This window comes from Gordonibacter pamelaeae, assembly GCF_003340385.1.
In the GTDB taxonomy this organism is placed as follows: domain Bacteria; phylum Actinomycetota; class Coriobacteriia; order Coriobacteriales; family Eggerthellaceae; genus Gordonibacter; species Gordonibacter pamelaeae.
The window spans coordinates 112,467-170,137 of the sequence record NZ_PPTS01000005.1; the positions used below are offsets into that span (position 1 = coordinate 112,467).

The window sequence follows — 57,671 nt, forward strand, 5'->3', positions numbered from 1 at the left end:
CCGCGCCTGGACACGGACGCCATCGACCTGAGCATGGAGTAAGCCGCCGCGACGGGGCATCGCCGGAGAGGGGCGCGGGTGCTGGGCACACGGAAGAGGGGTCGGCCTGACGAGGACTTCGACCTGTTTCGCCGCGCCTTCGATGAGGCGGGGAGGTCGGTGCACCTGCTGGTCAGGGCGGGCGACCTGCGCCCCGTGCACGTGAGCGCCAACTTCGAGCGCGTGTTCCGCCTGCCGCCCGAGCGCATGGACGACGACATAGAGGCCCTCTACCGCCTGATCGAGCCCGAGACCCGGCGCTCGATCAGGCACCGCGTGGACGCATGGGACGGGGTGGGCCGCCTCTGGTTCGACTTCCCGTTCACCGCCGACGGGGATGACGAACCGTGTTTCTTCCGCTGCACGGTCGAGCGCGTGCTGGACGGCTTCGGCTACCTCGTGTCGTTCGACGATGCCCAGATCGAGCGCGAGCGCATGGACGAGCTGCGCGGCCAGCTGCGCGACCTGTCCACCGACGCGCAGGTCAAGACCGACTTCCTCAACAAGATGAGCCACGAGATACGCACACCGCTCAACGGCATCGTGGGCCTGCTGGAGCTGGCGCGCACGCACGGCGGCCAGCCCGACGAGCTGGCGCGCGACCTGGACGAGGCGGCCGGCCTCGGGCAGTTCCTCATGTCGCTGGTCAACGACATCCTGGACATGAGCAGGCTGGAGGCGGGTAAGGTGGAGCTGGAGCGGCGGCCCTTCGACCTGGCGTCGCTCGCCGAGGACGTGAGGTCGATCTTCGGGCATTCCGCTGCGGAGCGCGACGTGGCCTTCGCCGTAGAGTTGAAGGAGTGCGAGGACCGCTTCGTCGTGGGCGACCGGCTGCGGCTGGGCCAGGTCATCGTGAACCTCGTGTCGAACGCGCTCAAGTTCACCCCGGCCGGCGGGTCGGTGACGGTGACGTTCCAGGAGATGCGCCGCCGCGACGGGCGGGCGCATTACCTCGTGCGCGTGCGCGATACGGGCAAGGGCATCGACCCGCAGTTCCTCGGGCGCATCTTCCGCCCGTTCGAGCAGGAAGACGGCTCCATCGCGCCGACGTTCGGGGGCAGCGGGCTGGGCATGGCCATCGCGGACAGCCTAGTCAGGCTCATGGGCGGCGAGATCGTCATCGATAGCGAGGTGGGGCGCGGCAGCGACATGTCCGTCTACCTGGCCCTCGACCTGTCCGACGAGGCGACGGTGGCCGCCTCGGCCGCAACTGCCGAGGCGTCGCGCTGGACCGGCGAGCTTCTGCACGCCGCCGAGCGCGCCGGGGGAGCCGAGAGCGTCGCGCTCCTGCCGCATCCCGCCGCTCCCGCCGAGCCCGCTGCCCCTGCCGATCCGGCCCCAGCCCCCGTCCCCGCGGCCGACTCGCCCCTCGCCGGCCTGCGCATGCTGCTGGCCGAGGACAACGACGTGAACGCCCGCATCACCACGTCGCTGCTCAAGCTGCGCGGCATCGACGTGGTGCGCGCCCGCATCGGCGAGGAGGCGCTCGAGCTGTACGAGGACAGCGAGCCCGGCGGCTTCGACGCGGTGCTCATGGACATCAAGATGCCCGGCATGGACGGCTGGGAGGCCGCGCGCCGCATACGGGCCTCCGCGCGGCCCGACGCGCAGAGAATCGCGCTCGTGGCGCTGAGCGCGAACGCCTTCGCCGAGGACGCGCGCCGCTCGCGCGCCGTGGGCATGGACGGGCATATCGGCAAGCCCGTGGACTTCGACGAGTTGGAGGCGCTGTTCGGCCGCATCCGCTCGGGCAGATGCAAGGGGAAGGACAACGCATGATCATCGAGCAATCGCGCAGCATCGTCAAAGAGGTGGGCAAGGCGCTCGTGGGCAAGCAGGAGGTGATCGAGAAGGCGCTCATGGCCGTCTACGCCGGCGGGCACGTGCTGCTGGAAGACTATCCCGGCGTGGGCAAGACCACGCTCGCGCTGGCCCTGTCGAAGGCGCTCGACCTGGACTTCAAGCGCATCCAGTTCACACCCGACACCATGCCCTCCGACATCATGGGCTTCTCGCTCTATGACAAGGATGCCGGGTCGTTCCGCTTCACCATGGGCGCGGTGAACTGCAACCTGCTTCTGGGCGACGAGATCAACCGCACCTCGGCCAAGACGCAGTCGGCGCTGCTCGAGGTCATGGAGGAGATGGCCGTCACCGTGGACGGCGTCACGCACCCGGTGCCCCGGCCCTTCGTATGCATAGCCACGCAGAACCCGGTGGGGTCGGTGGGCACGCAGCCCCTGCCCGACTCGCAGCTCGACCGCTTCATGGTGCGCCTGAGCATCGGCTACCCCAGCACGGCCGACCAGGTGGACATCATCAAATCGCGCCGCCACGCCAACCCCCTGGAAGACGTGCGGCCCATGGTGAGCCGTGACGATTTGCTGGCCGTGCAGAACTACCTCGATTCCATCGCCGTCTCCGACGAGGTGCTGCTCTACATCACGCGCCTGTGCGAGGCCACCCGCGCCATCGACCTGGTTGAGCTGGGCGTCAGCCCGCGCGGCATCATCGCGCTCAGCCGGATGGCGCGCGCCTGCGCGCTCATGCGCGATCGCGACTACGTCACGCCGGAGGACGTGCGCGAGGTGTTCGTGGACGTGTGCGCGCACCGCCTGGTGCTGCGCCCCCAGGCGCGCATCGAGTCCGTCTCGGCCGCCGACATCCTCCGATCCGTCATGGAGTCCGTCGCCCCGCCCTCCCTGGGCTCGCCCGCGCACGTTCGCCGCTAGGCGCGAGGTCGGCCCGTGCTGCGCCCCCGCATCGTCTACCTGGCTGCGCTCGCCGTCGCCGCTATCGTGTTCGTGGGAACGAACGAGCCGCCGGCGCTGGCGTTCCTCGCACTCCTGGCCTTGCTGCCTGCGGCGTGCAAGTTGGCGGGCGTCGCCGCGGCGCGGGGCATGACGGTGGAGCTGGGCCTGCCCACATCGTGCCGGGTGGGGCAGCCGCTCTTCCTGGCCGTCGGCGTGGGGCGGCGCGGCCCTTCGGCACCCCAGCGCATCGAGCTTGAGGTGACGTTCCGCAACGTCATGCTGGGCGAGGAGGAGCGCGTGCGCGTCGTGTTGGAGGGCGCGTCGCGCGGCGGGCGCTTCGAGCTCCCGCTCGACACCGCGGCCTGCGGGCGCGTGGAGGTGTCTGCGGCCGAGGTCCTCTCGTTCGACCCCCTGGGCCTCTGGCGCGAGCGCATGGCCTGCCCGTTCTCAGGCTCGTACACGGTCTACCCGGCGCTGGTCGACCTCAGCGTCCCCTTCGAGCGTGCTCCCCAGGCGCGCTTCGCCGGGTCGTCGTACGACCGCCATCGCAAGGGGCAGGACATGAGCGAGACGTTCGACATCCGCGAGTACCGGCCCTCCGACCCCTTGGCAGCCATCCACTGGAAGCTGTCATCGAAGATGGACAAGCTGATGGTGCGCGAGGCCAGCCACCCTTCGAACTACGACGTGCTCGTCCTCGTGGATCTGGGGCGGAGGCTGCCGAACGGCGAGCGCCCGCCTGCAGACGTGCTGGCGGCGGCGCTCGGCTTGGCCGCGTCGGTGAGCTACGACCTCTGCCGGCAGAGCCTGGGCCACAACGTGGCCGTCGCGTCGGAGGGGGAGCTCGTGGACGCCATGGTCGACTCGCCCGCGTCGTTCGATTCGGCGCTCGACCTGCTGGTGTCCGTGCCCCTGCCGCTCTCGTTCGGCCAGGCCGCGCAGCTGTTCGACGCCTACCGGCGCGAGTGCAGCTTCACGAAGACCGTCCTGGTCACGACGATGGTCGACCACGTCGCGCTCGGCGTCATGGGGCGTTTGACCGACTTGAGCGTGCTTCTGGTGGAGGCCGGCGGAGCCGAGTCGGTGGAGGACGCCGAAGCCTTCCGCATCACGCGCATTCCCGTCGACGCGCTGGAGGAACGGGTGAGGAGCGTGTCCATCTGACATGGGAGCTCGCGAGAACATCCTCGTTTCGGCGCTGCAGCGTTTCCGGCCGGCGCCCGCCGACGGCCCGGCGGGCAGGACGGTCGTGCTGCGCGCCCGGTCGGACGGCCGCCGGCGGCTGGGGCCCGCCGCGGGCGACGCGCTGGCGAACCTGCTGGCGTCGGCGCTTCTGCTGGCAGGGCTCGCCTGCGCGTTCAGCGCTTGCTGCGAGCCGGGCGGTGCGGCGGCGTTCCTGGTCGCCGCGCTGGCGACGGCGACGGTGCTGCAGCTTGCCTCCGCGTTCGGGCGGGGGCGGCTGCTCGCCGCGGCCGCGGCCGCGATGGCCGTATTCGCGACCATCGCCCTCCCGACGGTGCGGGCCGGCCTGTTCGCGTTCGCGAACCAGCTGATCGCGCGGTTCGACGAGACGTTCGACGCCTACGCCGCCCTGCTTCCCGTGGCGGAGGGGGCGGCGGGCCCGGTGTTCTACCTGGCTGCCGGCGCGGTGGCCGCGGCGCTCGCGTGGCTGTTGCTGGAGCGGCGCTCGCTCGTCGGCCTCGCGCTGGCCGTGCTCGGCTGCGGGGCGGTTTGCCTCTGGCTGCGCGCGGGCGCGGCCGTGCCGGTCCTCGTGCTGGGCGGTGGCGGATGGCTGGCGGCATGGCATCTGGCCGTGGGCGGACGGCTCGCCTCCCCAGGGGCCGCGGCGGCGTCGTGCCTGGCAGGCGTCGCGCTCATGGCCGCCTGCATGGGCGCGGTGGGGGCGTACGAGCCCGCGCCGGCGGTCGACGCTCTGCGCGGGGCGGTGGCGGCCGGGGTGGACGAGGCGCGCTTCGGAGACGACGCGCTCCCCGAGGGCGACCTGGCCGAGGTTCCCGGCATGGGCGGCGACGAGGAGCGGCTCGCCGTGACCTTCGAGGGCGTTCCGCAAGACCAGGTGGGCCTGCGCGGGTTCGTGGGCGCGACCTTCGCCGACGGCGCATGGGAGCCGCTCGACCACGCCGCCTACGAGGGTACGTGGACGGGCATGTTCGCCTGGCTCTCCGAACAGGGGTTCCAGCCCGCGAAGCAGCGCGCCTCCTTGGATGACGCGTCGGTCGCCAACGGCGGCCAGCCGACGGGAACCTGCACGATCTCCCTCGAGGCGGTGGGTGCCGACCGCGCCTACGTGTACGCGCCGTATTCGTTGAGGTCCGCCGAGGGCGCGTCCATCGTGGGCGGACGCGACGGCGGCACGCTCGCTGAGGGCCTGCTGGGGGAGCGGTCGTACCGCATCGTGCTGGACGACGTGGCGGACGCCGAGTACCAGGACGCGCCCGCATGGCTGCTGGAGGGCGGCTCCTCGCAGCAGGAGGGCTACGCCGCCGCCGAGTCGGTGTACCGGGCGTTCGTCCACGAGCACTACCTCGACGTGAGCGAGGCCGACCGCGAGCTGGTCATGCGCCTGCTCTTCGACGAGGAGACATGGGATGCCGAAGCCGCCGACTTCCACTCCACGGTGTCGCGCGTGCGCGCGATGCTGGCCACGCTGGCGTCCTACGCCGACGAGGTGGAGGCCCCTCCCGCCGGGGAGGGCTTCCTCGCCTGGTTCTTGGAGGACGCGCGCGAGGGCAACTCGGCGTACTTCAGCACGGCCGCGGTGGCGGCCTTGCGTGCGCAGGGTATTCCGGCCCGCTACGTTGAGGGGTACCGTATCGGCGAGGACGAGCTTGCGCGCCTGGCGGCGTCGGGCGAGAACCGCCTCGTGCTCACCGACGCCGACGCCCATGCCTGGGCCGAGGCGTACCGCGACGGCATCGGGTGGGTGCCCGTGGACGCGTCGCCGGGCTTCTACGAGCAGCCTTACGCCGCCGACGAGGTGGTGGAGGTGAACCAGGGCATGGCCGGGGGCGATGTCGCCGACGCCGACCCTGCCGGGTCCGTGGGCGGCGAGCGGGGCGCCGAGGACGAGGGCGCGGCCGAAAACGCCGACCCCGCCCGGGTGGCCGCCGTCGCGGGAGCCTTGCTCGCGCTCGCCGCGCTGCTCGGGGTCGCGGTCGTCGTCTTGGAGGCCGTGCGCGCCCGCCGGCGCCGCCTCAGGGCCGCGCGCTTGGCCTCGCCCGACCAGGATGTGGCGGTGGGCGCCCTCTTCGACCAGATGGCGCTTGTCCTGCGCGCGGCGGGGACCCCCTTCTCGGCCGGGTTCCCCCTGGAATGCGCCGCGCAGCTGCCCGAGACCTACCCCGATATCGTCACGGCCGAGTACGAGCGCGTCGTCGACCTGATGCAGCGCTCGCGCTTCGGCGGGAAGCTCCTGCGAGAGCACGAGATGCGCACCGTGCGCCGGTTCGTGGGGCGGTTGACGTCCGGGATGCCCGCGGCGCGCGGCGTGCGGGAGCGCCTCCGGCGGCGCTACCGGGACGCGCTGTGATAGGATGACCGTATGAACTCGCTGCGAGCCTATATTGGGGGAAGGCTGGGGCCTGTGATTGTCGCCGGGCTCGCGGCGGCCCTGTGCGTGGGCGCGGTGGTGGCCATCGGCGCGGGCCTGGGCAGCGGCGCGTTCGATCCCAGCGGCTTCCTCGGTGCGGGGATGGGCGCGCAGCCCGACCCCGACCTCTCGACGGCCTACGACGTGGAGCAGTCGGAGACGGGCGGCGAGGCCAACATGGACGTGGAGGAGGACCGCGCCGACGAAGGCCCGGCCGACTTCGGGCAGCTCAACGACATCGCCTACACCGAAGGCTCCGACGGCCTGTCGGCGTTCTCGGTGGTGGACGGCCCCGCCGACGCGACGCTAAGCGGCGGGTCCGGCGCCGGCGAGGACGATTCCCGCGGCGAGGGTAACTCGGTGGTCGGCCCCGTTGTGGACGGCAGCGGGCCGGGTGGTGCAGATGGGGACGAGCCCGGCGGCGAGGGCGGCGGCGAGCCGGGCGGGGAAGGCGACGGCCCCGACGGCCCCGGCCCCGATATCCCGGCGGTCGACCCCGATCCCGGCCCGAGCAAGCTGCCGGAAGGCCTGGTGGAAGGCGTGACAGGCGATCAGTTGCCGGCGTTCCCCGAGGAGGGCGTTCCTGCGCCGAGCCCTGGGCAGGAGGCTCCCGCCCCCGTGTTCGAGGTGATTGCCGGCATGGATATCACCGACGCGTACGGCGTCGAGCGCCTGTACAGCGGCGAGCTGCTCACCGATTGGAAGCTGCTCTGCTCCACCTGCTGCTACCTGACGGTGGACGGCGTGCAGTACCGCCTGACCGAGTTCGGCGAGAACTTCCAGGTGGGCTCCTATCCCCGCGTGCTCGGCGAGGAGGAGACGCTCGAAGTGGAGTTCCGGGTGCGGTTGAACGCCGAGAGTCCTTGGATCGTGCAGACGGTCGAGTTCACGGTGTACCCCTACAAGCTCTACGTGCAGGGGTGGGAGGCAGGATCGTACCTGGCCACGTACTACCCGGAGGAAGACGAGGCGGTCGACCTGAACGGCCATCGCGACGCCCTGTTCCCCGAGGAGGTGATTCTCGGCTCGCTGTTCGACGCCGTCCCGCTCGAGGAGTACTTCGAAGGGTGGGCCGACGCGGCGGACGGCTCGCCGGTGATCAGCCAATACGAGCCCGCCGCCAAGGGCCTCTCCATCGTGCGGCCCCTGCCGTTCAGGCCGGTGCCGGCAGGCTACGAGGTGCAGTACTCCTGGGGGTCGCAGGATCTTGTGGGCGCGCCCGAGGACGCGACGGTGCTCGACATCCCCCAAGGTATCGACGCGGTGTCGATCTACAACTTCGACGAACCCCTCGAGTTCGACGAGGTGATCGTACCCGAATCGGTACAGAAGCTCGACCTCTACAGCAGCTACGGCACGTCCGTGCGCACCGCCTACCGCGTGGACGAGCGCAACCGGGCCTACTTCTCGCGCGACGGCATGCTGTTCGATGCCTGGGAAGGGGCGCTCATCGGCATCCCCACGGAGAAGGCGGTGGTGGACGTGCCGGCGGGGACGCCGTCCGTCGCGCTTCCCCAGCAGAACAACATCGCCGAGCTGCGCCTGAACTCCGAGCAACCGCCCGAGCTCGACCTGGGCGCGCTCGACGGCGCCGTCATCGTCGTGCCCGACGAGCACTACGTGAACTACCTCAAGGCCTGGGGGTCGGACTTCCAGGGCAACTCGCTCATCACGGCCTCGGGCGATGCGCCCGACGTCTACGTGCGCGACGGCGCGCTCCTACGCGAGGGCGAGGACGGCTCGGTGGTGCTCGAGCAGGTGCTCGAGGAGGCGGCGGGAACCTTCGTGGTGCCCGCGGGCGTGAACGTGGTCGAATCCGGCGCGGTGAGCGACTGCCCCCACTTGGAAGCGCTCGTCATGCCCTCGACCGTGCGCGTGCTCGAGGCGGGAAGCCTCGCGGGCGCCCCGGCGCTCGAGCGCGTGCTGTTCCAGGGCGCGAAGCCCCCGGCCGCGGCGGCCGGCGCCTTCGACGCGGAAGGCGTGACGGCGTGCGTCGTCCCGACCGCTTTCGAGGCGTATGCTGATGCATGGGCCGCCTCCCTCGGCGGCGACGTGGCGAGCGCCCTGCTAGAGGAGCTCGATTTCGAGCTGCGCGACGTCGACGGGTTCGCAGTGCTTGCCGAGCCGTCATCGAACCTGCTGGTGAAAGCGCCGGCGGCCGTCGAGCGCTTCACAGGCGACGAGCCCGCCGCCGAGGGGCTCACCGCCGTCAACGCGCGGGCCTTCGCGGACTGCGCGCGGCTCCAGGTAGTCGTCCTGCCCGAGACGGTTGCGTCCATCGGGCGCGAGGCCTTCGCGGGCTGCGCCGCCCTCGAGGCGTTTTACCAGCGTGGAGCCGGTCAGGTGGCCGTGGGCGCCTCGGCGTTCGACGGCTGCGAGGCGCTGCGGTTCGCCGCGTTCGAGGCCGCGAGCGCGTCCTTCGACGAGCCGGACTCGCTTCCCCTGGTGTTCCCCGGCTTCGCGCGCCAGGGCGCGCAAGGCTACCCCGAGTTCGAGTTCGACTTGGACAGCCTGTCGTTCGACTTGGCGGAGCAGGGCCGGGGCATGGTGCTGTACGCCGAGCGCGCGCCCGGCGCCGCCGTGGAGGGTTGGAGCCTGGTCAAGGCCACCAGCACGGCCTCGGGCATCGTGACGCTTCGGGAGGGCACCGCGTCGATCGGCACGGGCGCGTTCTCCGGGTGCGCGGGCGTGACCTCAGCCGACTTCGAGGCCGCCCGCGACCTCCGCTCTATCGGCGATGCGGCGTTCTTCGGCGCGGGTCTCGCGGGCGCCGTGATCGTTCCCGGCAGCGTGGACTACCTGGGCTACGGCGCGTTCACAGCCTGCACCGCGCTTAAGAGCGTGCATATCGAGGGGTCGCAGCTCGTCGATCTGGGAGCTTCGGCCTTCTCCGACTGCACCGCGCTCGAGAGCGTCATCTTCGGGCCGGCATGCGCTCTGGAAACCATCGGCGGCGAGGCGTTCTCGGGAACCGCCGTCGAGCGCATCGAGCTGCCCGACAGCGTGATCGTTCTCGACTTCTCAGCGTTCTCCGGCTGCTCGCGGCTCGCCGTGCTCGAGCTGCCCGCCGGCATCGAGGAGATCCGCTCCGACGCCTTCAACGGCTGCGCGAGCCTGGAAGCGGTCACGTTCTCGGGCGAGGAGCCTCCCCAGCTCGTCATGTACTCGTGGAACACGCCGTTCACGTTCGGCAGCGGCCTTCCCGACGGCTTCCGCATCGTGCTCGAGGGGGAGGCACAGCAGGACGATTATATCGAGGTATGGAAGTATCCCCTGGTGGGACGCGATCCGGGGAGTGATGTGCTGGAGCCTGAGGAGGACCTCGCCGGAACGAACGCTGTCCGCGCCCTGCTGGGACTGCCCCCGCTCGCCGCGCCGCCCGAACCTTCGTAGCCTTCGAGCGCGCGGGGCTTGGCGAAAAAGCGCGGCGTTTGCCCGTTTCGGGCGCGTATGGCTATAATGGATGGGTGAAAAACCGCGCACGACGTCGCGAATCCGCCCGTTGCATCCGGTTTGCCGAGCTCTCGAGAAAGTGGCCGCCCGTGGACGCTCCACGCACCATGCTCATAGTGGACGACTCCAAAGTCGATCGCACGCTGCTCGCGAACCTGTTCGCGGGGTCGTACAAGGTGCTCCAGGCCAGCGGCGGGCGCGAGTCGCTCGACGTGCTGGCTCGCGGCAAGGTGGACATCGTCGTGCTGGACATCGGCATGGAGGGCATGGACGGGTTCGCCGTGCTCGAGGCCATGAAGGCCGACCCCGACCTCGCCGACATCCCGGTCATCGTCGAAACCTGCGAGACGGCCCACGAGGAGACGGCGCTCACCTGCGGCGCGGATGACTTCATCGCGAAGCCCTTCAATCCCGTGGTCGCGCGCAAGCGCGTGGACAACATCGTGGTGAAGCACGTGCTGGAGCGCGAGCGCCTCCAGGCGGCTCTGCGCGAGACCGAGCTTCTGGCTGCCCACCGCGCCCAGGAGCTCCTGCACGTGGCCGAGCACGACCGGCTCACGGGGCTGTACAACCGCACGGCCTTCTGCCGCAAGACCGCCGAGCTCCTGGCGGCGCATCCGGACGAGGAGTTCGCCGTCATCCAGTTCGACATCGAGCGCTTCAAGATCATCAACGAGCTGTACGGCAGCGCCAAGGGCGACGAGGTGCTGCTGGCTATAGCCCGCACGCTCGGCGAATGGCTGCACGTGGCGGGCGTGTACGGCCGCATGGAGGGCGACCGGTTCGCCCTGTGCCTGCCGCACGACGTGGCGCTGGAGGGCGATTACGTCCGGGCGCTCGAGGAGGCCGTCGCGGCGACGGAAGTCGACCGTCAGGTGGTGCTGTACTTCGGCGTGTACGAGATAGAGGATCGCACCATGCCGGTCGACATCATGTGCGACCGCGCGAACCTGGCGCTGCACTCCGTCAAGGGCGACTACAACACGCACTTCGCCCTGTACGACAGCGACATGCACCAAACGTTCCTCGCCAATCACGAGCTGGTGGGCGAAGGCGAGCGCGCGCTGCGCGAGGGGCGCTTCGAGCCGTTCGTGCAGCCGGTGTTCGACCTGGCCACGGGTGCGCTGGTGAGCGGCGAGGCGCTCGTGCGCTGGCGCGACCCGCAGAAGGGGCTCGTTCCGCCTGGGCAGTTCCTTCCCTTCTTCGAGAACAGCGGCTTCATCATCCGCCTGGACGGCCATATCCGCGAGGCGGTGTGCCAGCTGCTCGTGCAGATGTCCGAGCAGCGCTCCTCGTGCCCGCCGGTATCGGTGAACGTGTCGAGGCTAGAGTTCTACGACCCGCGGTTCTGCCAGAACCTCATCGACCTGGTGAGCCGCTACAACGTGCCCCCATCGCTTCTGCGCCTGGAGATCACCGAGAGCGCTTACGCCGACAACCTGCCCCAGCTTTTGGAGGCCGTGGCGCAGCTGCAGAGCCACGGCTTCACGGTGCTCATGGACGATTTCGGCGCCGGGTACTCGTCGCTTAGCATGCTGCGCGACGTGCCGGTGGACATGATCAAGCTGGACATGCGCTTCCTCGGAGACGGCGGCGCGGGCGCGCAGGAGCGCGAGAAGGGCATCTTGAAGGCCATCGTTCCCATGGCGAAGTCGCTGGGGCTGCCCATCATCGCCGAGGGTGTGGAGACGGCCGACCAGGCGGCGTTTTTGAAGAGCATAGGATGCGACTACGTGCAGGGCTTCCTGTACGCACGCCCCATGCCGCGCGACGAGTACGTGGCGCTGGTGGCCGCAGCCGCGGCCGCGACGCCTGGCGAGAGGGGCTGAGGGCATGGACGAGGCGCGCGGGAAGCTGGCGGCGCTCGGCATAGAGATGGATGCCACGATGAAGCGCTTCTGCGGCGACACGGACCTGCTGGTGGAGATGCTGCGCGAGTTCGCCGCGGAAGACTTGCTGGAGCGGCTTCCCGCGGCCATCGCCGAGTCCGACGGCGCCGCCATCGAGCGCGCGGCCCACGCCGTGAAGGGCACGTCGGCGAACCTTGGGCTTCACGGAGCTGAGTGCGCGCTGCGACAAGGTGGTCCAGGCGGCGCGTGCGGGCGAGCTCGACGGCATCGAGGGGTTGGGCGCGGAGGCGCTGGCGTGCTACCGGGACGTTCGCGCGGGCATCGCCGCTCTCTGATATGATGGAGTCTTCCGTTCGGCTGTTCGATAGAGGGTAGGTTTCTCCATGTCCGAATCTGCAGAGCCCGTGTTCTTCGATACGCTGTTCCACCGCAAGCGCAAGCACGGCAAGTGGGACACCGTCGACGCGCCCCAGCTGGAGGGGCTGGTGGCCGACACGCACGCCCACCTGCAGCTGCTTAACGACCCGGCGCTCGCCCTGGCGCGCTGCGCCGCGCACGGCGTGGGATTCCTCTGCACCATAACCGACGTGTACGAGGACGGCCCCGTCACCTACGACCGGCTCGATGCCTGGAGGCACGAGGCGGCGGTGGACGTTGCCCGGCTCGTCCACCGCTGTTGAGGCGACCCCTGCCCGCGCGTGCCGCGGGTGCGCATCGCAACCGGCTGCCATCCCCACAACGCGAAGCACTACGACGACGCGCTGGAGGCCGCGCTGCGCGAGCGGCTGGCCGATCCGCGCACGTCGGCCGTGGGGGAGATCGGCCTGGACTTCCACTACGACTTCTCGCCCCGCGACGACCAGCGCTCGGCGTTCCGGCGCCAGCTGCGCGTGGCGAGGGAGTGCGGCCTGCCGGTGATCCTGCACGTGCGCGAGGCGCACGACGAGGCGCTGGCCATCATGCGCGACGAGGGCTTCCCTGAGGCGGGAACGCTGCTGCACTGCTTCAACCTGGATTGGAACGTGCTGGAACCGTGGGTGGAGGCCGGCTGCTACGTGGCGTTCGGCGGGCCGCTCACGTTCAAGAAGAGCGACGACGTCCGCGAGGCCGCGGCCCGCGTGCCGGCGGATCGCCTGCTCACCGAGACGGATGCGCCTTACATGACGCCCGAGCCCCTGCGCGGCACCGCCTGCGGGCCCGAGCACGTCATCTTCACGGCCGAGCGCCTGGCCGAGGTGCGCGGGTGCGCGCCCGGCGATGAGCGCGCGGCGCTGCTGCGCCAGCTTCTGCAGAACGCCCGCACCCTGCTCGACCGCGAGCCGACGGCATGGCAGGAGCGGGCCGCCCGTGCGTTCTATGCCGACGCCTTCGCAACGCTAGACGGCGCGGCCCCGGCTGCAGCCCACGGACAATAAGGAGCCGCCCCTATGAACCGCCTGATCATCGTAGGATCGCCACGCACCGACGGCCGCAGCGCGCACTTGGCCGACTTGCTGTTCGAGTCGTGCATCGACGAGTGCCCCGACGACGAGCTGGCGCTTGCGCCGGTGTCGACGCTCGCCATCGAGCCCTGCCAGGGGTGCGATGCGTGCAAGGCGCTTGCCGCATGCGCGGCAAGCGGCGGGGCGTCCGACGGCGAAACGGCCGAGGAGGCGTGCCGTCGCTGCGTCATCGACGACGACATGGCGGAGGTGTACGAGCTGATCGATGCCGCCGACGAGCTGGTGGTGGTGTCGCCCGTGTACTTCGCCGGCGCCCCCGCCCAGCTGAAGGCGCTGCTCGACCGGCTGCAGCCCTACTTCTGGACCGATGCGCGCCATGGGAGAAAGCGCCCGGCCACGCTGCATGTGGTGGGCGAGGGCGGCGATCCGCACGGTTTCGAGCCGCTGGTGGGCGTGGTGCGCTCGTCGCTGTCATGCGCCGGCTTCGCCCTCGAGCGCGTGCTTGACTGGGTGGGCCGGATAGACGAAGACGGCGAGATCACGGCCGAGGCCGTCGAGCATGCGCTCGCGCCCCTCCCGGGGCAGCGCGCTTCGAGCGATGGCGGGGCGCCGGTGCCCGACGATGCTGCCAAGGAGGCCGCGTCCGGATCCGTGCCGGCGTCCGCATCCGGGCGCAACGCTTCGTCCGCCGCCCCGTCCCGTCCCGCGCTGCGTCTCTCGCCGGAGGGCGGGCCCGTCCAGGGGGGCGGCAAGGCGCCCGCGAACGGCGGTGCCCACGGCAAGCAGCGCGCGTCGGGCACGGGAGCGCAAGGGCCGAGGAAGCCCCGGCAGGGGTCCGGCCAGCAGGGGAACCGCCCTTCGCAGGGGTCCGGCAAGCAGGGCGGCAAGCGCGGAGGCGGGCAGGGCGGCCGTCCGAAGCAGGGTGGCAAGCGCCGTGGGTAAGCTATCGCCGCTCGCAAGCGCTTCCGCCACACGCGCCGTGCTGGAGGCCCATGGGCTGACCGCGAAGTACTCGCTCGGCCAGAACTTCCTCGTGAACGATGCCATCCTGCAGAAGATCGTCGCGCTGGCCGAGGTCGCGCCCGATGATGCGGTTCTGGAGGTGGGACCTGGCATCGGCACGCTCACCATGGCGCTTTTGCAGCATGCGGGGCGCGTAGTGTCCGTGGAGCGCGACGCCGACCTGCCCGCCGTGCTCGCCGAGACGCTTGCGCCGTGGGCCGACCGCTTCGCCCTCGTGCAGAAGGACGCCCTCGACCTTGCCACCGCCGACCTGAGCGATGCGCTTGCACGGCTCGGGGCACCCGAAACCGCCCCCGGCAAGCTCGTGGCGAACCTGCCCTACGCGGTGGCCGCCACCGTCGTGCTGGACTACTTCGAGCAGTTCCCCTCGCTGGAAAGCGCCACCGTCATGGTGCAGAAAGAGGTGGCCGATCGCATGGCCGCGGTGCCCGGCACGAAGAACTACGGCGCCTACACCGTGAAGCTGCGCCTGTACGCCGAGCCGGCCGGCCGATTCGGCGTGGGCCCTGGCAACTTCTTCCCGCCGCCGCGCGTGGAGAGCGCCGTGCTGCGCCTGAACCGCCGTCCGCTGTGCGGTGCCGGCGGGGAGCCGCTCGCCGCATCCACGCTCAAGGCCGCCGCCACCATGGCCGACGCCGCCTTCGCGAACCGCCGCAAGACCCTCTCGAACTCCTGCAAGACCTACTTCGGCTCCCGCGGGGCGAAGGGCGCGCGCATCGCCGCCGCCCTCCCGCAGCTCTTCGAGCAGGCTGCCGTCGACCCGAGAATCCGGGGCGAGGCGCTGGCCCTGGAGGATTTCGTCCGCTTGGGAGCGGGGTTGGAGAAGCTGGAGGCATCAGGCGCGCCCGATGGCGCCGAAGAAGGGGCGTAGCCTATTCAACCGGAAACGGGGCCTGAATGGCCGGCCGTCAACTTATGGTTTGCGAAAAGTAACATATCCGTGCAGATTCTGTAGAGTATTGACCAAGGTGGTATAATCTCGCTTTGTGATTTCTGCATAACGGCACACGCGAGAAAGAGTGAGCATGGATTTAGCTAAACAGGCCAAAATCGTCGACTCCATCCATGATACGTTACATGACTTCGTCGGTCAACGCCTGAAAGTGCGCGCCAATATGGGTCGCTCGAAGATCGTCGAGAGCGAAGGCGTGCTCATGCAGGTGCACCCCCAGCTGTTCATCCTGGAAGTCGACCGCAAGCGCGGGCGCACGGCGCGCCAGTCCTACCAGTACGTGGACGTCCTCACCGGCATGGTGGAGCTCTCCCAGAACGGCGAGCCGCTGTTCGAGCCCTTCGTTCCGGAGAACCCGCTGGCCGACACCCCTGCGGCTGTCGACGAGCGCGAAGAGGAGACGGTGCTCTCCTAGCGCTCCTCTCGCGAAAGGCGCCGCAAGCCGCTTCCCCGACGGGCACCGCATCGCGCGGTGCCCGTCTTGCGCTCGGCGCCTGCTGAACTACGCTGAATGCACCTTTCCCGCCGCGTCTACGAAGTGCGCCTCCAAGATGGCCGGATGCGACTGCGCGAATGCCCGCCCGCGCTCGATGCCCAGGGCCAGCAGCGTGGTGGAGTACCCCTCGGCGTCCAGCGAGCGGCGCGCGATCACGGTGGCTCCCGCAGCATCCGTTTCCACTGGCAGGCCGGTTTCGGGGCAGAGGATATGATGGTAGAAGGCGCCGTCGCGCTCGAAGCGGCGTTCGTACACGCCGCTCGTGACGGCGGAGGCGTCGCGCACTGCCACGGCCCCCACCACGCCCCCCTTGTCGCGCGGATCCTGCAGCCCAATGCGCCACGGCACGCTGCCCGGCTTCTCGCCATGCGCCACCACGTTGCCGCCCAGGTTCACGATGAAGGCCTCCAACCCGTGCTCGGCCAGCAGGTCGGCCACGGCGTCGGCTATCCAGCCTTTCGCGATGCCCCCCACGTCCACTGCAGCCAGCGGGTCTTCCAGCTGCGCGAACGCCTGCCTGCCTGCTGTGGTGCCCGTTTGGGGGGCCGCGCTTTCTGCGGCCGCGGCCGTCGGCTCGTCCCATACGCGCAGCGTGCGCCAGTCGACGTGCGCGAGCGCCTCGCGAATGCGCTCGCGCTCGGGAACCGTTCCTTCGTGGAAGTTCCAGAGCCGCACGACGGCACCCATGGTGATGTCGAACCGTCCCTCGCTGTCCGCACAATAGCCTTGGGCTGCGCGCAGCAGCGCGGCCGTGTCGGTCGCGATGGGCACGGGGCGCCCCTTCGCAGCGTTCAGCCGGGCGATATCGGAGTGCGGGAGCGTGCGCGAGAGGCGTCGTTCGAACGAGCGGCACGTGGCGCGTGCGGCAGCATATGCCGCACGGCACTGCCCAGGATCGCCGAACGCTTGCAGGGTGACGACGGTGTTGAACGCATAGAACAGCTCCGTTGTCATTCCGCGCTCGTCGGGGCCCGACGTTTGAACGAATTCCTCCAGAGGGATGGGGTCGTGTGCTCTCTCGAAGTCCATGCTCCCAGTATAGGCCAAAGCCGCACTACCGGAAGGCTGGATCGACGTGGAGCGCAACGTTGAGGCAGATAGGCACGAGGTGCGGCCGAGAGGGCGTGAAGGGGCCGTCGCGTTTTCCGCGCCGTTTCCTTCCGCTGCGGTACCGGCCTACTCGTCGTGCGGCGTGCGCTCCGATTCTGCGATGCTCTGGCGGGTGGCGGCGGCGCATTCGGCTATCCGGCGCAGCACCTCGTCGCGCATGGCGGCCACTTCTTCGGGGGTGTCCGCTGTGGAGAACAGCGCTTTTGCAGCTTCGCCGAAGGCGGTCAAGTCGACGGCGCCAATCTCAGGATTCGTCTGAACGGGCATGATGGTGGCTTCTCTTTCCATAACGTGGTTGGACACAAGGGCTGGCAGGCTTGCGGGCCGAGGACCCGGCCGAGGGGGGGGGGGGGGGGGGTTCTTTGCATGATCTCATCGTGATCGCCCCTTTCCGATGCGGGAGGCCGAACGCGCCGTCGCGGTGCGGTAGCGGGTCGCCTCGATAGCGTTGCTGGGGTAATGTATCATACTATATTAATCATTAAACGATAAATAGCGAACGGAAGCCGAGTTGTAGCGAACGGCATTGCGCGGCTCGATTCCGCCTCGATTCTCCTTTGCGCAACTGCGCTTTTCGGCGGAACCAATCGACAAGCCATAATCGAACCTATAGAATAACGGTTGACGACGGGTGCGTATCTGCCGCTTGCCCTTTGAGAGACGGCGAGCGGATGGGGTGGCGCGAGGAGGCTTCATGAGGTTCAGTGACCAGGTGGTCGCGTTCGATTTCGCTGGCATTCCCATGGTCGGCAACATGAACACGGGGTATGCGATCGGCCTGACCGCCGAAGGGGCCGCTGTATGCGAGCGCCTGCTGCGGGAAGAGGTTGCGGAACCCGAGGTCGCCGCCGTCGATGCGGCGTTGCTCGAACACCTGGTTCGCGGCGGTTTCTTCAGCGACGAGAAGCCCGCCGACGCCGTGGTGTCCGCCTACCTGCACGTCACGCAGCGTTGCAACCTGTCCTGCGTGGGCTGCTACTCGTTCGACGACCAGCGCAACTGCCTGCCAGACGCCCCGCTGGAAGCCATCGAGCGCGCCCTCGACGAGCTGGCGGCCGCCGGTCTTGCCACGCTCATCATCTCGGGTGGCGAGCCGTTCCTGCGCGACGACCTGCCCGACATCGTGGCCTACGCGAAGCGTACCTGCGGCATCAAGTCCGTCACCGTGCTCTCGAACGGCACCTGCCTTGCCGAGGGGTCTCTGGCCGCGCTCGCGCCGAACGTCGACTGCGTCTCCATCTCGTTTGACGGCTGCTCGGCATCCGCCCCCGCCTATATCCGGGAAGAGCAGCGTTTCGACGAGCTGGTGGCCGCGGTCAAGGCCGTTCAGGCCGCCGGCATCCAGGCGCACATCATTCCCACGGTGCACAAGCGCAACATCGACGATTTGGCCGATTACGTCCGCCTGTCGAAAGACCTGGGCGCCACCTTGAACTTCAGCCTGCTCACGTGCGCGCCCGATGACGAGCTGGCCGCCCTGCTGCCGGATGAGGAGGCCCTGCGGAAGCTGGGCGCGAGCATCCTCACGCTGGACGGCGGCAAGCCGCTCGCCCTCATGGACGCCCCCGTGGGCCTGAACCTCACGGTGAAGAGGAACTGCGGCGCCGGCTATCGCGGCGTGAGCATCGCCGCCGACGGCACCGTCTATCCGTGCCATATGCTCCACCGCCCCGAGCTGGCGATGGGCAACGTCTTCGTCGGCACGCTTGCGGAGGCGCTGGAGAGCGAGGTTTCCGCACGGTGCCGCGCCCTGGATGCCGCCGACTTCGAGGGCTGCGCCACGTGCCGTTACGAGCGAATCTGCGGGGGAGGCTGCCGAGCCCGCTCGCTGTTCGCATCGGGCAGTCTGGAGTCGCCCGACTCCTACTGCGCGATGACCCTAGAGTTCTACGACCGTTTAGGAGCGGCCATGAAAGCCGCAATAGAAAACAAGAAAGGAGGTGCGTAATATGCTGTTTTACAGTGAGGCCGATCCGCGTGCCACTTGTCCTTATGTTGGATGGGGAGGAATATGCTTTGCGCCTGGGTTTTAAAGGTCGGTATAGTTTAACGAAAACAAGATGACCTCTTAAGGGGTCATCTTGTTTAATATAATTATGACCGTTCCGTTTTCAGAGTCTAACTATTTGTTTGTCAGAATCGGAGGGGTCATATGCTTGAAGCCGATCTTGTTGAAGCGGAAGCGTCAATGAAAAAAATCAGAAAGGTTTGTCGTTTTATCGCCTTAGGTCTGCGGGTCATTCTGTTCGTGTATGCGGTCTATTGGACCGTCGCTTTGTTCAATATGGTTACATCATTCGTTAGCATCGATGGTGGAAGCCAAAATATTATCAGTGTTGTATTGCATCTGTTACATGGGCTTACTATAGCCTCACTCCTCTTGCTCTTTTCATCGATATTTGCCGACACGAAACGAGGTCGCTCACCATTTGCTATGTCGCAGGTTAAAAGATTAAGAATAATTGCTGGTTTGTTACTTCTCTATTCAATTGTGGATTTTGGGGTAACGCTTAATACAATTTCTTTTCAGAGCGGCTCATTAAGTTCTGGTTATGTGTCAACAAATAGCAATGTGATTATCCCTATTAACTTAGCTCCCATCTTTGGAGCTGCAGTTACATTCGCCTTTTCGTTCGTATTTAAATACGGCATCCTTCTTCAAGAATTTACTGACGAAACGCTTTAGGTTGCCGCAATGGCTATCATCCTTGAGCTTGACAGAATCATGGCTGATCGCAAGATGTCGCTCAACGACCTTGCGGATAAAGTCGGCATCACCAACGTGAACATGTCGCGCATAAAAACCGGCAAGATCAAGGCCATTCGCTTCTCCACGCTCAACGCCATCTGCAAAGTCCTCGAATGCGAACCAGGCGACATCCTGAAATACCTCGACGACGATGACGATCTCGATCCCTCCGAAGAGGGCGAGGGTATCTAGCGCCTGCCAACAACCCGAACGTTCTATGAACATTTCAAATCCCCATTTGACAAATGCCCCCAATACCGGCAAAATAAGTCCTCGCGCGAGAGCGCAGCACCCGTGGGGATGTAGCTCAGCTGGGAGAGCATCACGTTCGCAACGTGGGGGTCGTGGGTTCGAATCCCATCATCTCCACCACGGAAACCAAGGCAGGCTGGGTAACCGGTCTGCCTTTTTGGTGTTGTCGGACGATTGCCGGTGTCGCTGAGCGACGGTCTCTGTGGTACTCTATTTCCCAATATTAAAACGAAATCAATTTTGGGAAATGAGAATCAACGATGAAGCTTATCGAGAGGAAGAGCTATCTGCAGAAGCTGATAGACGTCGAGGGAACCCCCGACATCAAGGTGGTTACCGGCGTTCGCCGCAGCGGCAAATCCAAGCTGCTCGAAGCTTTCAAGCACCACGTCGTGAGCTCGGATCCCGACGCGAACATCATTCACGTCAACTTCAACCTGACCGAATTCGAGGGCCTCATGGAGTACCATGCCCTGGACGAGTTCGTGCGAGCCGCCTACGTTCCCGGTGCGAGCAACTATGTCATCATAGACGAGGTTCAGATGTGCGAGGGATTCGAGAGGGCCATCAACAGCTTCCACGCATCGGAGAACTTCGACATCTACATCACCGGCTCGAACGCCTTTCTGCTCAGCAGCGACCTCGCCACGCTGTTCACGGGCCGCACATTCGAGATCGAGGTGTTCCCGTTCTCGTTTGCCGAGTACCTCGCCTACTTCGGGGAAGAGGAGGGCATCGACGGCGCCTTCGACCGCTACGTGCACACAGGGGGCATGTCGGGCTCCTACCCCTACAAGAACGAAGCCGACCGCTCCGCCTACGTGAAGGATGTGTTCGAGACCCTCATCATGCGCGATATTCGCCAGAAGTACGACGTGCGCAATCCCGATCTGCTCAACCGCCTGTCCGAATTTCTGATGGACAACGTCTCAAACGTGACTTCGGCGAGGAGCGTGGCGTCGTCGCTGGAGGGCGACACCGAGGCGAACCACAAGACCGTCGGCTCGTACATCGAATACCTTTGCAACGCCTACGCGTTCTACAAAGTTCGCAGATACGACATCCGAGGGAAGAAGTACCTGTCCTCGGGCGATAAATACTATCTGAGCGACCACTCCTTCCGGTTAGCGAAGCTTGGCACGCGCAACATGGACTGGGGCCGGGTTTACGAGAACATGGTCGCCATCGAGCTTCTGAGGCGAGGCTACGAGCTCTATGTCGGCAAGCTGTATCAAAAAGAGGTGGACTTCGTCGCCATGCGTGGGAGCGAGAAGATGTACGTTCAAGTGAGCGACGACATCTCGGCCTTTGCGACGTTCGAGCGGGAAGTCGATCCCCTGCTGAGGATACGCGACGGATACCCGAAGTTTCTCATCGCCCGCACAAGGCATGAAACCTACGATCACGAGGGTATCATGATCCATGACCTTGCCAGGTGGCTGTCTGCCGAATAGCGGCGATGGCCGCTTTGCGAAATGCCCCCGTGTTGCGCATCTTGGTACAGGCTCTCGTCAACGAACGAGCGGTCGGTGCCTAACTGCTCGAACTGGATAACGTCATACGGTCAGCAAAACGCGTAACCATAGGCTTGGTGATGCGTAGTACCGGAGTTTCCTATGCAGGAAGCTGCTACATGAATGAATTCTTTTGCCAAAAAGGAGTTTCCCCACGTCATCTCATTCAAGCGAAGGGCACATCACCATTTTAGTTACTAAAATAATTGTGCCGGTATACGTACCTTCTGATAGAGTGTCACCTTCGCAACGTGGGGGTCGTGGGTTCGAATCCCAGCATCTCCACCACGGAAACTCGATCGGCCCAGAAGTTGCTTCCGGGCCGATTTCTGTATACGAACTGGTATTCCACGCTTGATCGGGCCCCTGTCCTCACTTGTCCTTGTAAAACTTGTTCAGGTTGATCGTCTCGCCTTGGAACTTGATCATCGTCCAAATCGCATAGGACTGCACGACCAAGATGATCCCGACGGTTGCGGAGACGAAAGACAAGAGGGCCTCCATGCTTGGGTTGGGGGAGTTGGCGGCGAATGCGGCAGCGTATCCAAGGATCAGGATGACGGCGCTCGCCTTCTTGCTTGCTATCTCGGATGCCTTGATGCGCACCAGCTCGGTGGGCACCGAGTCTTCGGAAACCTCCCTCAAGAGCACCGGGGTTCCGAGCGTTCTGCGAAGCTGTTTTTCCTCGGACTCGCCGAAAACCTCGAGCACGAGGACCAGCGCTCCCGCGCATTGGGCGGCTATGGCGAAGATGTGCACCACGTTCTCGGCGTTGCCCAGCTGAGAATACGAGTACCAGATGCTAAGCAGCAGCACGACAACCGCCACCAGGCTGAAGATGGTGCAAACGACCTTCTCGTTAAACGAGGTCGAGAACAACTTCGCCCGAAGCGACCCAAGTTTCGTGATGTCATCTTCCTGCATCTGCTCTCCTTATCTAGGGGGCCGGCGGTTTCGCTTCGCAAGTTGCGCTGCAAGAATGCAAGCGCGCCTTCCGGAACCATTCGCCTCCGCCTCGGCATTATAGCCTGACCCCCGATGCGGCTCGGACGGCGAGCCGCCGTTGCATACGATGCCCGCCGACAAAGCCGCGGGCATCCATACGGAAGCAGCATATGCGCACCAATGAGAGGTTTTGCCGACGTGGCTCCCGCTCCGTCGATCCGCCGCCCCTCGATGGCCCTCTTCGGAGGCATTGCATCCATGACCTGCAAAGAGCCCGGGCGGGTTTTTCCCTATCCCGTTCGTGGGAATTCCCGACGGGGGAATTTCGGCTCATCATTCCCCGTTTGAAAAGTGTATATTTCGTGAAGGAGAGATCTATTGAAGGTCGAAGGGAGGAGATGCTTGATGAAAGCCATCTTTGCGAGCAAGAAGACGAGATTAGGGCTTTCCCTCACCTGCATCTGCGTTCTGGTCATGGGGTTGGCGGCGTGCGCGCCCCAGCAGCCAAGCGAAGATGCGAACAAGGGAGCAGAATCCGTGGTGGACTTCAAAATCCCCGCGGCGAACGAGAACGGCATCATCACCGCTGATGCGTGGCAGGAAGTGTACCCCGACGAGTACGCCACGTACAAGCAGAACGAAGAGAACAAGGATCCGGGCGATTACACGCAAATCTATCCGCAGATCCAGACCATTTGGGCCGGCTCGGCCTTCTCGAAGTTCTACGCCGAGCCGAACGGGCATGTCTATTCGCTGACCGACATCAACGAGACGGGGCGCAACCCCAAGACGGCGAACTGCCTGACGTGCAAGTCGTCCGAGTTCATCCTGAAGCAGAATGCCGACCCCACGCTGAACACGTCGGACATTCAGGCGATGAAGGCTCAGGTCTCCGAGCCCATCAGCTGCTACGACTGCCATGAGAACAGCCCGGCCGAAGGCGCCAAGGCCATCCGCCAGTTCTTCGTGAACGCGGTGGGCGACGACGCGAGCAAGGTGCCCGAGGGCGCCATGTCCTGCGGCCAGTGCCACAACGAGTACCTGTTCCCGAACGAGAACAAGTCGGCCGAGAACCCGTGGAAGGGCCTCGCCGAGGCCACGCCGGAGAAGGTGCTGGCGTACGAGAACTCCATCAACTACGTCGACCACACGAACCCGACGAACGGCACGAAGCAGCTCAAGGTGCAGCACCCCGAGTTCGAGACGATGTACGGCGGCGACATGGCCCCCATGGCCAAGCAGGGCTACAGCTGCTCCGACTGCCACATGGGCACGACGAAGAACGCTGACGGCAAGGAGTTCGACAACCACAACTGGTCGAGCCCGCTTGACAACGAGGAGCTCATCGCCAACGACTGCTCGCAGTGCCACGCCGACATCAAGGCCGAGGTCGCCGCGAAGCAGAAGGTTGCCATCGACCGCGTCAACAGCATCGGCAACAAGCTGGTCACGCTGAACAACAAGCTCTCCGAGATCGTTGCGAACGGCTCGATGGGCGAGGATCAGCTGAACAAGCTCCGCGACCTCAACCGCACGGCTCAGTTCTACTGGGATTGGGTCATGGTAGAGAACAGCGATGGCGCTCACAACTCCGCGCTTGCCCAGGACACGCTCAACAAGTCCGAGGCAGCGGTGGATCAAGCTCTGGCACAGATCTAAACGAAACGCGACCGGTCTCTCCGCCGCGCTGGGGAAGGGAAGGCGCCTGCTTTCCCTTCCCGGCGTATTGCACCAAAACTCGGCCGCAACGGGCGTGCCTCACACGAAATTGGGGGCAAAACGGGCTAATTCCCCCCAAATGGGTGATAGGCGCAACGTCGGCCGAGGGCTAGTATGCATGAGGTAACGTGCTCGTGCCGAGGGTCGGGCGGGAAACCCGCGAACCAACCGGACGCACGGGCAATCGAGGATGCAAGAAAGGGGGTTATGGAGATGAGCGAAGAGGAAACCAAAGTGGAAGCCGCCACCGAGGCAGCCGCGACCGAGGACTCCACGACCGATGTGGAAACCACGGACGAAGCCGTGAAGGCGGAAGGCGCCGAAGCCGGCGAGGCCGCTCCCAAGAAGAAGGGGAAGAAGTGGCCGATCGTCGTCGGCGTCGTGGCGGTTGTTCTGATTGCAGCCGGTGCCGGCTTCTGGGTTTGGCATGAGCAGCCGAGCTTCTGCAACGCTATTTGCCACACGCCGATGGATCCGTATCTGCCGACGTACGAGGCGGAGCCGGGCCAGGCGGCCGTGGACAAGTGGGGCAACGACGTTGAGGACGCCAGCAGCATGATGGCTGCGGCGCACCGCGTCTCGAAGGATCAGGGCGGCGCCGAGGCCACGTGCATGAGCTGCCACGTTCCGACGATCGGCGAGCAGGTGGCCGAGGGCATGGCATGGATCACGGGCAACTACTACTACCCGCTCGAGGAGCGTGACGTCGACCAGCTGGTCGAGGCACGCGGACTGGAGAGCGGCGACGAGTTCTGCCTGAACGAGTCCTGCCACAATCTCACGCGCGAAGACCTGAAGCAGGCGACGTCCGAGCTGGGGCAGTACAACCCGCACCAGCCGCAGCATGGCGAGCAGGAGTGCAGCAGCTGCCACAAGGCACACCGCGCGTCGGTGAACGCCTGCACGCAGTGCCACAGCGAGTCCTACGTGCCGGAAGGCTGGCTGACGTACCAGCAGGCCAACAAGCTTAACGCAGCGTAAGGTTCGCCAGCACAAAGAGGCGTCTTCGGACGCAACCGCATAACGAAGAGGGAGCCCGCCTCAAGCGTCTTGCTTGGACGGGCTCCCTCTTCAAAGGCTCGATGAACGGAAACGGCGGGCGGAGCCCCGTGGCCGGCGGGGGTTTGCACCGCGCCGAGCGGGGAAATCCCGTGGCAACATGGTGAATCTTTGAATTCACCGTGCTTCCGTTCCTCGGAACTTTGGGGTACGTGACAATTGGGCGTAAGACTCTTGAGGAGGAGGCGAGCGTGAACACGAAAACGAAGCGGCGGCTCGTGGTGGTCACCGGTATCATCGTCATCGTGCTGGTCGTTGTCTTGGCCGTCGTCGGGGGCAGCTCGTCGGCGAAGTCCGTGACGATAGCCGATATGGCGAACGGGCAGTACGCCGACCAGAAGGTCCAGGTGTCGGGCAACGTGGTGGAGAACTCCTTCTCCACGGAGGACAATGTGCTCACGTTCGATATGTACGACCCGTCGGGCGATCAGACGCAGTACCTGCGCGTCAAGTACGAGGGAGGCGTGGCAGCCACCTTCGGCAACGACGTCACGGCCATCTGCACGGGCAAGGTGGGCGCAGACGGCGTGCTGCATGCGACCGAGCTCGTGACGAAGTGCCCGTCGAAGTACGAGAATTCCAGCAACGCGCTCGGCGTGGCGCAGCTTGCGGAATACGGCGACAGCGTTCTGGACAAGCCGGTGAAGGTGACCGGCACGGTGAAGGACGGCACGCTTGCCGCGGCAGGGCAGGGCGACCGCTTCGTCCTCGTGGACGCGGAGGGCGCGCCCGAGCTGTCCGTGCTGTTCGACGACGCGCTGTCCGACGAGGTGAGGGACGGCTCCACGCTCGTGCTCACCGGCTCGCTCAACGAAGACGGGAAGTTCCATGCCACCGAGGTCTCGCTCGCGGAATAGCATGCGCGGCCCGGCCATCTCATAAGCTTGGCGGCCGCGCACGCGGCCGCAACGAAGGGATACCTACATGTCAATATTCGGTCTGATTGGACTGCTCATCTCGTTTGCGGCCGTCATCGTGTCGATCGTCTGCCTTGTGGCGGGCGCGATTGCGGGGCGCAAGCGTGCGAGCGGCGTGGCGGAGACGCTCACCTGGGGCGGCCATGTGGCGGCCCTCGTGTCCGCCGTGGGGCTCACGGCGTGCTGCGGCATCCTCGTGTACTGCTTCATGACGGGCGACACGTCCATCGAGTACGTGGTGCGCTACCACAGCAACGCGGCGGGCGCCGATGCGTGGCTCTACCAGCTGGCGGGCCTGTGGGCCGGCCGCGAGGGCTCGCTTCTGTTCTGGGCCTGGCTCATCTCGCTGTTCAACTCCGTGGTGGCCGTGCGCAACCTGAAGCGGCAGGAGAAGCTCGATTCCATGGCGCTGCTCGTGGCGCAGATCGTGCTGGCGGCGTTCGTGGGCGTCACGTTGTTCTCCGAGAGCAACATGCCGTTCACGGCCCTGGCCGCCCAGTACCTCGACGCATCGGGCAACCTGCGCGGCGAGGCGGCGCTCTGGGGCATGAACACGCTCTTGGAGCACTGGGCCATGGCCATCCACCCGCCCACGCTGTTCGTGGGCTACGCCGGCCTCACCATCCCGTTCGCCTACGCCATCGCGGCCATCATCGTGAACGATTCCTCGAAGGCGTGGGTCGTGCGCTCGCAGCGCTACGCGCTGTTCTCGTGGCTGTTCCTGGGCATCGGCATCGGCTTGGGCGCCGTGTGGGCCTACGTGGTGCTCGGCTGGGGCGGCTACTGGGGCTGGGACCCCGTCGAGAACGCGAGCCTGCTGTCATGGCTCGTGGGCGTGGCGCTCATCCACAGCTTCACCGTGTACCGCCAGCGCGGCGCGTTCAAGCGCTGGTCGGTCATGTGCGCGTGCCTCACGTTCGCGTTCGTCATCGTGGGCACGTTCATCTCGCGCTCGGGCCTCGTGCAGTCCGTGCACGCGTTCGAGGGCGACAACGTGTCGCTCGTGCTGTTCGGCGGCCTGATCGCCGCGTCGGTGCTGGCCGGCATCGTGGGCCTCATCGTGCGTTGGAAGTCGTTCGGGCCTGCCAAGGCGGGCGGCGACGACATCTCCAGCATGATGTCGAAGGATGCGGCCTACTACTTCAACAACCTCATCATGATCGTGTTCACCCTCATGCTCACGTTCATGACCATCGCGCCGGCGCTGCCGTTCAACCTGAAGTTCTCCACGGGAACCTACGACGCCATCGCGCGTCCCCTGGGCATCCTGTACCTCATCGTGCTCACGGCGTGCCCGCTGCTGTCGTGGGGCAAGACCGAGGGGAAGCAGTTCTGGAAGCGCGCCCGCATCCCCGGCGCCTGCGCGCTCGTGCTGTTCACGGTGCTCATGTTCTACTACGCTACGTACCTGCTGCCCAGCTACCAGGCGAACGTGGCGTACTACCAGGAGCTGGCGGCGCAGGGCAGCGTCTCGGCCTCCGAGATGCTCTCCACGCTGGGGCCGGCCTGGTACTACAACGGCCTGACGGTCGTGGGCCTGCTCGTGGCCAGCCTGCTGCTGTTCAACTCGCTGTTCATGCTGGGCCGCGGTATCCGCGCCTACCGCGAGAAGCACGGCGGCAACGTGTTCGGCGCCGCGTTCGGCATGCTGGCGAACCGCGCCGCCTCGTTCGGGGGCTTCGTGTCGCACCTGGCCATGGCCGTGATCCTGGTGGGCCTGATCGGCTCGTCCATGTTCGTGACCGAGCGCGTGGGCTACGTGGGCTACGACGAGGCCACCGATTCGACCACCGAGGACTTCACCATCCAGGACTTCACGCTGAAGTACACGTCGAACACCATCGAGGAGATGGCGAACGGCGATGATATCCTGTATACCGTGAACTACGACGTGTTCAAGGACGGCGAGTTCGTGGGCTCCGTGTCGCCGGCCGTGCAGCTGGTGCAGTCCACCCAGCAGCAGAAGCTGGTGGCGGGCGTGATCTCGTTTCCCACGGAGGACCTGTTCGTGGTCTACAAGGGCGTGAACACCAACGGCGACTTCTCCATGGACGTGCGCGTGAACCCGCTCATCACGCCCGTGTGGGTGGGCTTCGGCCTGCTGATGCTGGGCGTGCTGATAGCCACCGCCGGCCGCCGCGGCGCGAAGCGCGGCAAGCAGGCGGAGGAGGTTTCCGACGATCTGCCGCGCGAGGATTCGGCGGCGAAAGTCGACGAGAAGAAGAGAGAAGAGGCGTAACGCGCCATGGAAGCTGTGGCTGAGCCTGCGATCGAAACCAAGAAGCTCTCGAAGGTGTTCGGCAATCGCAAGGCCGTCGACAACGTGACCATCGAGGTGCCGCAAGGGGCGTTCCTGTCCATCTTCGGCCCGAACGGGGCGGGGAAGACCACGCTTCTGCGCGTGCTGTCCACGCTGTCGCGCGCCACGTCCGGCAAAGCCACGCTCATGGGCGTGGACCTGAAGGAGGAGCCCGACCGCGCGCGCGACCATATCGGGCTCATCTCGCACAACTCGATGCTCTACCCGGACCTCACGGCCGAGCAGAACCTCATGATCTACGCGCGCCTCTACGGGGTGGTCGACCCCGAGGCGCGCGTCATGGAGCTGTTGGAGGCGGTGGAGCTGAAGCACCGCCGCCTCGACGTGGTGCGCACGTTCTCGCGCGGCATGACGCAGCGCCTCTCCATCGCCCGCGCGCTCATCCACGACCCGGACGTCGTGTTTCTGGACGAGCCGTACTCGGGCCTCGACCCGCATGCGGTGGAGATATTCGACGAGCTCATCGAGCGGCAGCGCGAGGGCCGCACGTTCGTCATGGTGAGCCACGACCTGCAGAAGGGCTTCGCCATGTGCACGCACGCGCTCGTGCTGGCGCGCGGCCGCGTGGTGGCGTTCGACCAGAAGGACGCGTTCGACTTCGACGAGTTCGCGGCCCTGTACCGCTCGACCGTTGGCATGGGGGTGGCTTAAGATGGCGGCCGAGAAGGGCGCGACCGTGCGCACGGCGGGCGGCGTGGCGCTCAAGAAGCCCTCCACGTTCCAGCAGTACAAGACGCTTTTGCGCAAAGACCTGGAGCAGGAGTTCCGCACGAAGGAGATGCTCACCTCCATGGGCATCTACGCGCTACTGGTGATAATCGTCTACGGCGCGGCGCTCGCGCAGACCTCGCAGACCACCGACATCCTGCAGATGTCGGGCGGCCTGCTGTGGGCGCTCATCGTGTTCACGTCGCTTCTGGGCCTCAACCGCTCGTTCGCGCACGAGAAGGAGCAGGGCTGCCTGGAGGGCATCCTGCTCGTGCCGATGGACCGCTCGGTGGTGTTCCTGGCGAAGGCGACGTCGAACCTGCTGTTCCTGCTGGTGGTGGAAGTGGTGGCCGTGCCGCTGTTCTACTTCTTCTTCCTGACCACCACCACGCCCTCGGAGAGCTTCTGGCTGCTCGTGGTGCCGCTGCTCGTGGGCACCGTGGGCGTGGCGGGCATCGGCACGCTGCTCTCCACCATCACCATCAACACGCGCGGCAAGGACGTCATGCTGGCCGTGCTGTTCATCCCGCTGATCTTCCCGCTGCTGTACGCCTGCGTGTCGGCGACGACCGCGGCCATCGTGGGCGCGGAGGGGTACGCGGACGTGATGCTGACGTCGCTGGCGCTTGCGGGCGGCTACGACGTGATCATGATCCTCGCATCGTGGGTTCTGTACGATTTCGTGATTAGCGCTTAGAGAGGAGCCGTATGACTGGGGAAACGAAAAAGGCGCCCAAGCTTCCGGAGGCGGGCCAGTGGCCCGACCGGATCGCGCCGGCGGTGCTCGTGGCGGGCATCGTGCTGTCGACGATCGGCTTTCTGCTGGCGTTTCTGTGGGCCTCGCCCGTGAACGGCGCCGCGGTGAACGGCGTCGAGATGATCGGCGGGCAGATGGTCACGAACGTGCTGCTGCTGTCGCAGAAGATCTTCTACTTCCACATGCCGGTGGCCATCACGTCGTTCGCGGCGCTCGCGTTCGCGGGCTACTACGCGGTGCGCTTCCTCATGACGAAGAACCGCCGTTTCGACACCTGCTCGAAGATCGCGATGGAGGTCGCCCTGCTGTTCGTGGCCTGCACGATGATCACGGGAGACCTGTGGACGCGCTTCGAGTGGGGCGTGTGGTGGACGTGGGATCCGCGCCTGACCACGTACCTCATCCTCATGCTCATCATCATTGCCTACTTCATCCTGCGCAACGCCATCGACGAGCCCGAGCGGCGCGCCACCTACGGTGCCGTGCTCGCCATCATCGCGCTCATCGACGTGCCCATCTGCTTCATGGTGACGCGCCTCATTCCCTCGAGCATCCACCCCGTGGTGGTGCGCGAGGGCGGCATGTCGGGCGACATGGGCATCACGCTCATGTTCTGCCTGGCCGGCATCGCCATGGTGGGTTTCGCGCTGTATCGCCTCCGCTTCCGCCAGGTGCGCCTGACCGAGCGGGTGGAGGCCCTGAAGGAGCAGTTGGAGGACTGAGGTTCCGCCGTTCTGCCGAACGGCTCGACGCTGCGAAGCGCCTCGCCGACGTTGAAACGACCTATGAGTTGAGAAGGAGATTGACCTATGAATCCGGTTCTCGTTGAGATTTACAGCACCGTTGCCCCGTCCATGCCGTTCATCATCGGCGCGTACGCGCTCATGTGGGTGGCCATCCTGGTGTACGTGCTCATCATCATGTTCGGCTTCAAGAAGGCCGAGAAGCAGATGGCCGTGCTGGAGGAGGCCCTGGCCGAGCAGCAGGGCAGGTAGCCGTCTGATGACGGCCTGTCCGCTCGTGCTACAATAGCCCAAGCGATTTTCACGAGGCGCCGCAGGATCGCGGCGCCTCTTCTGTTGTCCGAGAAGAAAGGTTTCCGTCCATGAAGGCTCTCATTCCCGCGGCCGGCCTCGGCACGCGCTTCCTGCCTGCCACGAAGGCCCAGCCCAAGGAGATGCTGCTCGTCGTCGACCGTCCGGCCATCCAGTACGTGGTGGAGGAGGGCCTGGCGTCGGCCGCCGACGAGGTGGTCATCATCAACAGCCGCGAGAAGAAGGCCATCGAGGAGCACTTCTCGCCGAACCCGGAGCTCGTGGCCACGCTGCGCGCCCGTGGCAAGGACCAGTACGCCGACCTCGTGGAGAAGGTGGGCGCCTACAACGTGAGCTACGTGTACCAGGACGAGGCGCTGGGCCTGGGGCATGCCGTGCGCTGCGCGGCCGAGAAGACCGGCGACGAGCCGTTCTACGTGCTTCTGGGCGACGTGCTGGTGCCCGACAACCAAATGCTGCCCCGCATGCAGGAGGTGTCCGACGCGCACGGCGGCGCGAGCGTCATCGCGGTCATGCCCGTGCCGGACGACCAGGTGAGCCGCTTCGGCGTCATCGCGGGCGCGGCCGTTGAGGGCGAGGACGACGTGTGGAAGGTGGATGCGCTGGTGGAGAAGCCGGCGCTCGAGGACGCGCCGTCGAACCTGGCCGTGTTCGGTCGCTACCTTTTGAGTGCCCGGGTGATGGAGCTTCTGGCCGACGTGCGGCCCGGCGTGGGCGGCGAGATTCAGCTCACCGACGCGCTCGACGCCGTGCTGCGCGAGGAGGAGATGTACGCGCTCGTCATCGACCCCGCCGACGGCTTCGACACCGGCACCGTGGAGAGCTGGCTGGAGACGAACAACATCTTGTTCCGCCGTTCTGCCGAACGGCGGAACTAGCCGACGCTGCGGCCGGCCGAGGCACCCCGCCTTCGCGCGATCCCGGAGGTTCGCGTACCAAGGTACGCTTCGCCTCCGCGATCCCGCGAATTCGGGGCACCTCGGCCGGCCTCGCTGACTTACTACGCCAACCTGGCGGTGAGCGGCGCATTTTGCATGGAGCGACAAGGGAATATGACGTTTCGCGATAAACCTGCTGTACAATAAACCAGTTTGAGCAATTCCGCCGCCTGTGTGCGGCGGATACCGATAGCGGCGTCAAGGAGCAAGGAACTGCCATTATGACGGACTTCATGAACGAATACTGCATGCACACCGCCACGTGCGGCGAGCTGCGCCGCGGCGACGTGGGCCGCGAGGTCGTGCTCACGGGCTGGGCGTGGCACAACCGCGACCACGGCGGCCTCATCTTCATCGACCTGCGCGACCGCGCGGGCTACACGCAGGTGGTCGTCGACCCCGATTGTGTGAGCGCCGACGACTTCGCGAAGGCCGAGCACCTGGGTCGCGAGTACGTGCTGAAGATCGCGGGCACGGTGCGCGAGCGCGGCGCGGAGGCCGTCAACCCGAACATGGCCACGGGCGAGATCGAGGTGCTGGCGAAGTCCGTCGAGGTTCTGAACACGAGCGTCACCCCGCCGTTCTCCATCGAAGACGGCATCGAGACGGATGAGACCACGCGCATGAAGTGGCGCTACCTCGATATCCGCCGCCCCGAGATGTACCAGGCCCTGCACCTGCGCCACACGGTGGCCCAGGCCATGCGCGGCGCGCTCAACGAGCGCGGCTTCCTGGAGGTGGAGACGCCCATCCTGGCGAACTCCACGCCCGAGGGCGCGCGCGACTACATCGTGCCGAGCCGTCCGAACCCGGGCCGCTTCTACGCGCTGCCGCAGAGCCCGCAGCAGTTCAAGCAGATGCTCATGGTGGGCGGCATCGAGCGCTACTATCAGATCGCCCGCTGCTTCCGCGACGAGGACCTGCGCGCCGACCGCCAGCCCGAGTTCACGCAGGTGGACATCGAGATGGGCTTCGTGCAGGGCGAGGACGTGATGAACCTCATGGAGGACGTCATGGCCGAGACGCTGGCCGCCGTGGGAGTGGAGCATGCGTTCCCCTTGCAGCGCATGCAGTACCGCGAGTCCATGGACCGCTTCGGCAACGACCGTCCCGACACGCGCTTCGGCATGGAGCTCGTGGACATCACCGACATCGTGAAGGACACGGGCTTCAAGGTGTTCTCGAGCGTGGCGCAGTCCGGCGGCGTGGTGAAGGCCATCAACGCGAAGGGCGCGGGCGACTGGAGCCGCGGCGACGTGGAGAAGCTGGCCGACATCGCGGCCGAGAACGGCGCGAAGGGCATGGCCTGGATCGCCTTCACCTCCGACGGCAAGGAGAAGAGCCCCATCATCAAGTTCTTCAGCGACGAGGAGTTCGCCGCGCTGAAGGAGGCCATGGACGTGGAGCCGGGCGACCTTCTGCTGTTCGCCGCCGACACCTACGAGGTGGCGAGCGCCGTGCTTTCCGCCCTGCGCCTGCACATGGCCGACGCGCTGAACGTGCCGCGCGAGGGCCATCAGCTGCTCTGGGTGGTGAACTTCCCCATGTTCCGCTACGACGAGGACGAGAAGAAGTACGCCGCCGAGCACCATCCGTTTACGCACGTGCTGGACGAGGACGTGGACAAGATCGAGAGCGACCCGCTGGCGTGCGGCAGCTACAGCTACGACCTCGTGATGGACGGCTTCGAGGTGGGCGGCGGCACCATCCGTATCCACAACGCCGACGAGCAGCGCGCCGTGCTGCGCACGTGCGGCCTCACCGACGAGGAGATCGACGAGAAGTTCGGCCACCTCATCCACGCGCTCGAGCTGGGCGCGCCGCCCCACGGCGGCATCGCGCTCGGCCTCGACCGCCTGGTCATGCTGCTGGGGGGCAAGGCATCCATCCGCGACGTCATCGCCTTCCCGAAGACGTCGAGCGCGTCCGACCCGATGACGGGCGCCCCGAGCGCCGTGACGGGCCGCCAGCTCAAGGAAGTGAACCTGCGCACGCTGTAGCGCTTGCACGCTCGGCAGGAACGCGGTGCAATCCTGCCAACGGCAGCGCCCGCCAGCGCGGGTGGTGCGTGTTATTTAGTTAAGCCGGTCATCCTTGGAGTGGGGGCCGGCTTTCCTATTTCTATCCTCATCATTTCTTCTAACACGTGAAAGCTATGTGCTTTTGGTTGCGCGCGAGGGTGGGAGAGGGCGCCCGCCCTCGCTTTCGACTATACTTAGGAGCCGTATGAACCGAGTACTTCGGATGGGCCGGGCGGCGCCATGTTCCGAACCTGGTCAGGTCCGGGAGGAAGCAGCCATAAGGGACCGCTGGCGAGCGCCCTGCCTATCCGGGTTACTCGGTTCCGTCGGTCTGGCGACCGACGGAACGGCTCGACGCTGCGAAGGGCTGTGGCACCGAATCTTGCCCCTTTTACGCTTGCCCTCACGTGCCAAAGCACGCTCGGCCGCATGATGGGGCAAACTCCGGTACCACAGCCCTTCTCGCTGGCTGGCCGGACTGGTGGTTTGACAACCTGTGGCACTGAAGGGCGTACATGGACATCATCAATTTCTTCGTCGACCTGCTCAGCGATCCGCGCGGGGCCATTGCAGGCTGGATCATCGCGCTGGGGCCGGTGTGGGTGTACTCGCCGCTGTTCCTCATCGTGTTCGTGGAGACGGGGCTCGTGTTCTTCCCGTTCCTGCCGGGCGACTCGCTGCTGTTCGCGGCCGGCGTGTTCTCGGCCGACGGCGGGGGCTTGAACGTCTGGGCCACGCTCGTCGTGTTCTACGTCGCGGCCATCCTGGGCAATACGTCGAACTACTGGATCGCGCGGTTCTTCGGCACGCGCATCATCGACTCCGGCAAGGTGAAGGCGCTCACGCCCGAGCGCATGGCCAAGCTCGACCACTTCTTCGCGAAGTACGGCGGCCTGACCATCGTCATCACGCGCTTCATGCCGTTCTTCCGCACGTTCGCCCCGTTCATCGCCGGAACCGGCCACATGAACTTCGCGAAGTTCACGCTGTTCAACGTCATCGGCGGCGTGTCATGGGTGAGCCTGTTCGTGCTGGTGGGGTACTTCTTCGGCGGCATTCCGGTCGTGCAGGAGCACTTCGAGGTCATCGTCCTGGGCATCGTGGCGGTGTCGGTGGCGCCGGCCATCATCGGAGCGGTTAAGGCCGCCCTGGGCTCCCGCAAGAAGAAGGCGGGCGACGGGCGCACGCAGGTCCAGGCCGAGATCGATGCCGACGTGGCCGAGGAGCGGGAGCTGCGCGCCGCGCACGCGGCCCCGGCCGAGGAGGCGGTTGCCGGCAAGCATGCGGCCCCGGCGGCGACGGGCGCGCGCTCGCCGCGCGGCGCGCATGCGAAGGCGGAATCCGAGACGGAGTAGCAGGGAAGCGAGCATACGCGATGGCAGAGGCACTTTACCGCAAATACCGGCCGCAGATCTTCGAGGACGTCGTCGGCCAGGAGCACATCGAGCGCACCATCAAGAACGCCATCGAGCAGGACAAGGTGAGCCATGCCTACCTGTTCACGGGCCCGCGCGGCACGGGCAAGACCACCACGGCGCGCCTGCTGGCGAAGGCGCTTCTGTGCGATCACGGCCCCACGCCCGAGCCCGACGGCACGTGCGACGACTGCGTGATGATAGCCAACGGCGAGCACCCGGACGTCTACGAGCTGGACGCCGCGAGCCGCACCGGCGTGGAGAACGTGCGCGAGGAGATCATCGGGCGCGTGCAGTTCGCCCCCACGCGCGGGCGCTACAAGATATACATCATCGACGAGGTCCACATGCTGTCCACGGCGGCGTTCAACGCGCTGCTGAAAACGCTCGAGGAGCCGCCGAGCCACGTGGTGTTCATCCTGGCCACCACCGACCCGCAGAAGGTGCCCGAGACCATCCACTCGCGCTGCCAGCGCTTCGACTTCCGCCGCATCTCGTCGGAGTCCATCGTGACGCGCCTCGGGGCCATCTGCGTGGCGGAGGACGTGGAGTTCGAGGGCGAGGCGCTCGACCTGATCGCGCACCGCGCCGAAGGCGGCATGCGCAACGCGCTCACCTCGCTCGAGCAGCTCATCGCGTTCGGCGAGGGGAAGGTCACGCTGGAAGTGGCCGAGCGCATGCTGGGCGGCGTAGACACGAGCGACGTGGCCGAGATCGTGCGCGCCGTCGGCACGCGCGACGTGGCCGCCTGCTTCCGCTGGACGGCCGACTACGTGGAGACGGGCGCCGACTTGGCGCAGTTCGTGCGCGACCTGGCCGAGCACGTGCGCAACATGTACGTGCTGACGCTGGCGGGTGCCGACGTGGCGCTCGAGGTGAGCGACGCCACGCGCCGCGAGCTGGCCCACGAGATGCAGTGGTTCGGCCCCGACCGCCTTTCGCGGCTTCTCGGCGTGCTGGGCGACCTCTCGGCCGAGCTCAAGACGTCCACGAACCCGCGCCTGTCGTTCGAGATCGCGCTGACGCGCATGGTGCGCCCGGATTCCGACCTGACGCTCGAGGCCCTTGCCGAGCGCGTCGAGGCGCTGGAGGGCGGCCATTCGGCCGTTGCGCACGTGGTGTCCGCTGCGGCGGGCCAGCAGGCTGCGTCCCCGGCTAACATGCAGGCGGCGTCGTTCGCAGATGCGCGCGCGGTCTCGGCTGCTGACGCCCAGGCGGCGGCGCCTGCAAGCGCCCAGGCGGCGATGCCTGCGAGCGGGCAGGGGCCGGTGGGCGCCGACGTGCAGCAGGGGGGCTCTCCCGCTGCCGCGCAAGGCGCTGCCCCCTCTCTCGGCGCGCAGGAAAACGCCCGAGCAGGGCAACCCGAGCGCGCGCGCGTAAGCGGGGAGCCCCCGGTTGCGCAAGTGGCTGCGGGCTCGCACACGCAGGAGCCGTCCTCCGCCGTAGGCGCGCAGGCGCCCGCCCAGGCGGTGCAGGGCGCGCCCGCGCCCGTCGCGTCCGCGCAACCCTCCGCCGCGGCAAGCTCCGCGCCGTCTGCAGAGCTCGCCGCGAGCTTGCAGAACCCGGCGGCGCTCCAGCGCATCTGGCAGGCAACGCTGTCCACGCTCAAGAAGAACAAGGCGGCGTACGGCGTGCTGTTCCTGAACACGAAGGCCCTCTACCGGGCCGACAAGGGCCTCCTCGTCATCGAGTTCCCCGCCGAGAACTCGTTCGCCTTCAAGGCCGTGCAAAAGCCCGACGTGCAGGACGCCGTCCTGACGGCGCTCACGCAGGCGTGCGGCGCGGCGCTGCCGTTCACGTACACCCAAGGGCCCGACGGTGCAGGGGCTGCCGCGCCCTCGGTTTCCGTCGCAACGCCGTCGGCGGCTTCGGCCGCCTCCCCGGCGCCCGTGGCGGCGTCGCCCGAAGCCGCGGCCTCCCGGCCCGCCGCGTCGGCACCCGCTCAGGCCGCGGCCCCGAACCCGGCAGCCGCCGCGCTCGCGAACGCCGCTGCGGCTCCTGCGGCCTCCCGGCCCGCCGCATCGACTTCGTTCGCGGCCCCGGAGCCCGATCCGACGCCCCTCGATGCCTACGACTTCCCCCCGTACGAGGACGAGGCGGTCCCCTACGACGATTACGGCGCCGCCGCGCCCTCGGCCGCCCGGCCGTCCGGCAGCGGGACGACCGCTGCCGCCCGCTCGGCCGAGCGGGCGCCCCGGCCGGTCACCGCGCCCGCGCCCGACGCCGCCCCGACGCCCGCGTCGCGCCCGGACCTGCCGCCGGAGCCCGATGCGCGCACCTCGCCTTCCGTGGACCTGACGGCTCCCGTGCAGTCGCCCGGCGAGCTGGAGGCCATCTTGGCGGCGGGATTCGGCGATGGCGTGATCGTCGAAGAAGTGAGAGAATAGCGCGCGAAGCAACGCCGCGGCAAGCAGGCGGCATCCGATAAACGACAAGCTACGAGCAGAGAGCAGACAGGAGACCACGATGGCGAAACGAGGCGGGTTCCCCGGAGGCGGCGGCATGGGCAACATGGGCGCCATGATGAAGCAGGCCCAGAAGATGCAGGCCGAGCTGGCGAAGGCCCAGGACGAGATCAAGGACATGGAGTACGAGGCCACGGCCGGCGGCGGCATGGTGAAGGTGGTGGCCACGGGCGACATGGCCATCAAGAGCATCGTCATCGACCCGGAGGCCGTGGACCCCGAGGACGTGGACCTGCTCCAGGACATGGTGCTGGCGGCGGTGAACGAGGCCCTGCGCGGCATGTCCGACGTGAGCGCCCAGCGCCTGAACTCCGTGACCGGCGGCATGAACATCCCCGGCCTGATGTAGGCGCGGGCAGCAGCCATGTACGCAGCGCCGTCCATCCAGAAGCTCCTCGACGAGCTGGAGCGCCTGCCCGGCATCGGCCCGAAGTCGGCGCAGCGCATCGCCTACTGGATACTCAACACCGACAAGGCCACGGCGCTGCGCCTGTCCGAGGCCATCGCGGAAGTGAAGGACCAGGTGCACTTCTGCCGGCAGTGCTTCAACTACGCCGAGGACGACCTGTGCGAGATATGCCGGTCGTCCCGGCGCGACCCGGGCATCATCTGCGTGGTCAGCGAGCCGCGCGACATTCCGCCCATCGAGCGCACGGCTGTGTTCTCGGGCCTTTACCATGTGCTGGGCGGCGCCCTGTCGCCCATGGAGGGCATCGGCCCGGACAACCTGCGCATCGCCGAGCTCATGAAGCGCCTGGCATCGGGCGAGGTGACCGAAGTGGTGCTGGCCACCAACCCCAACGTGGAGGGCGAGACCACGGCCGCCTACCTGGCGCGCCTCATCAAGCCGCTCGGCGTGAACGTGACGCGTCCCGCCAGCGGCCTGCCCGTGGGCGGCGACCTGGAGTTCGCCGACGAGGTGACGCTCGGCCGCGCCATCGAGGCGCGTCGGCCGCTGTAGGCGGGGGAGGACGAAGGCAGGCGCCGAGGGCGCAGGCCGCCCTGATAGGGCAAGAGGCCGCCGCGCTTTCGCACGACGGCCTCTTCGCACCCAAGAAAAGACGAAGGGTTCTGCCCCCTCCAAAAAACAGAACCCCTATCTTTACCGAAGCAACAAAGCCTCTGTAAATGCAGGACTCAGTATACCACCCTCCTTCACAAAATCACAACACATTTTTTCGGCGAAAGAACGCCTTGCGGTTGGATGCGAGGGAGCCCCTGGTAACGACTCGGCGCGCGCTGCGGAAAGGGCGCCGAAAGGAAGGAGGGGAGCACCGGGACGGGTGCCCTGCCATGCTATACTTATGCGCCGAAAGGACGGGTGCAATGACCATGGTGAACATCCCCAGCCCGGCCCTCGCCATCGTGGGTCGCCACAACTCGGGCAAGACGACGCTTATCGAGCAGCTCATAGCCGAGCTGGTCGCGCGCGGCTATGACGTGGGCAGCGTGAAGCACCACAGCCACGTGGGCTTCGACATCGACTATCCCGGCAAGGACTCGTACCGCCACCGCGCCGCCGGCGCGAGCGAGACGGTGATCGCCGCACCAGGGCAGATGGCGCGCATCAAGACGGTGGAGGGCGAGGTGGAGTGCTCCGACATCGTGCGCAGCATGCACGGGCACGACATCGTCATCGTGGAGGGCTACCGCAAGAGCGGGCTTCCCACCGTTGAGATCATGCGCTCGGGCAACGAGGCCGACACCCGCGTGGCCGACGTGTTCGCGGAGGGGGCCCGCCGCGGCTGGCCGCTGGGCACCGACTTCACGCAGTTCTCGCGCGGCACGGTGCCGCCCGCGGACGACGAGGACGCGCGCGAAGCGCTGCGCCGCGTCATGGAGGGCGACGACGTGCCGGCCGATGCTTCGGCGGTGGGCGAGCATTTCAAGACGCAGCACCCCGACCACGTGGACATCTCCAACAAGCTGCCCACGTCCGACACGGTGGCCGTGGTCACCGACATCGCCGAGGCCGTGCATGCCGCCAAGCTGTACAACGTCCCGTCGTTCGACCTGTGCGACGTGGCCGGCCTCGCCGACTTCGTGGAGGAGCACTACGTGCGCCCGCGCGTGACCGTGGTCATCCAGGCGGGCGGCGAGAGCCGGCGCATGGGGCGTAGCAAGGCCACCGTTCCCTTCGCGGGGCGCCCGCTCATCTGCCGCCTCGTGGAGCGCTTGGCCCCGGTGTCCGACGACCTGGTTATCACCACGAACGAGCCGGACAACCTGGCGTTTCTTCACGCCGAGTTCCCGCAGTACCGCATCCAGCTCGTGTGCGACGCGTTCGACTACCGCGGCGCGCTGCCCGGCCTCTACACGGCCATGCAGGCCGCCCGCAACCCCTACGTGGCCGTGGTGGCGTGCGACATGGTGTTCGCCTCGGGGTCGCTCGTGGTGGCCGAGGCGCTGGCCATGAACGAGTCGGGCGCCGACGTGGTGGTGCCCGTGAACAAGCACGGCTACGAGCCGTTCCATGCCCTGTACCGCCGCATGGCCTGTCTGCCCGCCGTGCGCCGCGCGCTCGACCGGGGGGAGAAGCGCGCCCAGGCGTTCTTCGACGATGTGAAGGTGCTGGAGTTCCCGCAGAGCAAGGTGTTGGAGGCGGAGCCCATGGGCGGCTGCTTCATCAACGCGAACACGCCCGACGAGCTGCACGCGCTCGAGGAGTCGTTCCTGGAAGGATAGGCATGCCCAACCTCATCGACATCGTGGAAGTGGCCGAGGCCCTGGAGAGCAAGGCCGTGTTCCTGGCGCCCGATCGCTGCACCGTGGTGCGCAACCGCCACTCCTCGTGCCGGAAGTGCACCGATGCGTGCCCGACGGATGCCGTGGGCGCGAAGGACAACGTGCTCGCCCTCGACAACGAACGGTGCGTGGCGTGCGGCGCCTGCACCACCGTGTGCCCCACCGAGGCGCTCATCCCGCTCGCCCCGCTCGACGAGGACCTGGCCGCCTCGGTGGCCGACGCCGTGGTGGCCTCGGGCGGCCGCGCTGTTTTCGCGTGCGCCCGCATCGCCTCGAAGCGCAAGGGGGACCCCACGAAGTTCGCGGAAGTGCCGTGCCTGGCGCGCATGGAGGAGAGCGTGCTGTTGGAATTGGCGGCCCGCGGCGTGGAGGATATCCTGCTGGTGGACGGCACCTGCGCCACCTGCAAGTTCCGTGCGTGCGTGCCGGGCATCGACGCCACGGTGGCCTCGGCGAACCAGCTGCTGGCCGCCCAGGGTTCGCCCATCCGCGTGGAGCGCGCCTCGGCGTTCCCGGACGACGTGCTGCTGGAGGACGCGCGCAGCCTGCTGGGCGCCTCGCGCCGCGGTTTCTTCTCGCAGGCCAAGGGCACGGCGCTGGATGCGGCCGGGAAGACGGTGGAGGTTGCCTTCAAGAAGACCGGCATGGCGAACGTGCCGTCGCTGCGCGACAGGCTGCGCATGTCCGATGCGGGCACGCTGCCCCAGTTCAATCCCGTGCGGCGCATGCATGTGCTGGATGCCATGGACAGCCTGGGACCGTCGGTGGCGCCCGAGATAGACACGCGCCTGTTCGGCAGCGTGCACGTGGATGCCGAGGCGTGCTCGTCGTGCGGCATGTGCGCGGTGTTCTGCCCCACCGGCGCGCTCAAGAAGAGCGACCTCGTGCCCGAGGAGGGCGAGGGCAGCTTCCTGGAGTTCTCGGCGGCCGACTGCGTGCAGTGCAACCTGTGCGCCGACGCCTGCCTGAAGGACTGCCTGACGGTGAGCCCCATCGTGGCCACCGAGGAGTTGTTCGACTTCGAGCCCCGGCTGATCTACCTGCCGAACCCGCCCGCGCGCCCGGGCATCCTATCGAGCCTGAAGCGGTAAGCCGCACGCGGTCGCCGGCGGATTATTCGTGCCTTTCGCGAACTGTACCTTTTCTTTGTACAGAACATACTGTATAAGTAAAGTGAACAGTTAGGTAAGCAGTCCGGCGCAGGCGCCGAGTGCGAGCGAAGGCGGGCGAGTCAACTTGAACAGCGATTTCATCGTGGCGGTGCACGCATTGGTGTTCCTGAACCACAAGCAGGGCGTCGTGTCGAGCGAGGCGCTGGCGGAGAACGTGTGCACGAACGCCGCCCGGGTCCGCAAGGTCATGGCGCCGCTCAAGCGCGCGGGGCTCGTGGAGACGCGCGAAGGCAACGAGGGGGGCTACCGGTTCGCGGCCGACCCGGTTGGCACCGACCTGGCGTCCATCGCCGAGGCGCTGGGCGTGCGCTTCGTCGAGGCGCGCTGGCACAGCGGCGATGCCGACAAGGAGTGCCTCGTGGCCTCCGGCATGGGCGGCATCATGGACGGCATATTCGCCGAGCTGGACGAATGCTGCCGCGAGCGCTTGAAACAGGTGACGGTGGCGTCCATCGACGACCGCATCTTCGGCGGGGTGTCCGCGGCAAAGCCCGCGTAGCGCCGCATCCCCTCCCGCGTTCGGCCCCGCGCCGACGACGACCGATGAGGAGCAACCATGGGTTTCTCGCTTGAGACGAGCGTTCCGGCGCTCACCGTGTTCGTCCAGGGCCTGTTGAGCTTCTTCTCGCCCTGCGTGCTTCCGCTCATCCCGCTGTACGTGGGTTATCTCGCAGGCGGGGCGGGTGTCGAGGGCGACGACGGCACCATCGCGTACCCGCGCAAGAAGGTGCTGGTGAACACCTTGTTCTTCGTCGTGGGCGTGAGCTTCGCGTTCTTCCTGCTGGGCTTCGGGTTCACGGCGCTCGGCCAGTTCTTCACAGGCAACCAGCGCGTGTTCTCGGTGGCGGCCGGCATCATCATGGCGGCGTTCGGCCTGTACATGCTGGGAGCCTTCGGCAAGACGCGCGTCATCGAGACGGAGCGCCGTCTGCCGTTCAACCTGGGGCGCTTTGCCATGAACCCGCTGGTGGCGCTTGTGCTGGGCTTCACGTTCAGCTTCGCGTGGACGCCGTGCGTGGGACCGGTGCTGGCCAGCGTGCTGCTCATGGCGTCGTCCAGCGCGTCGGCTGCGACGGGCTTCGCGCTCGTGGGCGTGTACACGGTCGGGTTCGTGCTGCCGTTTCTGGCGGTGGGCCTGTTCACGGGAGAGGTGCTGCGGTTCTTCCGCACGCACGGCAACGTGGTGAAGTACACGGTGAAGGTGGGCGGCGCGCTGCTCATCGTCATGGGCGTGATGACCGCGACCGGGTGGATGAACGGCGTGACCAGCTACCTTTCGAGCTTCGGTGCTGCTCCGGCCGCGCAGGAGCAGCCGGCCGACCAGGGCGCGGGCGGTGCGGCGAGCGGTGACAACGGCACCGGAAGCACCGGCGGCGAAGGCACCGGCTCCGGCAGCGCGTCCGGTGGGTCATCCGAGGGTGGTTCGGCCGACGCGGGCGCGGCCTCCAAGGACGGCATGAGGATGGCCCCGAACGCCGACCTCGTGCTGGCCGACCAAGACGGGGTGGAGCACAGGCTGTCCGACTACCGCGGCAAGACGGTGTTCCTGAACTTCTTCGCCACCTGGTGCGGGCCGTGCCAGCGCGAGATACCCGATATCGAGGCGCTGTACCGCGACCGCGGGGAAAACGCGGGCGAGGTGGTGGTGCTGGGCGTGGCGAACCCCAAGACGCCCGAGCATCCGCAGAACAGCGACGTGGGCGTGGACGAGGTCAAGGCCTTCGTCGACGAGTACGGCATCACGTATCCCGTGCTCATGGACACCACGGGCCAGCTGTTCTCGTCGTTCGGCGTGAGCTCGTTCCCCACCACGTTCATGATCGACAAGGACGGGTACGTGTTCGGCTACGCGGCCGGCATGCTCACCGCCGACGTCATGGACAGCATCGTCGACCAAACCGTCTCCGGCGTGCGGAAGTAGCACACGCCTGCCGCCCGCCGGGCGGGTGCGGCGTATTCCCGTGCATTCCCGTGTTCGGGCTCTTCCCCTTCCCGGGAGCTGTGTTATACTGCCAGCAACGCTTTAGCGCAGTAAAGTAGAAAAGCGGTCGAGGGGCGCGCAGCCAGGGGAGGCGGGCGTCGGGCCGCAGGGACATGGGAGGAACGGACCTATGAAGAAGAAACTCAAGGGCATCGTCGTTGCTGCGGCGACGCTCGCACTGGCGGCCGTCATGCTGGCCGGCTGCTCGGGCGGCGGCGACGCGCAGAAGAGCGACGAGGGCAAGGCGGGCGACGCCCCGTTCACGCTCACGGTGGGCTTCGACCAGGGCTACCCGCCCTACGGCTACGTGGGCGATGACGGCCAGTTCACGGGCTTCGACCTGGAGCTTGCCAAGGCCGTGTGCGAGAAGATGGGCTGGGAGCTGAAGCTGGAGCCCATCGATTGGGATGCGAAGGACGCGCTCATCGGCAGCGGCACCATCAATTGCATTTGGAACGGCTTCACCATGGAAAACCGAGAGGACGACTACACGTTCTCCGAGCCGTATATGTACAACGAGCAGGTGGTGGTCGTGAAGAAGGACAGCGGCGCCAAGAACCTCGAGGACCTCGCCGGCAAGACGGTGCTCACGCAGGTTGACTCGGCGGCGCTCCATGTGCTCGAGAACGACAACGCGGAGGAGGGCGGCCAGGCCGCGCTTGCCGCCACGTTCAAGGAACTGCAGACCATCGGCGACTACAACAACGCCTTCATGCAGCTCGAGTCCGGCATGGTGGACGCCGTGGCGTGCGACCTGTCCATCGCGAGCTTCCAGATGGCTGCCAAGCCCGACGCCTACGTGAAGCTGGGCGTGCTCGCTCCCGAGAACTACGCCGTGGGCTTCAAGAAGGGCGACACGGAGCTCGCCAAGCAGGTGACCGACGCCCTCAAGCAGCTCGACGAGGAGGGCTTCGTCAAGGAGCTCTGCGCGAAGTACGAGGATCAGGGCATCACCTACGACAACTGGGTTCTGTAGCGTTCCGGCGGCCTGCCGGCCGCCGAGACTGCTCGACGCTGCGAAGCGCTGACGCACCCCGCTTGCCCCTTTTTCGCTTGCCCTCACGTGCACAAGCACGCTCGGCTGCGAAACGGGGCAATCCGGGGCACGTCAGCGCTTCTCGCTGACTTTGATGGACCTGTGATGATTGAGAAAGGCCGGACATGGAATTCGCGACGATGATGGAACTCTTGCTCTCGGGATTGGCTTTCACCGTGCAGATCTTCCTCGTCACCCTTGTCGGCTCGCTGCCGCTTGGGGTGCTGGTGGCGTTCGGTCGCATGAGCCGCTTCAAGCCCATAGCGCTCGTCACGCGCTTCTATATCTCGGTCATGCGGGGAACGCCGCTCATGCTGCAGCTCATGGCGCTCATGTTCGGACCTTACTACCTGTTAGGTCTCAACATGGGGGGCGACTGGAAGTACTGGGCGTGCTCCATCGGCTTCATCATCAACTACGCGGCCTACTTCGGCGAGATCTACCGCGGCGGCATCCAGTCCATCCCGCGCGGGCAGTACGAGGCGGCCGAGGTGCTGGGCTACTCGAAGCTCCAGACGTTCATGAAGATCGTGCTTCCCCAGGTGGTCAAGCGCATCCTGCCCGCCATGAGCAACGAGATCATCACGCTGGTGAAGGACACGTCGCTCGCGTTCGTGCTCGGCATCATGGAGATGTTCAGCCAGGCGAAGGCCATCGCCGCCTCGCAGGTGAGCATGCTTCCCTATGTGATCGCCGGCGTGATCTACTGGGTGTTCAACTTCATTGTGGAGATCGTGCTCACGCGCATCGAGAAGAAGCTGAACTACTACCATGACTGATGGTTTCGCCGCTCTGACGAAGGGCTGATCGGGCCGACGCTGCGGAAACCCTCGCTGACTTTGGTGGACCTGGAAGGAGCTGGAAGTTGTGACAAGCGAACAGCCGCTCGTGCTCTTGGAGCACGCGAGGAAGAGCTTCGGCGGCACGCCGGTGCTGAAGGATATCTCGCTCTCGGTGCGCCGGGGCGAGGTCGTGGCCGTGATCGGGCCGTCGGGGGGCGGCAAGTCCACCCTTCTGCGCTGCTGCACGCTGCTGGAGACGCTGGACGGCGGGCGCCTGGCATACGGCGACCTGGTGGTGGCCGAGGAGGATGCGGCCGGCCGCGCCGTCTACGCGGGCAAGGCCGCGCTCAAGGAGGCCAAGACGCGCTTCGGCCTGGTGTTCCAGAACTTCAACCTGTTCCCGCACTACACGGTGCTGAAGAACGTGACCGACGCGCCGCTGCACGTGCAGAAGCGCCCGAAGGACGAGGTCATGGAACATGCGCGCGCCCTGCTGGCGAAGATGGGGCTGGCGGGCACGGAGGACAAGGTGCCCTGCGAGCTGTCGGGCGGCATGCAGCAGCGCGTGGCCATCGCCCGCGCGCTCGCGCTCGACCCCGACGTGCTGTTCTTCGACGAGCCCACGAGCGCGCTCGACCCGGAGCTCACGAAGGACGTGCTCAAGGTCATCCGAGACTTGGCCGCCGAGCACATGACCATGGTGATCGTGACGCACGAGATGAGCTTCGCGCGCGACGTGGCCGACCACATCGTGTTCATGGACGGCGGCGTGATCGTGGAGGAGGGCCCCGCCGAGCAGGTCATCAACCGCCCGCAGCACCAGCGCACCCGCGCGTTTCTGGCGAAGTACGAAGGGGAGTAGCGATGGCCATCGACAAGGTGAAGGCCTACCTGCGCGAGCGCGGCATGGACGGCCGCGTGCTGGAGTTCGACACGTCTAGCGCAACGGTGGAGCTGGCGGCGGCTGCCGTGGGCTGCGAGCCGGCGCGCATTGCCAAGATGCTGTCGTTCCACGTGGGTGACCGGGTGGCGCTCGTGGTGGCGGCCGGCGACGCCCGCATCGACAACCCCAAGTTCAAGGCGCAGTTCGGATGCAAGGCTAAGATGCTCGCCGCCGACGAGGCCGAGCCGCTCATCGGCCACGGCGTGGGCGGGGTGTGCCCGTTCGCCGTGAACGAGGGCGTGGACGTGTTCCTGGACGAGTCGCTGCGCCGCTTCGACACGGTGTACCCGGCGGCCGGCAGCGCGGCGAGCGCCGTGCGCCTCTCGCCCGACGAGCTCGAGCGCTGCGCCGAGCCCTGCACGTGGGTCGACGTGTGCAAGCTGCCATGACGGTGCAGGACGGCAGCCTGCTTCCTGCTGCCCGCTTCGGTGCAGAAGGGGCGCCCGTGACATTCTACGTGGTGCGCCACGGCCAGACGCTGTTCAACGTCATGGGCAAGGTGCAGGGCTGGTGCGACACGCCGCTCACGGACGAGGGCGTGCGCGCCGCCGAGGCGCTCGGCCGCGGTTTGGCCGACGTCGACTTCGCCGCCGCGTTCTCCAGCGACAGCGGTCGGGCCGTGCAGACGCTCGACGCGCTGCTGGGGGCGCGGGCCGCGCAACGTGGCGAGGCGTACGCGCCTCCCGAGACCTTCCCGCCCACCTGCGTGCCGAACGGCCCCTCTTCGGCCATCGAGTACGGTGCGCTGCATACCCTGCTCTGCGCCGAGACGCCGTTTCCCCTGGCGCACGACCCGCGCCTGCGCGAGTGGTGCTACGGCGATTTGGAGGGAGAGCCGGGCGACCAGCTGCGGGCGGCGCTTGCCCGCGGGTTCGGCGCGGAATTGGGCTTCGAGGAGCACAACCGCCGCCTGCCCGAGGTGGCCGACGTGCTCGCGCGTGCCGATACGTCGGGGCGTGCCGAGCGCTTCGATGCCATCGAGCGGCGTCTCTCCGGCTTCTTCGCCGAGGCGGGCGAGGCCGTGCGCTTGGCCGGCGGCGGCAACGCGCTCGTGGTCACGCACTCGTTCGTGGTGCGCACGCTGGTGTACCTGCTGGACCCTGCGCGCGTGAACGACCCGGCGAAGATCCCCAACGCCAGCGTCACGCGCATCGGCTACGACGGCCATGCGTTCTCGCTGGCCGAGATAGGCTCCACCGACTGGCAACGGTGAGACGGGGGATTCCCCCCGTCTCACCTACAGCTTGGCCTCCACCATGTCGATCAATTCCTGCTGCGAATGCACGTCCAGCTTCTTGTAAATGTGGTAGGTGTGGGTCTTGATGGTGTGCGGCGAGATGACCAGCTCTTCCGCGATGTAGTGCTGGTTTCGCCCGCGCGCCAGCATCGTGTGTATCCGCGTCTCCTGGTTGGTCAGCTCGTACGCCTCCGCAATCTCGGCGCACGCCGCCTTCCACTTGTCCAAGAACGCGTCCGCCTGCGGCTCGCCGGACTCCTCCTTGCGGCTTTTCACGAGGTCCCACACCAGCAGCATGACCAGGGCGATCACGATGACGATGGAGAAGATGGCGTACCCGGTGTCAAACCCCGCCTTTCCCAGCCCGGCGTACAGCAGCGCCCCGACCGACCACCCGATGAAGATACCCGCGAAGTTGCCGATGGTGGGCGGTGCGTAGGATGCGTACACCGGCAGCTGGCGGTCGCTTATCTCGTCGGCCAGATCGCCCCAGGTGATGGCATCGTAGCAGGTGAACCCGAAGATGATCAGTGCTAGGAAGAAGACCTTCAGCATCTCCGGCACGTAGGGAAACGGCAGCACCGCCAAGGCGATGAGCGGAAGCAGGAGCATGCGGTACAGGTCGGAGTCGGCCTCCACCTTCTTCGACAGAACGTACACCGCGAACGCCAAAGACGATACGGCGATCGAGGCGGCAATCACCACTACCAGCCCGTTCTCCACGGCAAGGCTGAGCACGGTATAGGAGGTCACGCCGAATACGAGCGTGTACAGGAGGGTGCGCGGCAACGTGGGAACGAATTCCCGGAACCGGTCGAGCACCGCCTCGAGGTAGGCACGGTAGGACGCGGCATCTTCGAGCCGTTTCGGGCCGATGCCCTTGCTTGCCAAATGCGAGCACGCAACGGAGGCAACGGGGAAGGAGGCTATCATGACAATGCCCACGACGGGGTCCATGAACAGCGGAAGAACATACAAAAGCGAGGCCAGCAGGAATGCGAGCGCGATGCTGCGCATGAGCTTGGCGCGCCGCAGCCATACGAAGAAGGGACCGGTCTTCAGATAGACGAACGAGGACGCAAGCCCCCCGAGGGCGAAGAGCACGCCTGCCTGCAGGAAGCCGAGCTCGCTTCCCATCTGCCCCAGAAAAGCCGGGACCTCCGCCAGGATCGACAGCAGCGCGACGCCGATTCCGAACCAAAGGCGGTCGACCACATGCTGCAGGTGCCAGCCGGCCAAGGCGAAGACGACCATGCTGAGCGCGGAGGCGCCCGCCACGATCACGCAGAGCAGGAGGTAGGCGCTGAAATCCGCCGTGGCGAACGGGTTCAGCACGTTCGCATGGAATATCGAGAAGATCCAGGCCCAGTAGGCAGCCAGCGCGACGATGCCCAAGATCACGCGTCTCGAGCTGTTGCCGATGAGCAGGTCGCGGGCGTCGCCTTCCGTCGGCTCGACGTTCTTGTTGGCGGGGGGCAGTTGCCTCTCTTGAGCAGTCACGGTCTTCTCCTGTGGTCTCGGCTAAACCTCGTCATGGTGCGCAGCGCGGCGAAGGCTGCCCAAGCCTCCTTTCGTCCCCGGCGGTTCGGGGAAGACGAAGCCGCACGTCTCGCAGGTCTTCGCGCCGCTTCTGCTCATGCCCAGGCACACAGGGCACAGCCCCTCGCGGTAGGCGGGATGGCATTTCCCGCAGTTTCGGCATGGAAAGCAATGTTCCCTCACAACAGTACCCCCTCTCGAATCATCAAGGCGGGCGCCGGCCGAAACCGATGCCCGCCGTTTTAACGTGCGTATGCGGCCTGTCGCTATTCGCGCGTGCTGCGGATGCTCTTATTGTAGATGCGGCGGAACACGAGGAGGCAGATGACGCACGCCGCAAGGGACAGCCCGCCCATGGCCATCGCCGCCGCCCCGTAGCCGGCGCTGTCGAGGATCATGCCGACGATGGCAGGCACCGCCAGCGTGCCGCCGTTCTGCCCGAGCACCACGACGGCGGTCGCGGCGCCCACCGTCTTCGGCGAGCGCGCGACCTCGGGGGCCATCGCGAAGAAGACGGTCGGGGCTGCCCCGAGGAAGCACCCGAGGACGAAGGCGATGACGTACGTTCCCACCACGCCGATGTCCAGGTTGAACCACAGGAAGAGGCCGATGGCGCACACCAGCATGTCAATGAACAGCAGCAGGCCCTTGTCCTTCGTCCGCGCGAGGACGAGGCCCATGGCCGTGCCGCCAACCAGCATGCCGGCGGCCGCGATGGTCGCGCACAGGTTCGCCGCGCCCTCGGTCCAGCCGTTCTCCACGTTCAGGAACGGGATGGTGAAGGCGTTGAACGCGTCGGTCGCACCGCCCACGAGGAAGAACATGACAGCGCTTAGGAGGGACAGCGGCGCCAGGTAGCCCCACAGGACCCCGTGCTTCTCGGGATTCTCCTTGGCGCCGGCGGATTCTTCCAGGTCCTTGCGCTCGGATTCGGCGGGAGCCTTCACGCAGACGATCACCAGCAGGAATGCCAGCACGGCGCCGACGAGGCCGAACACCCACATGCCGGTCCAGTTGCCGTTCTCCATGATGGGGGTGGCGGAAAGCGTCACGATCATCATGGCGAAGCCGACGTTCGCGCCCCACACGCCGTTGGCGAGGCCGCGCTTCTTCGGCTCGTACCACATGGCGATGATGCCCGGCCCGGCGGTCATGGCCGCGCCGTACCCGCAGCCCTCGAGTGCACGCGTTACCAGGATGCCCGCGTCGCTGGTCCAGAACAGGCCTGCGATGTTGCCCACGATGGAGACGAGCAGGGCGATGCTCACCACCTTGCGCGCGCCGAAGCGGTCCATGAGCGCGCCGCCGAACAGCGCCATCACGACGGCCGCGATGGAGAACATCGTCATCATGAGGCCCTGGGTGGTGTAGGAGATGCCGAGCACCTCCATCATGTTCGGGGCGGCGGGCGGCACCTTGCCGTACTCGAACGCTATGAGCACGCTGGCTATGATGATGGCCCACACGGGAATCCACGCCCGGTTTTTCTTACTCATTGTGTCCCCTTTCTTGATGGTGCCGGCGCCTGGCGGTCGTTTCCCCTCGTGTCGGGCGCCGGCACGAGCATCGTTGGTCTAGTCCTCTGCCTCGCAGGAGAACAGGGTCTGCTTCGGCTTGCGGGCAAGTTCCTTCGCCAGGTCCTCGAGGTCCCCGTACTTCAGAACCTGTGCCTGGCAATGCTTCACGCAGGTGGGCTCATGACCCTTCGCAACGCGGTCGGCGCACAGGTCGCACTGGTCGGTGGGGGCGGGCAGATAGCTGTACTGCCACGTCTTCGGGGTGTATTCCCACGGGCCCACCTCGTGCACCTTGATGCCCCACTGGTCGCTCGGGTAGCCATGCTCAAGCTGGCAGGCCACCTCGCAGGTGTGGCAGCCCGAGCACCACTCGTAATCGACGAGCAATCCTTTTGCTCCCATTGCCTATTCTCCTTCCCCTACCGGATACATCTTGCAGATCGTGTTCTTGTAGTTCGCGCCGAAGCCGGAAGTGCCGCAGTCGTAGGGCAGGAGGTTCTCCACGGTGAGGTCCCACAGGTCGTAGAGGCCCTCGTCGAGCTCGCAGGGCGCCTCCGGGCGCCACCAGGCGTGGTCGGTGCTCACGGTGCGCTCGTTCACGATGGGGGTCTCGCGTACCTGGCGCTTGCAGCGTCCGTGCTGGTTCTCCAGCCACACCCAGTCCCCGTCTTTCACGCCGTGCTGCGCGGCCGTGGCCGGGTTGACGTAGACGAGCGGTTCGGGGTGAAGGGCGCGCATGCGCGGTATCTGGCGATGCTCCGAGTGGAACATGCTCCAGACGCGGGCGCCCGTGGTGAGCACGAGCGGGTACTCCCCGGTGAGCTCGGGCGTGGACCGAGGGCTGGGGACGGGCTCCTCGTACGAGGGGAGCGGGTCGAGGCCCAGGGAGTTGTACAGGGTGCTCCACAGCTCGATGCGCCCGGTTGCGGTCTGGAAGCCGGGGTTGCCGTCGGTGCGCAGCAGGCCCTTCTCGTGCATGCGGTAGTCGAACGGCGGGTAGCCGGGTGCCAGCTCCTGCATCTCCTCGAAGGAGTGCCCCGTCTCCTCCAGGATGTCGGAGAACAGGTCCTCCACGGTTTCCCACGGCCAGGCTTCAGGCGAGATGCGCTTGCCGATGTCGAGGGTTATCTGCATGTCGGACCTCGACTCGCCCAGGGGCTCTATCGCCTTGTTGATGGTCTCGGCGCGCTGCGCCCCATCGCCGATGCGCAGGCCGTTGCGCTCCGCGTACGTGCAGGCGGGCAGGAAGTAGTCGGCCAGCGCCATGGCCGTCGGCGTCATGAACAGGTCGACGACAACGATGGTGTCGATGTTCATATGCGCGGCGAGGGTGCGCTTCGCGTCGACGCCCGTGCAGGCCAGCGGGTTGGTGGTCTGCATCCAGGCGACCTTGATGGGATAGGGCTCGCCCGTTTCCAGGCACCTGATGTAGTCGTCGGTCACGCATTCCTGGAAGCCCATTTTGATGAGCGGGTGCGCCTCCTGGCCGATGCGCTTCGCCTCCTGCTCCGGCGTGAGGAACTCGGAGCCCCAGCCGGCGGCATAGTTGAGGATGCTCGCAGGCTGCTGCATCGTGCCGGGCTTGCCGATGTTGCCGGTGATCTCGAACAGGGCGAGCACGGCCTGCGCCGTGGGGATGGTCTCCTTGATCTGGTCGATGGCGACGCCCCACTGGAGGATGGCCCGCTCGGCCGCCCCGATGCGGCGGGCCGCGGCGGCTATCTCCTCTGCCGGGATCTCCGTGATCTCGGCGACCTCGTCAAGCGGGTAGTCCCGGGCGCGTTCCGCCAGCTCCTCGAAGCCGTAGCACCACAGGTCGACGAACTCGCGGTCGTAGAGGTCGTTCTCCACGAGGTAGTTCGCCATGCCGAGGGCGAGCGCGCCGTCGGTGCCGGGGCGGATCTGCAGGAAGAGCTCGGCGCGCGAGGCGAGCCAGGTAAGGCGGGGATCGATGACGATGGCCTTCGTGCCCCTCTTCATGCAGTCGACGACCCAGTGCCCGTACAGGCCGTCGGAATTCGAGACGACGGGGTTGTTGCCCCAGATGACGATGAGGTCGGGTTGCTCCCACTGCGGGTTGTCGTAGCGGTCGGGGAACTGCTGCGCGTAGTCGCCGACCCAGAACGACCCCGAGGTGGAGAAGCAGCCGGCAACGCGGGGCGAGTAGCACGACTGGCCCGACATCATGAACACGAAGTTGGGGCTGTTGAACCCCCAGCACAGGCGCGTGATGTACTGCCCGATGTCGCGCCCGGTCCCGGAGTAGAACGCGACGGATTCCGGGCCGTACGCTTCCTTGGCTTCCAGGATTATCCCGGCGATCTCGTCGAGCACCTCGTCCCAGCCCACCTGCTCCCACCGGTCCTTGCCGCGATTTCCGCGGTCGCGCTTCAAGGGGTGCAGGATGCGGTCCGGCGAGTAGACGACCTCGGGCAAGTCGAGGCAGCGGACGCACAGGCGCCCCTGGTTGAAGGGGTTTTCCGGGTCTCCCTCCACCTTGACGAGCCGGCCGTCGTCGTCGGTGTACAAAAGGACCCCGCACCCCAGGTGGCATCCCGGTGCCGACCAGCCGCACCCCCTGGTCACGTGGAGCCCGTCTTCTTCGTAGCGATAAGGCTTCTTGTGCTCGACGGTGGTATAGTCTCTTTTCTCTGCCATCACACTCCCTCTCCTTCCGTCTTTCCCCCTGCCTGCGGCTTCGGGCGTGGCGGCCGCCCGAGGCGGGATGTGCCAGACCGAAGCCTTCGGGCACACCATCCCACAGCGGCGCGTGGCAGAAAATCGGGTGCGGGGCGTAGAGAGGGGTTTCGAGAGGTGATTTATGTATGTCTGCCCTCCTCATACCATTGGTATGAGGAGGGCAGATGTTCTTGAAGGTGCAGGTCAGATGCGTCTACTTGGAGAAAGGCCCGTGCCAGGCGAAGAGGCCGAGGTTGGCGGGGAGCCCATCGCTGGTGGGGCCATGGTGGTGTCCGGGAGCGGGGTGGAAGCCCGTCCCGCGCGCCTGCCCGCGCTGCGGATTCTGCGGCTGCTGCGCCTGCTGGCGGTCTTGGCGCGCTTGCGTTCCCTGCCCATCCGGCGCTCCGGGGGCAGCGGCCGAGCCGTGCTGGCGGAACATCGCGCACCCGAGCGTGGCCGCGCGCCAGCCGCGCCCGCCCCCGCAGGGGTTCTGGGGGCGTGCCGTCTTCGGCCATGGCTCGGGCTCGTGGTCGGTTCCAGAGTCGCCGCCGCGGTAGAAGCCGCGCTTGCCGTCGCGTCCGAGCGGGTGCTTGCGCTCGTAGCGCTTGCCGCCCTTGCCTGATGCGCCGCCTTCCCGCTGCTCCGCCTTCTTCTCGCCGTCGCTTCCGTCGCGGCCGTCCTTGCCCTCGCCGTGCTCCTTGCCCTTGCCGTTGCGCGCGTCGGAGGACTCGGCTCCCTTGTGGTCCAACGGGTGCTTTCGCTTGCCCATGAGCCATTCGCCGGCGGAGAGCTGCACGCCCATGGGCATGAAGCGCACGGAGACGGCTCCCACCTTGTTGTACCAGCCGGTCACGGCGCACAGCTCGCCGCGCATGAGCGCGCGGTACACGCGGATGGCCGTCTCGTCGGCGTCCATGGAGAAGTACTTCCAAGCGGGCGCGTTCTGGATCCCGGCGTTCTTCGCGAAGTTCGTGCGCGTGGCGCCGGGGCAGGCGGTAGTTACGCTCACGCCCGTGCCGCGCAGCTCGCGGGCGAGCGCGGTGGAGAACGACAGCACGAACACCTTGGCGGCGCCGTAGAGCGCGTTGTAAGGGCAGGGGGTCTTCGCCATCATGGAGCTCATGTTGAGGATGCGGCCGTGGCCGCGCTCGAGCATGGGCTGCAGGAACACGCGCGTGAGCTCGGCCAGGCTCGTGACGCTCACCTGGATCATGGCGCGGATGTCCGCCACGGGCAGGTCCGAGAACTGCCCGGCGGGGCTGTAGCCTGCGTCGTTCACGAGGATGTCGATGTCCTTGCCCGCCTTGCATACGCGCTTGAAGATGGTGCGCGCGGAGTCGGGGTCGGACAGGTCGCAGGCCACGGGCAGCACGTCGACGCCGAGGATGCGCAGCTCATCGGCCTGCTTCTCGAGGGCTTCCTCGTCGCGGGCTACGGTGACCAGATCGTATCCATCGCTGGCGAACAGCAGGCACAGCGACTCGCCGATGCCGCTCGTCGCGCCGGTTACCAAGACGGTTTGAGACATGGTGATGCTCCTTTCGATCGGGGCGGCGGGGGCCGCATGCCGCGGCCTGCCCGGCGTCCGGACGTTTGCCCTCGCATCATAAAAGCGCCCAGCCGGTCCGTTCCGGACGTCGGCTGGGCGTTGCGAAGGCGCGACGCGCGCGCCATCGCGGCGAAATGCTCGGTGACCGGGTCAGGCTTGCGTGCTCGGCACCTCCGCCTCGGCTGCGGGCGCGGCCGCTGCGGGCGCGGCCGCTGCGGAGGAGGGCTCGGCGTCGTCGAGGCGCCGCATGCCCTTCGCGCCCACGGCGAGCACGGTGATGACGAACCAGCATGCCACCAGGCCGTAGGCGGCCGGCGCCTCGCCGAAGGCCGTCACGGCCGCCGAGGTGGCGAACACGGCTGCGGGCGCCGCTATCATCACGAGCGAGTTCTGCGCGCCGAGCGCGCTGCCGCGGTCCTGCTCGGGGATGCGGTCGAGCATGAAGAAGCCGAGGAGCGCCGACGCCGGCCCCGCGCTCACGCCCAGCAGCACCGCTCCGAGCAGCATGACGGGAAGGTCGGGCAAGGTGCCGAGCACGGCGACGCCGGCCGCCATGCCGGCGAGCGAGAGCAGGTACCAGGTGCGGCGCGCGAGGCGCGGCGCAAGGGCGGCGTAGGCGAGCGAGCTGGCCAAAAGCCCGAGCGACATGGCCGAGAGCACGTAGCCCAAAAGCTCCGGCCGTCCGATCTCGGTGAAGTGCACGGGAAGCACAAGGCCCTGGAACGACCCCATCACCATGATGATGCCGAAGGAGAGCAGCGTGGAGGCCGTGAGCACGCCGTCGGTGCGGAAGAGCACGCGCGCGCCGGTGCGCAGGGCGCCGAAGGCGGAGGCCAGGGCGCTGCGGCCGTCCGCCTCGGCGCCGCTGCCTCGCAGGCCCTCCGCGCCCACCGAGCGGGGCACCGTGCAGGTGACGAGGGCGGCTGCGAACGAGAGCGCCGCGGTGAGCCACAGCGACGGCACGCCGCCCACCGCGCCGATGAGGAACGCCGCTGCGGCCGGCCCCACGATGGTGGTGAGCGAGTCGAGCGACTGCGTGAGCCCCATGAAGCGCTGGAGGTCGGCCTTGTCGCGGGCGACCACGGCGGGCAGCAGCGCGTCGCGCGCCGTCATGCCGGGGATGTCGCCCACGGCTCCCAGCAGGCCGAGCGCCACGAACCAGCCGAAGTTGAGGCCCCAGAGCATATCGACCACGGGGATGAGAGCCACGCTCGCGGCCGATACGAGGTCGGAGAGGATGGAGATGTCGCGGCGGTTGAAGCGGTCGAGGGCCGCGCCGCCCACCACGCCGATGACCATCTGGGGAACGGCGCAGATGAGCGCGAGCGTGCCGGCGGCCAGCGCGTCGCCGGTGGTGGCCAGCAGGATAAGCGGCAGCGCCACGGCGGCTATGGAGTTGCCGAGGAGCGAGAGCGCGTTCGATGCCAAGAAGCGTGGCGCGATGCGGGCCGGGTGCGGGTTCGTGTGCATGGGGAGTTCCTTTCTGTTCCGTCAGAAAGGAAGTTAAAACTACGACGTTGCGTCGGGGTCAAGCGGGATATGGGGGAATTGTGCAGGAGCCCCGCTCTTGCGAGCGAACGGATCAAACGGCAAAAGGTCGCTTTTCGGCACGTTGGATCGTTAGTCTTCTTGGAGGGCGAGGATGCGGGCTTTCATCTCCTCTTCCAGGCGATCTTCCGCGTAGATTTGGGCGGGGTTCAGGCCCTTGCGCATGAGCTCGTCGACGAAGCGCTCCATCTCGACGTCTTCCGGGCTCGTCACGTCTTCCCAGTTGGCCGAATTGAAACAGGTGATAACTGGGTCGATCAGCTCGAGCGCTTCCTCGACGAAGCGGTCGAGCTCCTCCTGCGGCGTGTCGGCCGACAGCTCGTCGAATCGATCGCTCATCTCCTTCATCTGCTCGAATAATCCGAGTTGATGGATTCCCTCCATTACGCGTTCAAGTTCGGTGGTGTCCGACTCGGTGTAGAGGTGCCCGGTGATGAGCAGGGCTTCGCGCTCGCCACTGGTGATGGCGCATTCTTTGTAGTCGATGAGGGTCCTCACCACTTGGGCGAACCGCACCGGCAGGTCGGGGTCGAGGCGTTCGGACTTCAACAGGGCGATCGTGCGGCGTTGCTCCTGCAATCGCTCTATCTGCAGCTCGAGTTCGCGGTCGAGCTCGTCCAGCGCGTCGCTGGCCCCCGCACCGGCGTTGTCGGGCGGGTGCGCGTCCATCTGCTCGATCACCTCGCCGATGCGGTCGAGCGAGAAACCGAGCGACGCGAGCCTTTTCACGCGCAGGAGGCGCGCGAGATCTTCCGCGCCGTAGTCGCGGTAGCCGTTCTCGCCGCGTGGCGGTTCGGGCAGCAACCCGATGGCGTGGTAGTGGCGCAGCGTGCGCACCGTGCATCCGGCGAGCCGTGCGATCTCGCTCGATTTCATGACGAGCCTCCTATGCGCGGGGTTCGCGCACCATGAGGCGCTCGACCAGGTCGAAGCCCGGCGCGCTTTTGCGGTCTACCGTGCGGAAGCCGTAATGGCTGTACAGGCTCTCCAACCGGTTGGTGTAGCAGTCCAGGCAGCAGCGCAGGCCGCGCCGGTCGGCTTCGTCCAGAAACGGCGTGAACAGGCGGCGGAACGCTCCGGTGCCTCGGCTGGCGGGGTCGACTCCTACCGAGATGAAGTAGATGAAGTCCTCGTCGGCCTTCGCATGGGCGAGGGGCCAGTTCGTGTCCGAAAGCGGCTCCATCGCCTCGGCGCGCGGGTCGAGCAACGCCGCCTCCTGCGGCGTGAGCGACGCGGCCATGCGCCGCCCCGATTCCTCCTCCAAAGGCTCCCATCCGCCCTCGGGCAGCTCGCTGCGCAAGAAGGCGTTCACCGCCCCCGCGCGGTCGTCCAGCGTGAACACGCAGCCGTAGGGCGCGGTGACGGCGTAGTCGGCACGGAT

General features: G+C 66.8%; 51 protein-coding genes, 1 tRNA gene and 1 other RNA gene (2 of these 53 cut by a window edge). 42 read left to right on the top strand and 11 right to left on the bottom strand.

What is annotated here, in order from left to right; genetic code table 11:
- The 13 genes from metG to C1877_RS09070 form a co-directional block, all read left to right on the top strand.
- On the top strand, window positions 1–42 hold the 3' portion of the coding sequence (metG, locus tag C1877_RS09010) for a methionine--tRNA ligase (protein WP_114568990.1). Its footprint begins 1,554 nt before the window's first position; only the last 42 of its 1,596 coding nucleotides appear in the window; its start codon lies off the left edge, out of view; the stop codon is at window positions 40–42.
- A 36-nt stretch (window positions 43–78) separates the two neighbouring features.
- A complete protein-coding gene (locus C1877_RS09015) occupies window positions 79–1,818 on the top strand; it encodes a hybrid sensor histidine kinase/response regulator (protein ID WP_114568991.1) in 1,740 nt (579 codons plus the stop codon).
- A complete protein-coding gene (locus tag C1877_RS09020; protein ID WP_114568992.1) occupies window positions 1,815–2,771 on the top strand; it encodes an AAA family ATPase in 957 nt (318 codons plus the stop codon). The genes C1877_RS09015 and C1877_RS09020 overlap by 4 nt, the downstream gene beginning before the upstream one ends.
- A gap of 15 nt (window positions 2,772–2,786) precedes the next feature.
- Window positions 2,787–3,956, top strand: coding sequence for a DUF58 domain-containing protein (locus C1877_RS09025; RefSeq protein ID WP_114568993.1), 1,170 nt, complete (start codon window positions 2,787–2,789; stop codon window positions 3,954–3,956).
- Between the two features lies 1 nt (window position 3,957).
- Entirely contained in the window at window positions 3,958–6,342 is a 2,385-nt protein-coding gene (locus C1877_RS09030; RefSeq protein WP_114568994.1) for a transglutaminase-like domain-containing protein, read from the top strand.
- A gap of 54 nt (window positions 6,343–6,396) precedes the next feature.
- Entirely contained in the window at window positions 6,397–9,795 is a 3,399-nt protein-coding gene (locus C1877_RS09035) for a leucine-rich repeat domain-containing protein (RefSeq protein ID WP_114568995.1), read from the top strand.
- A 149-nt stretch (window positions 9,796–9,944) separates the two neighbouring features.
- Entirely contained in the window at window positions 9,945–11,684 is a 1,740-nt protein-coding gene (locus tag C1877_RS09040; protein ID WP_244909840.1) for a GGDEF/EAL domain-containing response regulator, read from the top strand.
- A 4-nt stretch (window positions 11,685–11,688) separates the two neighbouring features.
- Window positions 11,689–12,045 carry an Hpt domain-containing protein gene (locus C1877_RS09045; protein WP_015539006.1) on the top strand — a complete coding sequence of 119 codons (357 nt, stop codon included), beginning with the start codon at window positions 11,689–11,691 and terminating at the stop codon, window positions 12,043–12,045.
- A 43-nt stretch (window positions 12,046–12,088) separates the two neighbouring features.
- On the top strand, window positions 12,089–12,385 hold the full coding sequence (locus C1877_RS09050; RefSeq protein ID WP_015539005.1) for a hypothetical protein: 297 nt from the start codon (window positions 12,089–12,091) through the stop codon (window positions 12,383–12,385).
- A gap of 18 nt (window positions 12,386–12,403) precedes the next feature.
- Window positions 12,404–13,120, top strand: a complete 717-nt coding sequence (locus C1877_RS09055; protein WP_114568997.1) for a TatD family hydrolase — start codon at window positions 12,404–12,406, stop codon at window positions 13,118–13,120.
- Window positions 13,121–13,132: 12 nt separating this feature from the next.
- Window positions 13,133–14,089: a flavodoxin family protein gene (locus tag C1877_RS09060; RefSeq protein WP_114568998.1), complete on the top strand. Its 957-nt coding sequence runs from the start codon at window positions 13,133–13,135 to the stop codon at window positions 14,087–14,089.
- Window positions 14,082–15,041: a 16S rRNA (adenine(1518)-N(6)/adenine(1519)-N(6))-dimethyltransferase RsmA gene (rsmA, locus tag C1877_RS09065; protein WP_114569070.1), complete on the top strand. Its 960-nt coding sequence runs from the start codon at window positions 14,082–14,084 to the stop codon at window positions 15,039–15,041. The genes C1877_RS09060 and rsmA overlap by 8 nt, the downstream gene beginning before the upstream one ends.
- Before the next feature lie 154 nt (window positions 15,042–15,195).
- On the top strand, window positions 15,196–15,537 hold the full coding sequence (locus C1877_RS09070; protein ID WP_041239022.1) for a Veg family protein: 342 nt from the start codon (window positions 15,196–15,198) through the stop codon (window positions 15,535–15,537).
- Window positions 15,538–15,624: 87 nt separating this feature from the next.
- Here C1877_RS09070 and C1877_RS09075 read toward each other — a convergent pair whose 3' ends face one another.
- On the bottom strand, window positions 15,625–16,647 hold the full coding sequence (locus C1877_RS09075; protein WP_015539003.1) for an FAD:protein FMN transferase: 1,023 nt from the start codon (window positions 16,645–16,647) through the stop codon (window positions 15,625–15,627).
- Window positions 16,648–16,794: 147 nt separating this feature from the next.
- On the bottom strand, window positions 16,795–16,995 hold the full coding sequence (locus C1877_RS09080) for a hypothetical protein (RefSeq protein ID WP_041239020.1): 201 nt from the start codon (window positions 16,993–16,995) through the stop codon (window positions 16,795–16,797).
- A gap of 427 nt (window positions 16,996–17,422) precedes the next feature.
- Between C1877_RS09080 and C1877_RS09085 the strand changes: the two genes are divergently transcribed.
- The 5 genes from C1877_RS09085 to C1877_RS09100 all read left to right on the top strand — a co-directional run bounded on the left by C1877_RS09085 (window position 17,423) and on the right by C1877_RS09100 (window position 21,183).
- A complete protein-coding gene (locus tag C1877_RS09085; RefSeq protein ID WP_015539001.1) occupies window positions 17,423–18,676 on the top strand; it encodes a radical SAM/SPASM domain-containing protein in 1,254 nt (417 codons plus the stop codon).
- 204 nt (window positions 18,677–18,880) lie between these two features.
- On the top strand, window positions 18,881–19,414 hold the full coding sequence (locus C1877_RS15170; RefSeq protein WP_147274540.1) for a hypothetical protein: 534 nt from the start codon (window positions 18,881–18,883) through the stop codon (window positions 19,412–19,414).
- 9 nt (window positions 19,415–19,423) lie between these two features.
- A complete protein-coding gene (locus C1877_RS09090; RefSeq protein WP_114568999.1) occupies window positions 19,424–19,669 on the top strand; it encodes a helix-turn-helix domain-containing protein in 246 nt (81 codons plus the stop codon).
- A gap of 104 nt (window positions 19,670–19,773) precedes the next feature.
- Window positions 19,774–19,849, top strand: a tRNA-Ala gene (locus C1877_RS09095).
- Window positions 19,850–19,989: 140 nt separating this feature from the next.
- Window positions 19,990–21,183: an ATP-binding protein gene (locus C1877_RS09100; protein WP_114569000.1), complete on the top strand. Its 1,194-nt coding sequence runs from the start codon at window positions 19,990–19,992 to the stop codon at window positions 21,181–21,183.
- Window positions 21,184–21,615: 432 nt separating this feature from the next.
- On the opposite strand, the gene C1877_RS09105 is transcribed toward C1877_RS09100, so the two are convergent.
- Entirely contained in the window at window positions 21,616–22,167 is a 552-nt protein-coding gene (locus C1877_RS09105; protein ID WP_114569001.1) for a hypothetical protein, read from the bottom strand.
- Between the two features lie 426 nt (window positions 22,168–22,593).
- Between C1877_RS09105 and C1877_RS09110 the strand changes: the two genes are divergently transcribed.
- From C1877_RS09110 to C1877_RS09225, 24 genes are all read left to right on the top strand, one after another.
- Window positions 22,594–23,847, top strand: coding sequence for an ammonia-forming cytochrome c nitrite reductase subunit c552 (locus C1877_RS09110; RefSeq protein ID WP_015538998.1), 1,254 nt, complete (start codon window positions 22,594–22,596; stop codon window positions 23,845–23,847).
- 273 nt (window positions 23,848–24,120) lie between these two features.
- Window positions 24,121–24,888 carry a cytochrome c-type protein Cgr1 gene (gene cgr1 / locus C1877_RS09115; RefSeq protein ID WP_041240042.1) on the top strand — a complete coding sequence of 256 codons (768 nt, stop codon included), beginning with the start codon at window positions 24,121–24,123 and terminating at the stop codon, window positions 24,886–24,888.
- A 269-nt stretch (window positions 24,889–25,157) separates the two neighbouring features.
- Window positions 25,158–25,823: a cytochrome c maturation protein CcmE domain-containing protein gene (locus C1877_RS09120; RefSeq protein ID WP_041239017.1), complete on the top strand. Its 666-nt coding sequence runs from the start codon at window positions 25,158–25,160 to the stop codon at window positions 25,821–25,823.
- Between the two features lie 67 nt (window positions 25,824–25,890).
- Complete coding sequence (locus tag C1877_RS09125; protein WP_114569002.1) at window positions 25,891–28,122, top strand: heme lyase CcmF/NrfE family subunit; 2,232 nt, start codon at window positions 25,891–25,893, stop codon at window positions 28,120–28,122.
- A 6-nt stretch (window positions 28,123–28,128) separates the two neighbouring features.
- Window positions 28,129–28,854 carry an ABC transporter ATP-binding protein gene (locus C1877_RS09130; protein WP_015538995.1) on the top strand — a complete coding sequence of 242 codons (726 nt, stop codon included), beginning with the start codon at window positions 28,129–28,131 and terminating at the stop codon, window positions 28,852–28,854.
- Between the two features lies 1 nt (window position 28,855).
- Window positions 28,856–29,608, top strand: coding sequence for a heme exporter protein CcmB (locus C1877_RS09135; RefSeq protein WP_015538994.1), 753 nt, complete (start codon window positions 28,856–28,858; stop codon window positions 29,606–29,608).
- Between the two features lie 11 nt (window positions 29,609–29,619).
- The gene (locus C1877_RS09140) at window positions 29,620–30,390 is read left to right on the top strand and encodes a cytochrome c biogenesis protein (protein ID WP_015538993.1); all 771 of its coding nucleotides are present in this window, start codon (window positions 29,620–29,622) and stop codon (window positions 30,388–30,390) included.
- A gap of 87 nt (window positions 30,391–30,477) precedes the next feature.
- Window positions 30,478–30,663 carry a hypothetical protein gene (locus tag C1877_RS09145; RefSeq protein WP_096227248.1) on the top strand — a complete coding sequence of 62 codons (186 nt, stop codon included), beginning with the start codon at window positions 30,478–30,480 and terminating at the stop codon, window positions 30,661–30,663.
- Window positions 30,664–30,773: 110 nt separating this feature from the next.
- Complete coding sequence (locus tag C1877_RS09150; protein ID WP_015538991.1) at window positions 30,774–31,601, top strand: UTP--glucose-1-phosphate uridylyltransferase; 828 nt, start codon at window positions 30,774–30,776, stop codon at window positions 31,599–31,601.
- Between the two features lie 281 nt (window positions 31,602–31,882).
- A complete protein-coding gene (gene aspS, locus C1877_RS09155; RefSeq protein ID WP_015538990.1) occupies window positions 31,883–33,661 on the top strand; it encodes an aspartate--tRNA ligase in 1,779 nt (592 codons plus the stop codon).
- A 242-nt stretch (window positions 33,662–33,903) separates the two neighbouring features.
- Window positions 33,904–33,995, top strand: an RNA gene (gene ffs, locus C1877_RS09160) — signal recognition particle sRNA small type.
- A gap of 202 nt (window positions 33,996–34,197) precedes the next feature.
- Window positions 34,198–35,037, top strand: coding sequence for a VTT domain-containing protein (locus C1877_RS09165; protein WP_114569003.1), 840 nt, complete (start codon window positions 34,198–34,200; stop codon window positions 35,035–35,037).
- A 20-nt stretch (window positions 35,038–35,057) separates the two neighbouring features.
- Window positions 35,058–37,484, top strand: a complete 2,427-nt coding sequence (gene dnaX, locus C1877_RS09170) for a DNA polymerase III subunit gamma/tau (protein ID WP_114569004.1) — start codon at window positions 35,058–35,060, stop codon at window positions 37,482–37,484.
- Between the two features lie 79 nt (window positions 37,485–37,563).
- Window positions 37,564–37,911 (top strand): YbaB/EbfC family nucleoid-associated protein, encoded by a 348-nt coding sequence (locus C1877_RS09175; RefSeq protein ID WP_015538989.1) that lies wholly within the window; start codon window positions 37,564–37,566, stop codon window positions 37,909–37,911.
- Window positions 37,912–37,926: 15 nt separating this feature from the next.
- On the top strand, window positions 37,927–38,523 hold the full coding sequence (gene recR, locus C1877_RS09180; protein WP_114569005.1) for a recombination mediator RecR: 597 nt from the start codon (window positions 37,927–37,929) through the stop codon (window positions 38,521–38,523).
- Between the two features lie 365 nt (window positions 38,524–38,888).
- Complete coding sequence (gene mobB, locus C1877_RS09185; protein ID WP_227155538.1) at window positions 38,889–40,247, top strand: molybdopterin-guanine dinucleotide biosynthesis protein B; 1,359 nt, start codon at window positions 38,889–38,891, stop codon at window positions 40,245–40,247.
- 2 nt (window positions 40,248–40,249) lie between these two features.
- Window positions 40,250–41,398: a 4Fe-4S binding protein gene (locus C1877_RS09190; protein ID WP_015538988.1), complete on the top strand. Its 1,149-nt coding sequence runs from the start codon at window positions 40,250–40,252 to the stop codon at window positions 41,396–41,398.
- 145 nt (window positions 41,399–41,543) lie between these two features.
- Complete coding sequence (locus C1877_RS09195; RefSeq protein WP_114569006.1) at window positions 41,544–41,978, top strand: RrF2 family transcriptional regulator; 435 nt, start codon at window positions 41,544–41,546, stop codon at window positions 41,976–41,978.
- A 57-nt stretch (window positions 41,979–42,035) separates the two neighbouring features.
- Window positions 42,036–43,400 (top strand): redoxin family protein, encoded by a 1,365-nt coding sequence (locus C1877_RS09200; RefSeq protein ID WP_015538987.1) that lies wholly within the window; start codon window positions 42,036–42,038, stop codon window positions 43,398–43,400.
- 190 nt (window positions 43,401–43,590) lie between these two features.
- Window positions 43,591–44,436 (top strand): transporter substrate-binding domain-containing protein, encoded by an 846-nt coding sequence (locus C1877_RS09205; RefSeq protein WP_015538986.1) that lies wholly within the window; start codon window positions 43,591–43,593, stop codon window positions 44,434–44,436.
- Window positions 44,437–44,621: 185 nt separating this feature from the next.
- Window positions 44,622–45,275, top strand: coding sequence for an amino acid ABC transporter permease (locus C1877_RS09210; protein WP_015538985.1), 654 nt, complete (start codon window positions 44,622–44,624; stop codon window positions 45,273–45,275).
- A gap of 88 nt (window positions 45,276–45,363) precedes the next feature.
- Window positions 45,364–46,140 (top strand): amino acid ABC transporter ATP-binding protein, encoded by a 777-nt coding sequence (locus C1877_RS09215; protein WP_041239008.1) that lies wholly within the window; start codon window positions 45,364–45,366, stop codon window positions 46,138–46,140.
- Between the two features lie 2 nt (window positions 46,141–46,142).
- Window positions 46,143–46,610 (top strand): YbaK/EbsC family protein, encoded by a 468-nt coding sequence (locus tag C1877_RS09220; RefSeq protein ID WP_114569007.1) that lies wholly within the window; start codon window positions 46,143–46,145, stop codon window positions 46,608–46,610.
- Between the two features lie 56 nt (window positions 46,611–46,666).
- Window positions 46,667–47,434: a histidine phosphatase family protein gene (locus C1877_RS09225; RefSeq protein WP_227155536.1), complete on the top strand. Its 768-nt coding sequence runs from the start codon at window positions 46,667–46,669 to the stop codon at window positions 47,432–47,434.
- A gap of 24 nt (window positions 47,435–47,458) precedes the next feature.
- Here the strand turns inward: C1877_RS09225 and C1877_RS09230 are convergent, their stop codons facing one another.
- The 8 genes from C1877_RS09230 to C1877_RS09265 all read right to left on the bottom strand — a co-directional run.
- A complete protein-coding gene (locus tag C1877_RS09230; RefSeq protein WP_114569009.1) occupies window positions 47,459–48,958 on the bottom strand; it encodes a helix-turn-helix transcriptional regulator in 1,500 nt (499 codons plus the stop codon).
- A 305-nt stretch (window positions 48,959–49,263) separates the two neighbouring features.
- Window positions 49,264–50,493 carry an MFS transporter gene (locus tag C1877_RS09235; RefSeq protein ID WP_041239002.1) on the bottom strand — a complete coding sequence of 410 codons (1,230 nt, stop codon included), beginning with the start codon at window positions 50,491–50,493 and terminating at the stop codon, window positions 49,264–49,266.
- A 78-nt stretch (window positions 50,494–50,571) separates the two neighbouring features.
- Window positions 50,572–50,916, bottom strand: a complete 345-nt coding sequence (locus tag C1877_RS09240; protein WP_114569010.1) for a 4Fe-4S dicluster domain-containing protein — start codon at window positions 50,914–50,916, stop codon at window positions 50,572–50,574.
- Between the two features lie 3 nt (window positions 50,917–50,919).
- The gene (locus tag C1877_RS09245; protein ID WP_114569011.1) at window positions 50,920–53,172 is read right to left on the bottom strand and encodes a molybdopterin-dependent oxidoreductase; all 2,253 of its coding nucleotides are present in this window, start codon (window positions 53,170–53,172) and stop codon (window positions 50,920–50,922) included.
- 235 nt (window positions 53,173–53,407) lie between these two features.
- Window positions 53,408–54,721, bottom strand: a complete 1,314-nt coding sequence (locus tag C1877_RS09250) for an SDR family NAD(P)-dependent oxidoreductase (protein ID WP_244909841.1) — start codon at window positions 54,719–54,721, stop codon at window positions 53,408–53,410.
- Window positions 54,722–54,892: 171 nt separating this feature from the next.
- A complete protein-coding gene (locus C1877_RS09255; protein WP_114569012.1) occupies window positions 54,893–56,212 on the bottom strand; it encodes an MFS transporter in 1,320 nt (439 codons plus the stop codon).
- 150 nt (window positions 56,213–56,362) lie between these two features.
- Window positions 56,363–57,166 carry a MerR family transcriptional regulator gene (locus C1877_RS09260; RefSeq protein ID WP_114569013.1) on the bottom strand — a complete coding sequence of 268 codons (804 nt, stop codon included), beginning with the start codon at window positions 57,164–57,166 and terminating at the stop codon, window positions 56,363–56,365.
- Between the two features lie 10 nt (window positions 57,167–57,176).
- Window positions 57,177–57,671, bottom strand: partial view of an N-acetyltransferase gene (locus C1877_RS09265; RefSeq protein ID WP_015538981.1) — the 3' portion only. Its footprint extends 165 nt past the window's final position; 495 of the gene's 660 nt are visible here — the last part of the coding sequence; its start codon lies off the right edge, out of view; the stop codon is at window positions 57,177–57,179.

What these genes read in the sequence shown, in the direction of transcription:
- C1877_RS09135 (WP_015538994.1), top strand. Translation starts at nt 28,856, where the DNA reads ATGGCGGCCGAGAAGGGCGCGACCGTGCGCACGGCGGGCGGCGTGGCG.
- C1877_RS09250 (WP_244909841.1), bottom strand. Translation starts at nt 54,721, where the DNA reads ATGTCTCAAACCGTCTTGGTAACCGGCGCGACGAGCGGCATCGGCGAG.
- C1877_RS09200 (WP_015538987.1), top strand. Translation starts at nt 42,036, where the DNA reads ATGGGTTTCTCGCTTGAGACGAGCGTTCCGGCGCTCACCGTGTTCGTC.
- C1877_RS09205 (WP_015538986.1), top strand. Translation starts at nt 43,591, where the DNA reads ATGAAGAAGAAACTCAAGGGCATCGTCGTTGCTGCGGCGACGCTCGCA.
- C1877_RS09030 (WP_114568994.1), top strand. Translation starts at nt 3,958, where the DNA reads ATGGGAGCTCGCGAGAACATCCTCGTTTCGGCGCTGCAGCGTTTCCGG.
- dnaX (WP_114569004.1), top strand. Translation starts at nt 35,058, where the DNA reads ATGGCAGAGGCACTTTACCGCAAATACCGGCCGCAGATCTTCGAGGAC.
- C1877_RS09045 (WP_015539006.1), top strand. Translation starts at nt 11,689, where the DNA reads ATGGACGAGGCGCGCGGGAAGCTGGCGGCGCTCGGCATAGAGATGGAT.
- C1877_RS09190 (WP_015538988.1), top strand. Translation starts at nt 40,250, where the DNA reads ATGCCCAACCTCATCGACATCGTGGAAGTGGCCGAGGCCCTGGAGAGC.
- C1877_RS09100 (WP_114569000.1), top strand. Translation starts at nt 19,990, where the DNA reads ATGAAGCTTATCGAGAGGAAGAGCTATCTGCAGAAGCTGATAGACGTC.
- C1877_RS09110 (WP_015538998.1), top strand. Translation starts at nt 22,594, where the DNA reads ATGAAAGCCATCTTTGCGAGCAAGAAGACGAGATTAGGGCTTTCCCTC.
- C1877_RS09220 (WP_114569007.1), top strand. Translation starts at nt 46,143, where the DNA reads ATGGCCATCGACAAGGTGAAGGCCTACCTGCGCGAGCGCGGCATGGAC.
- C1877_RS09080 (WP_041239020.1), bottom strand. Translation starts at nt 16,995, where the DNA reads ATGCCCGTTCAGACGAATCCTGAGATTGGCGCCGTCGACTTGACCGCC.
- C1877_RS09235 (WP_041239002.1), bottom strand. Translation starts at nt 50,493, where the DNA reads ATGAGTAAGAAAAACCGGGCGTGGATTCCCGTGTGGGCCATCATCATA.
- C1877_RS09130 (WP_015538995.1), top strand. Translation starts at nt 28,129, where the DNA reads ATGGAAGCTGTGGCTGAGCCTGCGATCGAAACCAAGAAGCTCTCGAAG.
- aspS (WP_015538990.1), top strand. Translation starts at nt 31,883, where the DNA reads ATGACGGACTTCATGAACGAATACTGCATGCACACCGCCACGTGCGGC.
- C1877_RS09060 (WP_114568998.1), top strand. Translation starts at nt 13,133, where the DNA reads ATGAACCGCCTGATCATCGTAGGATCGCCACGCACCGACGGCCGCAGC.
- C1877_RS15170 (WP_147274540.1), top strand. Translation starts at nt 18,881, where the DNA reads ATGCTTGAAGCCGATCTTGTTGAAGCGGAAGCGTCAATGAAAAAAATC.
- C1877_RS09210 (WP_015538985.1), top strand. Translation starts at nt 44,622, where the DNA reads ATGGAATTCGCGACGATGATGGAACTCTTGCTCTCGGGATTGGCTTTC.
- C1877_RS09175 (WP_015538989.1), top strand. Translation starts at nt 37,564, where the DNA reads ATGGCGAAACGAGGCGGGTTCCCCGGAGGCGGCGGCATGGGCAACATG.
- C1877_RS09150 (WP_015538991.1), top strand. Translation starts at nt 30,774, where the DNA reads ATGAAGGCTCTCATTCCCGCGGCCGGCCTCGGCACGCGCTTCCTGCCT.
- C1877_RS09105 (WP_114569001.1), bottom strand. Translation starts at nt 22,167, where the DNA reads ATGCAGGAAGATGACATCACGAAACTTGGGTCGCTTCGGGCGAAGTTG.
- C1877_RS09125 (WP_114569002.1), top strand. Translation starts at nt 25,891, where the DNA reads ATGTCAATATTCGGTCTGATTGGACTGCTCATCTCGTTTGCGGCCGTC.
- C1877_RS09090 (WP_114568999.1), top strand. Translation starts at nt 19,424, where the DNA reads ATGGCTATCATCCTTGAGCTTGACAGAATCATGGCTGATCGCAAGATG.
- C1877_RS09255 (WP_114569012.1), bottom strand. Translation starts at nt 56,212, where the DNA reads ATGCACACGAACCCGCACCCGGCCCGCATCGCGCCACGCTTCTTGGCA.
- recR (WP_114569005.1), top strand. Translation starts at nt 37,927, where the DNA reads ATGTACGCAGCGCCGTCCATCCAGAAGCTCCTCGACGAGCTGGAGCGC.
- C1877_RS09165 (WP_114569003.1), top strand. Translation starts at nt 34,198, where the DNA reads ATGGACATCATCAATTTCTTCGTCGACCTGCTCAGCGATCCGCGCGGG.
- C1877_RS09050 (WP_015539005.1), top strand. Translation starts at nt 12,089, where the DNA reads ATGTCCGAATCTGCAGAGCCCGTGTTCTTCGATACGCTGTTCCACCGC.
- C1877_RS09260 (WP_114569013.1), bottom strand. Translation starts at nt 57,166, where the DNA reads ATGAAATCGAGCGAGATCGCACGGCTCGCCGGATGCACGGTGCGCACG.
- C1877_RS09085 (WP_015539001.1), top strand. Translation starts at nt 17,423, where the DNA reads ATGAGGTTCAGTGACCAGGTGGTCGCGTTCGATTTCGCTGGCATTCCC.
- C1877_RS09075 (WP_015539003.1), bottom strand. Translation starts at nt 16,647, where the DNA reads ATGGACTTCGAGAGAGCACACGACCCCATCCCTCTGGAGGAATTCGTT.
- C1877_RS09245 (WP_114569011.1), bottom strand. Translation starts at nt 53,172, where the DNA reads ATGGCAGAGAAAAGAGACTATACCACCGTCGAGCACAAGAAGCCTTAT.
- C1877_RS09240 (WP_114569010.1), bottom strand. Translation starts at nt 50,916, where the DNA reads ATGGGAGCAAAAGGATTGCTCGTCGATTACGAGTGGTGCTCGGGCTGC.
- C1877_RS09140 (WP_015538993.1), top strand. Translation starts at nt 29,620, where the DNA reads ATGACTGGGGAAACGAAAAAGGCGCCCAAGCTTCCGGAGGCGGGCCAG.
- cgr1 (WP_041240042.1), top strand. Translation starts at nt 24,121, where the DNA reads ATGAGCGAAGAGGAAACCAAAGTGGAAGCCGCCACCGAGGCAGCCGCG.
- C1877_RS09020 (WP_114568992.1), top strand. Translation starts at nt 1,815, where the DNA reads ATGATCATCGAGCAATCGCGCAGCATCGTCAAAGAGGTGGGCAAGGCG.
- mobB (WP_227155538.1), top strand. Translation starts at nt 38,889, where the DNA reads ATGACCATGGTGAACATCCCCAGCCCGGCCCTCGCCATCGTGGGTCGC.
- C1877_RS09070 (WP_041239022.1), top strand. Translation starts at nt 15,196, where the DNA reads ATGGATTTAGCTAAACAGGCCAAAATCGTCGACTCCATCCATGATACG.
- C1877_RS09145 (WP_096227248.1), top strand. Translation starts at nt 30,478, where the DNA reads ATGAATCCGGTTCTCGTTGAGATTTACAGCACCGTTGCCCCGTCCATG.